The following is a 56,429-nucleotide window of genomic DNA, read 5'->3' as shown; positions in this document are numbered from 1 at the left end:
GGGTTTTCCGTCCGCGAGGTGATCGATCGCGCGCGCATCGTCACCGGCCGCGAGGTTCCGTTCAGCATCGGTCCCCGCCGCGCGGGCGATTGCACCCGTCTGGTCTCGGGGTCGCATCGTGCCGGCGAAGACCTCGGCTGGCGACCGGCCCGGTCGACCCTCGACACCATGATCGCGGACGCCTGGAGGTGGCATCAAACTGGGCATTACGACCGATAACACGCCGCCCGCACGGCTGCTGGACATTACCCGCCTGATCCGCCGGGCGGGCCGACGGCCGACCGGCGTGGACCGGGTCGAACTGGCCTATCTGACGCGTCTTCCCGACCACGGCGCCGATTTCTTTGCGCTGGCGCGAACGCCGCTGGGATATGTGCTGCTGGACGCCGCCGGCGCCGCCGCCATTGCGCAACGGATCCACGGCACAATTCCGTGGGGAGGCGCCGACCGGCTGTCACGGCTGGGTCGGGGCCGGGATGAAACGGTACGCCGCGCCGAAAGCGACCTGCGGCGCCACGCGCTGGCGCGCTGCCTGCCCAACCGGCTGGTGGCGATGCTGTCGCGGCATCTGCCGCCCGGCACCTCCTATTTCAACACCGGGCATTCCAACCTGACGGATCGCGTGATCCATGCGGTCCGCCACGGCGCACGGGGCAGCATCGCGGTCCTGATCCACGACACCATTCCTCTGGATTTCCCGCAATTTGCCCGCAACGAGGCCCCGGGCCGGATGCGGGCCATGCTGCGGCGGGTGGCGCGCCATGCCGACCTGGTGATCTGCAATTCGCAGGCAACGCGGGACGCGATCGAGGAACACCTGCCTGAATCACCGCGGACCCGCCGGATCGTCACGGCGCATCTGGGTGTGCCGGTGCCCGTTCCTGACCCGTGCCTGCTGCCGCACGACCTGCCGGAAGATCCGTTTTTCGTCGCGCTCGGAACGATCGAGCCGCGAAAGGGGCATGACCTGCTGCTGGATGTCTGGGATCGCCTGACCGCCGCCCCCCCGCCCGGCGGCGTGCCCGGCCTCATGATCTGCGGCACGCGCGGCTGGATGAACGACACGGTGTTCCGCAGGCTCGACCGGCTCGTGCCGGGCGGGCCGGTGCGGGAATTGCCGGACCTGCCCGATGGCGCGACAGCCGCGCTGTTGCAGAAATCGCGGGGGCTGTTGTTTCCCAGCCGGGCCGAAGGGTTCGGACTGCCCCCGGTCGAAGCGGCGGCGCTGGGGGTACCGGTGATATGCTCGGATCTGGGCGCCTGCAGGGAAATCCTGGGTGACATTCCAGTTTACCTGCCGCCAAGGTCATGCAATCAATGGGAAACGACGATCAGGCAAGCAACTGGCGCCGATGTTCCGCCCCGACCGGACCCGCCGTTCCGGCCACCCACATGGGCCGGGCATTTTGACGCCGTGTTAAGGTTTGCCTAATAGGCGGAACACGGTTGTCAGGCTGGCAAGGGGATGCGCGTGGGTTTGTGGCGGACATATCGGCTGCGACTGAAGCGAAAGGGGCTGCGGCTGCGCGCCTTTCGCAAGCGCCGCGAACTGACGGCCGTGACCAACCGCACCGCGCAGATCCACGGCGGCGATGTCCTGTTGTTCTGCACCCTGCGCAACGAACGGCACCGGCTTGGCTATTTCCTGAAATACTATCGCGGCATCGGCATCGATCATTTCCTGATCGTGGACAACGGCAGCACCGACGGCTCCGGCGACTACCTTTCGGAACAGCCGGACGTGTCGGTCTGGCGCAGCGATGCCAGCTATAAACGGGCGCGGTTCGGCATGGACTGGCTGAACTGGCTGCTGATCAGGTATGGACACCGGCACTGGTGCCTGACGGTGGACCCAGACGAGTTTCTCGTCTTTCCGTTCTGCGACACCCGCCCGCTGCGGGCGCTGACCGACTGGATGGATGCCAGTTCGGTCAGATCCTTCCCGGCGATGCTGCTGGACATGTATCCCCGCGGCCCGCTGGGCGCCCCGGCCCAATCCCGGGCCGAAGGCGACGACCCGTTCGAAACCAACTGCTGGTTCGACAGCGGAAATTACACGCTGAAGAAAAACCCGCTATTCGGCAATCTCTGGATCCAGGGCGGGCCGCGCAGCCGCGTGTTCTTTGCCGATGGCCCGGCCAGGGCGCCCGCGCTCAACAAGATACCGCTGGTGCGCTGGGACCGCCAGTTTGTCTATGCCAGTTCGACCCACATGCTGCTGCCGCGCGGGCTGAACCTCGTCTACGACGAATGGGGCGGCGAGAAGATCTCGGGTCTGTTGCTGCACGCCAAGTTCACCGACGCCTTCGCGCAGAAGGCGACCGAAGAGCTGGCCCGCGGCGAACATTATGCCGCGTCACGCGAATACACCGCCTATGCCCGCGACGCGCGGGACGGTGCCGAACTGTGGTGCAAGTGGTCGGAACGCTATCAGAACTGGCGCCAGCTCGAATCGCTGGGCCTGATGTCGCGGGGGAACTGGGCATGACGCTGGGCATCGTCATGCTGGTGCATGATTCCCTGCACCGGACCAAACAGGTCGCGCGGCACTGGACCGCCGCCGGTTGCCCGGTGGTCCTGCATGTGGACAGCAGCGTATCGCAACCTGTCTTTGCCGGTTTCCGCAGCGCGCTGTCGGGCAATCCGCTGATCCGGTTTTCCGACCGGCACCGCTGCGAATGGGGCACATGGGGCATCGTGCAGGCAACCCAGGCCGCCTCCGAACTGATGCTCGAGGCGTTTCCGCAGGTCCGTCATGTCTATCTCGCCTCGGGCACCTGCCTGCCGCTGCGCCCGGTCAGCGACCTGGTCACCTATCTCGATGCCCGGCCCCGCACGGATTTCATCGAAAGCGTGACCGCGGCGGAGGTGCCATGGACGGTGGGCGGGCTCGACCGGGAACGTTTCACCCTGCGGTTTCCGTTTTCGTGGAAACGCAACCGGCGCCTGTTCGACCGCTATGTGGCGCTGCAACGCAAGCTGGGGCTGAGCCGCCGGTTGCCGCCCCGGCTGGTCCCGCATCTCGGCAGCCAATGGTGGTGCCTGACCCGGCAAACCCTGTCGGCGATCCTGCAGGATCCCGAACGCCCGGCATATGACCGCTATTTCGCCAAGGCCTGGATACCGGACGAAAGCTATTTCCAGTCGATGGTGCGGCTCTATTCGTCGGATATCGAAAGCCGGTCGCTGACTCTGTCCAAGTTCGATTTCCAGGGCAAGCCGCATGTGTTCTACGATGACCACCTGCAATTGCTGCGGCAGTCCGACTGTTTCGTCGCCCGTAAGATCTGGCCCAGGGCCGAGGAACTGTATCGCGCGTTCCTGACCGACGATGACAGCCGCTGCACCATGGCCGAGCCGAACCCCGGCAGGATCGACAAGGTCTTTGCCGCCGCCGTGACTCGCCGCACCAAGGGGCGTCCGGGCCTGCGAATGCAAAGCCGGCTGCCCAGCCCGCACTGGGACGGCGCCCGCACCAACGGGCCCTACACGATGTTCCAGGGCTTTGACGCGCTGTTTGCCGAATTCGGATCTTGGCTGGCAAAGCAGACCGGCGCGCGGGTGCATGGCCGCCTGTTTGCGCCGGATCGCGTGCAGTTCGCCGGCGGCGAACCCGTCATCGACGGCGCGCTGAGCGACAACGCCGCCGCGCGCGACTATGATCCGGCGGGATTTCTCTCGAACCTGATCTGGAACACGCGCGGCAGCTACCAGTGTTTCCAGTTCGGGCCCGAGGACCGGCAGGCCATCCTGAAGGACATCGCCCGCGATGCCAATGCGCGCCTGGTGATCGTCTCGGGGGCGTGGGCGATACCGCTGTTCCTGTCCAACGCGAGCTTTGGCGATCTTCGCAGCCGCGCGGCCCGGCTGCAGCAGATCGAACGCGACCAGATCGACCTGCTGCGGGTGTGGAACACGAAGGCGGATGTGCAGATCCGGTCCCTGACCGATTTCATCGCCGCGCCGATGGAGTTCCTGCGGCCGCAGCTCGACCTGATCGCTCCGGGGGCGGGGCGGGCCCTGGCCGAGGTGCCGCGCATGGTCGACCTGACCGGTTTCGGGCAATTCGTCCAGAACCTGCGCAATCAGGGCATGCAGCCCTATCTGATCGGCGACTTTCCCCTGAACGGCGCGGCGCAGACACGCTCGGACCGGCCCCACCAGCCCTATGCGATCCACTAGGACGATCCCGTGACCGACCGTTTCGATCTGTTCGTGGTGCTGGCCGACATGCGCACCGGTTCGAATTTCCTCGAAGCCAACCTGAACGCGATCGACGGCCTCACATGCCATGGCGAAGCCTTCAATCCGCATTTCGTCGGCTATCCGAACCGCGACGATGTCCTCGGCATCGGACAGGACGCGCGCGACAAGGATCCGTCGAAACTGCTGGAGGCGATCCGGCGCCAGACGGGCGGGCTGGGCGGGTTCAGGTTCTTCAGCGACCATGATCCGCGGGTGCTGGACATGGTTCTGGATGATCCGCGCTGCGCCAAGATCATCCTGACCCGCAACCCGCTGGACAGCTATGTATCGCTGAAGATCGCGCGGGAGACCGGCCAGTGGAAACTGACCAACATCAAGCGCCGCAAGGACGCGCGGCCGGACTTCGATGCCGATGAATTTGCCGCCCATGTCGCGGCGCACCAGGCCTTTCAACTGAAGCTGCTGAACAGGCTTCAATGCAGCGGCCAGACGCCGTTCTACATCGGCTATGACGACCTGCGCGATCTCGATGTCATCAACGGGCTGGTGGCCTGGCTGGGGGTTCCCGCGCGGCTGGAGCGGCTGGACGACAGCCTGAAACCGCAGAACCCGGCCCCCGTCATCGACAAGATCGGCAACCCCGAAGCGCTTGCAGACGGGCTTGCGCAGGTGGATCGGTTCGACCTGACCCGCACCCCGAATTTCGAACCCCGGCGGGGTGCCGCGGTTCCCGGCTATGTGGTCAGTTCGACGCTTCCGCTGATCTACCTGCCGCTGCGGGGCGGGCCGGTCGCGCAGGTGACGCGCTGGATTGCAACCCTGGACGGCGCGGGCGCCGATCCCGAAACCGGCATGAACCGCAAGCGGCTCAGGCAATGGCAGCAGGACCAAGCGAACCACCGCAGCTTCACCGTGCTGCGTCACCCGCTGGCCCGGGCCCATGCGGTGTTCTGCGCCCGGATCGTCAATGACGGGCCGGGCAGTTACCGGCAGATCCGCAATACGCTGCGCCGCCGGTTCCGCCTGCCGGTTCCGGGCAGGATGCCGGCCCCCGGCTATGGCCGCGACGAACACCGGGCGGCATTCGCGGCGTTCCTGCGGTTCGTGAAGGCAAATCTCGCCGGGCAGACCCCGATCCGGATGGATGCCGAATGGGGCACGCAGGCCGGTGCGATCGAGGGGTTCGCGCAGGTCGTTCCGCCCGACCTGATCCTGCGCGAAACCGACCTGGCCGACGACCTGCCCGCGCTGGCGGCCCGGCTGGGTCATGCCGCGCCGCCGCCCTGCCCGGCAGCCGGCGCCGACGAGCCCCATGACCTGGCCGACATCTACGACGCCGAACTGGAACGGCTCGCCGCCGATATCTATCAGCGCGACTATCTCACCTTTGGCTTCGGGCCCTGGCGGCCCGGCTGACCCGGATCAGGCGGCCTGGACCGGATGCGCCTCGGTCAGCATGGTATAGAGCTTGGACGGATCCGGGTTGGCCCGCAGCTTGGTGCGCAGCGATGCGTCGCGCAGGGTCCGCGATACCAGCGCCAGCGCCTTGAGGTGATCGACCCCCGCATCCTGCGGCGCGAACAGGGCAAAGGCGATATCGACCGGCTGCCGGTCCACCGCGCCGAATTCCACCGGGCGATCCAGCAGCAGGAACACGCCCGCCACCCGTTCGAGATCGGCCAGCCGCGCATGGGGCAGCGCAACCCCGTTGCCAACCCCGGTCGGTCCGAGACTTTCCCGCTCCATCATCGCATCGATGGCCTGCGCGCCGTCGAGGCCATAAACCCCACGCGCAAGCTCTGCGATTTCCTGAAACAGGCGTTTCTTGCTCGAAACCGACGAGACGGCCTTGACCGCCTCGGGCTTGAGGATGTCCGAAAGCTCCATGCTGTTCTGCTCCGCGCCGGCGCGTTCTCTCTCGCGCGTTCCGGCTCTCTCCTGATCTTACGGGTCGATCCAGCCGATATTGCCGTCATCGCGGCGATATACGACGTTCAGCCCGTCCTTCCCCTCATTTCGGAACACCAGAACCGGGGCACCTGCCAGTTCCATCTGCATCACCGCCTCTCCCACCGACAGCGATGGGATCTTGGTTTCCATTTCGGCGACGATGATGGGCTGCAGGGATTCGGGTTCGGCATCCGTCTCATGTTCTTCCGAGGCGAGGATATAGGAGGATGCTCCGAGGAGTTCAACCGGCTCGGACCGATCCTGATGATGGTCCTTGAGCCTGCGCTTGTAGCGGCGCAGCTGCTTTTCCATCTTGTCGCAGCACAGGTCGAACGACGCGTAGATCTCGGTCGCATGGGCCCTGGCGGTGGCGGTCAGGCCGGTGGAAAGATGCACGGTCGCTTCACAGACATATTCATGCGCAGATTTGGAAAACACGACCTGGGCATCGGTGGGCCGCTGGGCATATTTGCTCACAACTTCGTTCAGTTCGGTCTGCACATGGGTTTGCAGGGCCGCGCCGACATCGATCTGTTTTCCGCTGATTTGGTAACGCATGAGAGCTCCTTCGTTGTTATTGCCCGCAAACCCTCCGCCACGGGGGCGGTCGTTTCATTCGGTCACGGGAAAAGGATGAGGCAACGCCGGATTGACAAAATTTGACACCTTTCGTGAAAGGCCATTGATCCACCCGTTCGAGCGTTTGCCATATGACTATATGAGGGGCTTCCCCCGCCCGAAGTCAACGCGGGGAGCGACAAATTTCGCAAATATTCTGATCGGCGATGACGTGGGCCGGGCCGCGGGGTTCAGGAAATGCGAAAGCTGTCGCCGAGATAGACGCGCCGAACGTTTTCGTTTTCAACGACTTCCGCCGGCGTGCCCGACATCAGCATCTGGCCGTCATGCAGAATATAGGCCCGGTCGACGATTTCCAGCGTCTCGCGCACGTTGTGGTCGGTGATCAGCACTCCGATTCCCCGTTTCCTGAGATCGGCGACGAGGTGGCGGATATCCGCGACCGAGATCGGATCGACACCGGCAAAGGGTTCGTCCAGGAGCAGGTATTTCGGTTCCGCCGCCAGGCAGCGGGCGATCTCGACCCGGCGTCTTTCGCCGCCGGACAGCGCCAGCGCCGGCGCCCGGCGCAGATGTTCGATCGAGAAATCCGACAGCAGTTCCTCGAGCCGCTCGCGCCGCTGATGCGGGTGTTTGACCGCGATATCGAGCACCGCCGAGATGTTGTCCTCGACGCTGAGGCCGCGAAAGATCGACATTTCCTGCGGCAGGTAACCGATGCCCAGCCGCGCCCGGCGATACATCGGCAGCGCGGTCACGTCGCGCCCGTCGATCGACACCCGGCCCGCCTCGGGAAACACCAGCCCGGCGACCGAATAGAAGGTCGTGGTCTTGCCCGATCCGTTCGGTCCCAGCAGCGCCACCACCTCGGAACGGTTCAGATCCATGCTCACGTCGCGGATCACCACCTTCTTGCGGTAGGATTTGCGCAGCCGTTCGATCCGCAGCCCCGAATCGCCGTCCGTCACGGTGAGTTTCGGACCGGCCATCAATCGCTGTCCGGGTGCAGGATGGTCTTGACCCGGCCCGCCATCTGCGCGGTTCCCGTGGTCAGGTTGACGGTCATCTTGTCCGATGTCAGCGCGTTCGGCCCCTGCGTCAGCAGCACGTCGCCGGTCATCACGATGACGCCGGTGTCGATGGTATAGTCCGCGCGCTGGGCTTCGGCCGCGTCCGCGCCGCTGACCAGAATCACGCCGCCGGTTGCCTCCAGCCGCTCGATCGCGCTGGCCTGCTGGTTGTAGATCACCAGCACCCGCGGCGCCGACAGCCGCATGTCGCCCTGACCGACCCGCACGTTGCCCACGAACTCGGCCGATCCGTCCGCCTGATTCGCATGGAGACTGTCCGCCGTCACCTCGACCGGCAGCGACGGGTCGGCCTTGATCGCGCCAAAGGCCACGTTGGTGCCCTGCGCATATGCCGACGATCCGCCGGCGATCAGCGGCAGGCACAGATACAGGACCAGATACGGGCACAGGGCAATAAGACGTTGCACGGGATCACTTATCCGCTTTTTGAGGATCGTATATCAGCTTCACACCGTTCTTGAAAACAATATGCACCGGGCCGTCATCGGTTTCCGACGTGATATCCATCCGGCCGGCGGTAAAGTCCCCCATCGGCCCCGATCCGGTCACCGTTCCCGGCGCGTTGCCGTCGATGCTGTCCAGCGCGGCGTTCAGCAGTTCGGTCCGCAGCGTCAGGCCGGTCGTCGTGGCAATCCAGACATCGCCGATGAAGGTCGCCACGTCTTCGGTCATGTCCAGCGCGCCCTCGTCCGAGCGCAGCGTGATCTGCCCGCCGCCCGCCAGCGTCAGCCGCGCATCCAGGTCGGTCGCCCGGGCCGGTTCGCCCGGCGCGCCCGGTGTCGCGGTGCCGGCGGTGAGCAGGATTTCCTCGCCCTTGGCGGTGGTGCCCGAGAAAAAAGGCGCGGTGACCTGCTGGGTCCGCAGCCTTTCGCTGACTTCCTGTTCGGAAAACGGGATCGTCGCCACCGGGTCGTCGCTGCTCGACAGCAGGAACAGCGTCGCCAGGATCGCCAGCGCCGTCAGCGGCAGCAGCACCTTGAAAATGGCAACGAGGCGGGACCGGCGGTCCATGCAAACACCTCAGCCCAACCCGGCCCGCAGGCAGTCATGGATATGAAGCAGGCCCTGCGCCTCGGCCGTGCCCGGTTCGACGGCGAACAGGCAGGTGATGCGGCGCTGGTTCATGATCGCTACCGCTTCTTCGGCCAGGGCGCCGGGGGCGATGGTGGTCGGGTTCGGCGTCATCACCTCGGCGGCGCGGTGGGTCAGCAACCCGTCCATCTTGCGGCGCAGATCGCCATCCGTGATGATCCCGGCGAGATTGCCGTTCGCGTCCCTGACCCCGGCCACGCCGAAGCCCTTGCGGGTGATCTCGATCAGGGTTTCGCCCATCGGCGTGTCCTCGTCCACCAGCGGCAGCGCATCGCCCGTATGCATCAGGTCGCGCACCTTCGACAGGCGGGCGCCCAGCTTGCCGCCGGGGTGGAATTCGCGGAAATTCTCGGGCGTGAACCGGCGATGGGTCATCAACGCGATCGCCAGCGCGTCGCCCAGCGCCAGCGTCATCGTGGTCGACGAACTGGGCACGATGCCGGTGCCGCAGGCTTCGTCCGCCCGTGGCAGCACCAGCGCCACGTCGGACCGTTTCAGCAGCGTCGAGCCGGGGCGGCTCGCCACCCCGATCAGGGGGATCGAGAATCGCCGCGTATAGGCCACCAGGTCGGCCAGTTCCGGCGTTTCGCCCGAGTTCGACAGCACCAGCGCCACGTCGCCCTGCGCCATCATGCCCAGGTCGCCATGGCTGGCCTCGGCCGGATGCACGAAATGCGCCGGCGTGCCGGTGCTGGCAAAGGTGGCCGCGATCTTGCGCCCGATATGGCCCGATTTGCCCATGCCCGACACGATCACCCGGCCGGTGGCATTCAGCAGCAGTTCGACCGCGCGGTCGAAATCGCCGTCCAGCCCCTGTTCCAGCTGCTCCAGCGCCCCGATCTCGGTGCGGATGACGCGGCGGGCGATATCCTGAAAGCTGCGAGTCATGAATGCGCAAAGATGTCGATTTCGGGCCAGCCGGCAAGGTCCAGCCGGGCGCGGGTCGGCAGGAAATCGAAACAGGACGCGGCCAGTTCGGCGCGGCCCTCGCGCGCCATCCGTTCGTCGAGCCTTTCGCGCAGTTGGTGCAGGTAAAGCACGTCCGAGGCGGCATATTCGAGCTGCGCCCCGGTCAGATTCGACGCACCCCAGTCGCTCATCTGCTGTTGCTTGGAAATATCGACCCCCAGCAATTCCTGGCACAGGTTCTTCAGCCCGTGCCGGTCGGTATAGGTGCGGACCAGGCGGCTGGCGATCTTGGTGCAATAGACCGGCGCGGCCAGCGCGCCGAACGCATGATACATCGCGGCGATGTCGAACCGCCCGAAATGGAACAGTTTCAGGACATCGGGGTTTTCCAGCATGGCGGACAGGTTGGGGGCCTCGGTCTGCCCCTTGTGCACCTGCACGATATGGGCATTGCCGTCACCGCCCGACATCTGCACCACGCACAGCCGGTCGCGATGCGGGTTCAGCCCCATGGTTTCGCAATCGATGGCCACGACCGGGCCCAGGTCCAGCCCGTCCGGCAGGTCGCGCTGATAGAGATGATTGGCCACGGGCTGATTTCCTTGCAATGGACTGCTCCGAGATAGGCGCTTTGACCCGCAAACTCAACTGCCCAGCCATGCCGCCGCGTCACCGGCACCCGCCGCTGGCGTCCGGCCATGTCCCGTGCCTATGCTGGACAGGCAGAACGGGGAGGTGGCGATGCGGTTCTATGACCGGCAGGATCTCGAATTTCAGCTGTGGGACGTGGCCGGGCTGGACCGGGTGCTCGACGGCTCCGAGCTCGACCGGGAGGCGGTGACGGGTATCCTGGATACCGCCGACCAGATCGCCACCGACCATTTCCTCCCCCCGGCCCGGTTTCTCGACGAAAACGAACCGCGTTTCGTCGACGGCCATGCGGTGCTGCCGGACGGGGCCAGAACCGCGGTGCGCGCGCATGTCGATGCCGGGTTCATCGCGGCGGGCCTGAAGCCCGACCACGGCGGCATGGGCCTGCCGGAAACGGTGCATCAGGCGGCCGCCTTCATCTTTTCGGCGGCCAATGTGGGGCTCGGCGGCTACGCGATGCTGACCGTGGGCGCGGCGCGGCTGATCGAGAGCTTCGGCAGCGACCGGCAGAAACGGGACTACCTCGAACCGATGGCGGCGGGCCGGTTCTTCGGCACCATGTGCCTGAGCGAACCGCAGGCCGGATCGTCGCTGTCGGACATCACCACGCGGGCCGAACCGCTGGGCGACGGGCGGTATCGCATCACCGGGCGCAAGATGTGGATCTCGGGCGGGGATCAGGACATCACCGAGAACATCGTGCATATGGTGCTGGCCAAAATCCCCGGCGGGCCACCGGGCGTAAAGGGCATTTCCCTGTTCATCGTGCCCCGGGCACGGCTGGACGGATCCGGCAATGACGTGACGCTGGCTGGGCTGAACCACAAGATGGGCTTTCGCGCGACCACGAACTGCGCGCTGAATTTCGGCGACAACGGCGATTGCGTGGGCGAGCTTCTGGGCGAGGAACACAAAGGGCTCGCCTACATGTTCCAGATGATGAACGAAGCCCGGATCGGTGTCGGCATGGGCGCCACCGCGCTGGGGCAGGCGGGATACCAGGCCTCGCTCGATTATGCGCGGGAACGCCCGCAGGGCCGGGCACCCGGCGGCAAGGATGCCACCGCGCCGCAGATCCCGATCATCGAACATGCCGACATCCGCCGGCTGCTGCTGGCGCAGAAGGCCGCGGTCGAACCGGCGCTGGCGCTGGCGCTCCATTGCGCGATGCTGGTGGATCAGCACCGCATGGGCGATGCCGGTGCGGCGGTGCAGCTGGACATGCTCACGCCGGTTGCGAAATCATGGCCGTCCGAGTTCTGCCTCGAAGCCAACAAGCACGCGATCCAGGTGCTGGGCGGGGCCGGCTATACCCGCGACTACCCGGTAGAACGCCTCTACCGCGACAACCGGCTCAATCCGATCCACGAAGGCACCCATGGCATCCAGGGGCTCGACCTGCTGGGACGCAAGGTGCTGATGGGCGGGGGGGCCGGTTTCCACGCGCTGGCCGCGGCCATTCGCGCCGATATCCCGGCGGCGGGCTCCGAGTTTTCCGAATCGCTGTCCAACCGCCTCGAACGGCTCGAACGGGTGACCCTCTCGCTGGCCGGGGCCATCGGCGCGGACACCGATCGCGGGCTGGCCAATGCCACGCTCTACCTCGACCTCTTCGGCCATGTGGTGATGGGCTGGATGTGGCTGCGGATCGTGGCGGCGGCCGACCGCGCCGCGGCCCGCGACGGCGACAGCGATTTCCTGCGCGGCAAACGGCAGGCGGCGCGGTATTTCTACGCCCGCGAACTCGCCCGCTGCGACGGCTGGGCCGACATCCTGCAGGCCAACGACCTCAGCGCCCATGACATGGCGCCCGGCTGGTTCTGAACCGGGTGCCGAGCGAAGTAGCCCGCAAGGGCTGATGAGCGGCGGGCCCGCCCGTCAGGCGAGCCGGCCGTGGCAGTGCTTGAATTTCTTGCCGCTGCCACAGGGGCAGGGATGGTTGCGGCCCGGATTGCCCCAGGTCGCAGGATCGTCCTCGACGAAACCGGGGGCATGCTCGGCGGTGGCCTCCGGCGCCGGTTCCTCGGCCGCCGGGGCCGGTGCCGCCGCCTGCTGCATCTGCATCTGCTGCGCCGCGAGCTGGGCCATCATCTGTTCGCGTTCCTCGTCGGTCAGCGGGCGCACCTGCGCCAGATGCCGGGTCACCGATTCGCGCAGCCCGTCGAGCAGGCCCTCGAACAGCTGGAAACTCTCGTTCTTGTATTCGTTCAGCGGATCGCGCTGGGCATAGCCGCGGAAGCCCACGACCGACCGCAGATGTTCCAGCGTCAGCAGATGTTCGCGCCACTTGGTGTCGATCGTCTGCAGCAGGACCTGCTTTTCGATGTCGCGCATGGTTTCCGGGCCGAAATCGACGGCCTTGCGCGCCATCATCTCGTCCGTGGCCTTGGTCAGCCGCTCGCGGATCTCCTCGTCATCGACGCCCTCTTCGGCGGCCCATTCCATCACCGGCACATCGACACCCAGTTTCTCGATCACCGCGGCATAGAGCCCTTCGGTGTTCCACTGGTCGGCATAGGTCTTGGGCGGCATGAATTCGTCGATCAGGTCGTCGATCACCTGGTGGCGCATGTCGCCGACGATCTCGGACAGGTCGTCGGCGGCCATGATCTCGCGGCGCTGGCTGAAGATCACCTTGCGCTGGTCGTTCATCACGTCGTCGAATTTCAGCACCTGCTTGCGCATGTCGAAATTGCGGCCCTCGACCTTGGCCTGCGCGCGTTCCAGCGACTTGTTCACCCAAGGGTGCACGATCGCCTCGCCTTCCTGCAGGCCCAGCGTCTTGAGCACCTTGTCCAGCCGTTCCGACCCGAAAATCCGCATCAGGTCGTCTTCGAGACTGAGGTAGAACACGGTGCGGCCGGGGTCGCCCTGCCGGCCCGACCGGCCGCGCAGCTGGTTGTCGATGCGCCGGCTTTCGTGCCGCTCGGACGCCATCACGAACAGCCCGCCCGCGTCGATCACCTTCTGCTTTTCCTCGGCGTGCTTTGCCTCTTCGGCGGTGCGCAGCTCGGCCGGGTCCGCATCGGGGTTGTCCGCCAGCGCGCCCAGCACCTTCATGTCCACGTTGCCGCCCAGCTGGATATCGGTCCCGCGGCCGGCCATGTTGGTGGCGATCGTCACCGCGTCCAGCCGCCCGGCCTCGGCCACGATCTGGGCTTCCTTCTCGTGGTGCCGCGCGTTCAGCACGTTATGCGCGACGCCCGCCTTGGTCAGCATCTGGCTGAGAAGTTCCGATTTCTCGATCGAGGTCGTGCCGACCAGCACCGGCTGGCCCTTTTCATTCGCCTTGCGGATCTCGTCGATCATCGCCTGGTATTTCTCGGCCGCGCTGCGATAGACCTGATCGTCCTCGTCCTGACGCGCGACGGGCCGGTTGGTGGGAACCTCGACAACCCCCAGCTTGTAGATCTCGGCGAATTCCTCGGCCTCGGTCATGGCGGTGCCGGTCATCCCCGCCAGCTTGTCGTAGAGCCGGAAATAGTTCTGGAACGTCACGCTGGCGAGCGTCACGTTCTCGGGCTGGATCTGGACGCCTTCCTTGGCTTCGATGGCCTGGTGCAGGCCTTCGGACAGGCGGCGGCCGGGCATCATCCGGCCGGTGAACTCGTCGATCAGCACCACGTTGCCGGACCGCACGATGTAATCCTTGTCCCGCGTGAACAGCTTGTGCGCCCGCAGGCCCTGGTTCACATGGTGCACGACCGTCGTGCTTTCGGGATCATAGAGCGACTGCCCCTCGGGCAGCAGCCCGCGCGCATGCAGCTGTTCCTCGAGAAACTCGTTGCCGTCCTCGGAAAAGGTGACGCTGCGGCTCTTTTCGTCGATCTCGTAATGCGCGTCGGTCAGCGACGGGATCAGCGTGTCGATCGCGGTATAGAGCTCGGAACGGTCCTGCGCCGGCCCCGAGATGATCAGCGGCGTCCGCGCCTCGTCGATCAGGATGCTGTCGACCTCGTCGACGATGGCGAAATTGTGCTGTTTCTGGAAAACCTCCGACAGCTTCGCCTTCATGTTGTCGCGCAGGTAATCGAAACCGAATTCGTTGTTGGTGCCGTAGGTGATGTCGCTTTCATAGGCGGCCAGCTTGGCGTCCTGCGGCATGTCGGGATAGATCACGCCGGTGGTCATGCCCAGCATGGCAAAGACCTTGCCCATCCATTCGGCGTCGCGCCGGGCCAGGTAGTCGTTGACCGTGACCACATGCACGCCCTTGCCGGTCAGCGCGTTCAGATAGGCCGGGAAAGTGGCGACCAGCGTCTTGCCCTCGCCGGTCTTCATCTCGGCGATGTTGCCCTGGTGCAGGAACACCCCGCCCATCAGCTGCACGTCGAACGCCCGCAGGCCCAACGCGCGTTTCGCCGCCTCGCGGCAATTGGCGAACGCCTCGGGCAGGATGTCGTCCAGGCTCTCGCCTTCCGCCGCGCGGTTGCGGAACTCTTCGGTGCGGGCCCTCAGCCCGTCATCGTCGAGCTTTTCGAACTCGGGTTCGAGGGCGTTGATCCTCTCGATCAGCGGGCGGGTCGCCTTGATCTTGCGGTCGTTCGGGGTGCCGAACACCTTTTTGGCGATAGTTCCGAATCCCAGCATTTCCACTCCGGCTGATCTGTCTGTTCACGCGCCTGACATGGTGGCTTTCACGGGCTTGCCCGCCCTGCACGCAACCCATAGATACGGGGGTGAAGAACAGCCGCTTACAGGCCTCAAAGCGATGTAAGGGGCCGTTGAAACAGTGTCAACGCCGCGCACCGCTGCGCGGCCCCTCACACAGGATGAATACATGCCCAAAGGCCTTTCCACGATTTCCGCCCTGGCCCTCGCCGCGGTCCTGACCCTGCCGCTGCCGGCCGCCGTCGTGGCGGAAACGGAACCGGATGCAGATACCGTGGTCGCCACGGTGAACGGCAAGGAAATCACGCTGGGTCACATGATCATCGCGCAGGCATCGCTGCCGCCGCAATACACGCAGATGCCCGCCGACGCGCTTTTCGATGCCATTCTCGACCAGCTCATCAAGCAGGAAGCCCTGAGCCAGGCCGAAACCGGCGACCTGCCGCGCTATGTCGCGCTGTCGCTGGAAAACGAACACCGGTCGCTGCTGGCCGGCGAGGAAATCAGGAAGGTCGCGGACGCCGCCGGCGATGAAGCGGATGTGAACGCCGCCTACCAGGACATGCTTGACGGTGGCTTCGACGGTGACGAATTCAACGCCTCCCACATTCTGGTCGAAACCGAGGACGAGGCCAGCGCGATCAAAACCCAGCTCGACGAGGGCGCCGATTTCGCGGAGCTCGCCAAGGAGAAATCCACCGGCCCGTCCGGCCCCAATGGCGGCGCGCTCGGCTGGTTCGGCAAGGGCGCGATGGTGCCCGAATTCGAGGCCGCGGTGGTGGCGCTCGAACCCGGACAGGTTTCCGACCCGGTGCAGACGCAGTTCGGCTGGCATGTGATCCTGCTGTCCAAGACCCGCAAGCAGTCGGCGCCGGAACTGGACGAGGTCCGCGACCAGATCGTCGATCAGCTGCGCGCGGACGCGATCGAGGCCCGGATCGAGGAAGCCACCCGCGACGCCAGCATCGAACGGCCGGTGATCGAGGGGCTGAACCCCGATGTCATCCGCAACCTGGACCTGGTAAGGAACTGACCCGTGGCCGCCGATCTGCCCGTTTCACCGCTCGCCCCGGACCGTTTCCCCGATCTGCCCGAGATTGCCGGGGTCCGGTTTGCCGCGGGCGCGGCTGGCGTGCGCTATGCCGGGCGCGATGATGTGATGCTGGCGGTGCTGGCGCCCGGAACCGCGGTGGCCGGCGTGTTCACGCGCTCGGCGACGCGCTCGGCGCCGGTGCTGGACTGCCAGTCCAAGATCGGCGGCGACAACAGCGGCGCGGCGGCGATTCTCGTGAACTCGGGAAACGCGAACGCCTTTACCGGGCGGCACGGTCTCGCGTCGGTGGCGGCGATCACCGGGGCGGTCAGCGATGTCACCGGCGTGCCGCAGGCGCGGGTCTTTACCGCCTCAACCGGGGTGATCGGCGAACCGTTGCCGCATGACCGGATCCTGGCCAGGCTGGCGGATCTGAACGATGCGCTCGCAGCGGATGCGGTCGAATCCGCGGCGCGCGCGATCATGACCACCGATACCTTCCCCAAGGGAGCGTCGCAGCAGGTCGAGATCGGCGGCAAAACGGTGACCATCGCCGGGTTCGCCAAGGGGTCAGGCATGATCGCGCCCGACATGGCGACGATGCTGGTCTATATCTTTACCGATGCGGCGGCCGAACAGACCTATCTGCAACGGCTGTTGGGCAACCTGACCAAGCGCAGCTTCAACTGCATCACCGTGGACAGTGACACCTCGACCTCCGACAGCCTGATGCTCTGCGCCACCGGCGCCTCGGGCGTCGACGTGACCGGTCATGCGGATTTCGAACAGGCGTTGCGGACGGTGATGCTGGACCTCGCGCACCAGGTCGTGCGCGATGGCGAAGGCGCCACCAAGTTCGTGACCATCGCCGTGACCGGCGCCGCCAATGACGGGGACGCAAAGACCCACGCGATGGCAATCGCCAATTCGCCGCTGGTCAAGACGGCCATCGCGGGCGAGGACCCGAACTGGGGCCGGGTGGTGATGGCGATCGGCAAGTCCGGGGCCGCCGCGGATCGCGATCTGCTGTCGATCCGGTTCGGTGACATCCTGGTTGCCGAACAGGGATGGGTCAGCCCGGACTACCGCGAAGAGGATGCCGCCGCCCACATGCGGGGTGACGAGGTGCAGATCACGGTCGACCTCGGTCTCGGCGACGGGTCCGCGACGGTCTGGACCTGCGACCTGACCCACGCCTATATCGACATCAACGCGGATTACCGGTCGTGAAAACCCTATTGGTGTCCGCGGTCGCGTTGATCGACATCGACGGCCGCGTTCTGCTGGCACAACGCCCCGAGGGCAAATCCATGGCCGGCCTGTGGGAGTTTCCCGGCGGCAAGGTCGAAGCGGGCGAAACGCCCGAGGCGGCCCTGATCCGGGAATTGCACGAGGAGCTGGGCATCGACACCTGGTCGTCCTGCCTCGCGCCGCTGACCTTTGCCAGCCATTCCTACGACGATTTCCACCTGCTGATGCCGCTGTTTGCCTGCCGGAAATGGCAAGGAACCCCGGTGGCGCGTGAAGGGCAGGTGCTGAAATGGGTGCAGCCGCGCATGATGCGCGATTATCCGATGCCGCCCGCCGACCTGCCGCTGATCCCGATATTGCGCGACTGGCTCTGACCAGCTGACACAATTCCGGTCAGGTTGAACGCATTCTGTCACAAGTTGACGTTAAGTAACTCGCCAAAAACGTGTATAATGCGGGTGTCGACTTCAGGAAATGGATACGGCCAGATGCCGCGTGTACCCAGGATAGGAGCCCGTCTTTTCCCTCGGGGGACCTGTATCTCTGCGCGGTCGGGCGGTCGTATCGCCGTCCGTGTCGGCCAGGTGGTTTCCGCCGGACAATCCCTCTCCCTTGCACATCCTGAATGACGCCAACCACACTCACCGTACCAGAAGGGGCGCAACCGTAAGGTCGCGCCCCTGATGGTTTCCGGCGGAAGCCCGCTGGCGGATCAATCCAGCGTCCGGGTCACTTCCTCGCGTTCGAAGATCTCGATCACGTCGCCTGCACGGATGTCGTCATAGTTCTCGAAGGCCATGCCGCATTCCTGGCCAGACTGGACCTCGGCGACCTCGTCCTTGAACCGCTTCAGCGTTTTCAGCGTGCCTTCGTGGATCACCACGTTGTCGCGCAGCAGGCGCACACCGGCGGACCGCCGGGCGACGCCTTCGGTGACGAGACAGCCGGCAACCTTGCCCACGCCCGACACCTTGAACACTTCCTTGATCTCGGCATAGCCGATGAAATGTTCCCGGATCTCGGCGGACAGCAGGCCGCTGGCCGCGGCTTTCACGTCATCGACCAGATCGTAGATCACGCTGTAATAGCGGATCTCGACGCTCTTCTGGTTGGCGCTGTTGCGCGCCGGTGCATTGGCCCGGACGTTGAAGCCCATGATCGGTGCCCCCGATGCCTCGGCCAGCCCCACATCGGTTTCGGTGATCGCACCGACGCCCGAATGCAGCACGCGGACGCGCACCTCGTCATTGCCGATCTTCTCCATCGCCTGGACGATGGCCTCGGCGCTGCCCTGCACATCCGCTTTCACGAGGATCGGCAGTTCGGCGACATTTTCGTCGGCCTTGGCCTTGGCCATCAGCTGTTCCAGCGTGGTCGCGGCCCCGGCGGCGGCGCGTTTGTCCTTGGCCACCTGTTCGCGATAGGCGGCGATCTCGCGCGCCTGCGCCTCGGTATCCACGACGTTCAGGACGTCGCCGGCCTCGGGCGTGCCGTTGAGACCCAGCACCTCGACCGGCACCGAAGGCCCGGCTTCCTTGACGCGCTTGCCCTGGTCGTTCTCCATCGCGCGGACCCGGCCCCATTGTTCGCCGACCACGAAGATGTCGCCCTGCCGCAGCGTGCCGTTCTGCACCAGCACCGTCGCGACCGGACCACGGCCGACGTCGAGCTGCGCCTCGATCACGGCACCCTGCGCCGCCCGGCCCGGGTTGGCCTTGAGTTCCAGGATCTCGGCCTGAAGCGCGATCGCCTCGAGCAGTTCGTCCAGCCCCTGGCCGGTGATGGCCGAAACCTCGACATCCTGCACGTCGCCCGACATCTTCTCGACGATCACCTCGTGCTGCAACAGGTCCGTGCGCACCTTGTCGGGGTTCGCCTCGGGGCGGTCGATCTTGTTGATCGCCACGATCATCGGCACCTCGGCGGCCTTGGCGTGGTTGATCGCTTCGATGGTCTGCGGCATCACCGCGTCATCCGCGGCAACGACCAGGATCACGATATCGGTCACCTGTGCGCCGCGCGACCGCATCGAGGTAAAGGCGGCGTGGCCCGGCGTATCGAGGAAGGTCAGCAACGCGCCGTCATCGGTCTTTACCTGGTAGGCGCCGATATGCTGGGTGATCCCGCCGGCTTCGCCGGAGACCACCTTGGCGTTGCGGATCGCATCGAGAAGTGAGGTCTTGCCGTGATCGACATGGCCCATCACGGTGATCACCGGCGGGCGCGGCATCAGGTCTTCTTCGCTGTCATCGACCGAATCGATCACGTCTTCGACGTCGGAATCCGACACGCGGGTCACCCGGTGGCCGAATTCCTCGATGATCAGTTCGGCGGTATCGGCGTCGATGCTCTGATTTTGCGTCGCCATGATGCCGCTCTGCATCAGCGCCTTGACCACGTCGGCGACGCGCTCGGCCATCCGGTTGGCCAGTTCGCCGACGGTGATCGCCTCGGGCAGCTGCACGTCGCGCACCACCTTCTCGCGCTCGACCGGGCCGCCCATCGCCTTCTGGCGCGCGCGTTCCTGCTGGCGCTTCATCGCCGCGATCGACCGCTGGCGGCCACCTTCGCCCGACAGAGCCTGGTTCAGCGTCAGCTTGCCGCTGCGGCGCCCGCCGCCACCGTCGCGGCCCCGGCCGCGTGCCGGGCGCTGCTCGCGCTCGCGTTCGGTCTTGCGCGGCGCGCCGCCCGCCGGTGCGGGTTTGCTCTGGCCACGGGCGGCATCCGCCGTGCCGGCCTGCTGTTCGGCCGCCGCGGCCGCGGCGGCCCGCTTGGCCGCCTCTGCCGCCTCGGTGCGCTTGCGCTCTTCCTCTTCGGCCTTGGCGCGGGCGCGTTCCTCGCGTTCACGCTCTTCCCGCTCCTTGGCCTCGGCCTCGGCGCGGCGGCGCTGGCGTTCCTCTTCGCGGGCGCGTTCCTCGGCGGCGCGCTGTTCGGCCTCTTCGGCCTCGCGGGCCTTGGCCGCCTGCACCGCCTTGAGACGGCGCTCCATCTCGGCATCGGAGATACCCGCCGGACGCCGCGAGGGATCGCCCGCGGCGGTCTGCTTGGACGACCCGCCCGGTTTGCCCGCGCCCGGCTTGGGGACCACGACGCGCTTGCGCTTGGTTTCCACCACGACGTTCTTGGTGCGCCCGTGGCTGAAGCTCTGCTTCACGCTCCCCGGACGGGATCCGCGAACACCCAGAGTTTTCTTGCCGTCATTATCGCTCATTCCAGCTACTTATCCTTCCGTGCGGCCCCTGCCGCCATCACCGTTTCGCGCACACCCTGCAAACGCAGGGCTTCCTCTACAACACGTTGGCCGAGTCCACCAGAGGCGAGCGCTGCATGTATCACCTTTTGGCGCCCAAACGCCATGCCGAGCTCATCCGCGGTCAGCCAGCCGATGTAGCGGCCGAAATGCGGCGTGCTCAGTTTCGACTTGCCGCGGCCCGATCCGTCCGCCGCCTGGATCAGGACCCGCGCCTGTTCCCGGTCGAGCCAGGCCTTGACCTTTTCATAACCCGCGACCGCCTCGCCGGACTTGCGGGCAAGGCTGATCAGGTCCACCACCCGGCGCACCAGCTGCCGCTCGACCTCGGCCACCAGGTCCGGCGGCACCGTCACCTGCGCCTTCAGTCCGCGGGCGAACAGCCGTTTCACCACCGCGCGGTCCAGCGCCGCGCGATCGGCGGCCACATAGACCCCGCGCCCCGGCAGCTTGCCCAGGATATCCGGCACGACCTGCCCGTCCGGTCCGGCGACAAAACGGATCAGACCGTGTTTCGGCTGCACCTCGCCCGTGGCAACGCATTTGCGTTCCGGCCCGTCCGGGCGAGGTCTATGGGCTCCACCGCGACCCATGCGCCAAACCTCCGGGGCCTGGGATCAGGCCCCGGCCTCCTCTGCGCGTTCTTCGCCGAGATCCTCGTCTTCCTCTTCCTCGTCGGCCTCGAGATCGGCAGGATCGACCCAGCCCAGCAGGACCCGCGCGGTCATGACCAGATGCTGCGCCTCTTCCAGCGACACGTCGAACGGCTCCAGAATACCGTCATCCTTTGTCCGTTCGCCGTCAACCGTGGTCCAGCCGCCGGCCAGTTCCCAGTCGGCGCAGGTGGCAAAGTCCTCCAGCGTCTTCACATCGTCCTTGGCCAGCGCCTCGACCATCTGCGGCGACAGGCCCTCGAAGTTGATCAGGCTGTCCTCGGCGCCCAGCGCGCGCGCATTTTCCAGCGCCGCCTTGGCCTGCGCCTCGAGGAAATCGCGCGCCCGCGCCTGCAATTCCTGCGCTGTGCCTTCGTCGACACCATCGATGGTCAGCAGTTCGTCGATCTCGACATAGGCCACCTCCTCGAGGTTGGTGAAGCCTTCCGAGACCAGCAGCTGGGCAAAGAATTCATCCAGGTCCAACGTATCCATGAACAGCTGCGTGCGTTCCTCGAATTCCTTCTGGCGGCGCGCGCTTTCCTCGGCCTCGGTCATGATGTCGATGTCGAGACCGGTCAGCTGCGATGCCAGCCGCACGTTCTGACCGCGCCGGCCGATCGCCAGCGACAGCTGTTCCTCGGGCACCACGACCTCGATGCGCTCGGCATCCTCGTCCAGCACCACCTTGGTCACTTCGGCCGGCTGCAGCGCGTTCACCAGGAAGGTCGGCTGATCCTCGTTCCACGGAATGATGTCGATGCGCTCGCCCTGCAATTCGTTGACGACCGCCTGCACGCGGCTGCCGCGCATCCCGACACAGGCGCCGACCGGGTCGATCGAGCCGTCATAGGAGATCACCGCGATCTTGGCGCGGGAACCGGGATCGCGGGCCACGGCCTTGATCTCGATGATGCCGTCATAGATCTCGGGCACCTCCATCTTGAACAGCTCGGCCATGAATTCCGGCGCGGTGCGCGACAGGAAGATCTGCGGGCCGCGCGGTTCGCGGCGCACGTCCTTGATGTAGCAGCGGATGCGGTCGTTCGGCCGATAGCTTTCGCGGCCGATCTTCTCGTTGCGGCGCAGGACCGCTTCGCCCGCGCCCACATCGACGATCACGTTGCCGTATTCCTCGCGCTTGACCAGCCCGTTGATGATGGTGCCGGCGCGATCCTTGAATTCCTCGAACTGGCGGTCGCGCTCGGCCTCGCGGACCTTCTGCAGGATCACCTGCTTGGCCGATTGCGCGGCGATCCGGCCCATTTCCACCGGCGGCACTTCCTCGACGAACTGGTCGCCCACCTTGGGGTCGTCCAGATACTGCCGGGCCTGTTCGACGGTGAACTCGGCCTGGTAGTTTTCCAGTTCCTCATCCTCGACCACGGTGCGCACGCGGGTAAAGGTCGCGCGGCCGGTCTTGCGGTCGATCGACACGCGGATATCCATTTCCGAGCCGTATTTCGACTTGGCCGCGCGGGCGAGGCTTTCTTCCATCGCCTCGACCACGAGACCGGGGTCGATCATCTTTTCGCGCGCCACCGCCTCGGCGGTCTGCAAAAGTTCCAGCTGGTTGGCAGAGGTGATTGCCATTACTCTGTCTCCTCTTCGGACGTTTCCGTCTCGATTTCGTCGAATTTGGTCTCGTTCAGCACGCCCGCGTCCTTGCGCTGGCGCAGCATCTCGCGGATCAGATCGTCGGTCAGGACCAGCTTGGCCTCGCCCAGCCAGTCGAATTTCAGCCCGACCGTGCCCTCGTCGATATTGATCAGGACCTCGTCGCCCTCGATCCCGGCCAGCGTGCCGCGGAACCGGCGGCGGCCGTCGATCAGCTCGGCCGTTTCCAGCTTGGCGACGTAGCCCTCGAAAGTGTCGAAATCCTTCAGCCGGGTCAGCGGACGGTCGATGCCGGGGCTGGACACTTCCAGCGTATAGGCATCGAGGATCGGATCCTCGACATCCAGAACCGCGCTGATCGCGGTCGAAATCGTGGCGCAGTCGTCCACCTCGATGCCGCCGGCGGGCCGATCCGCCATCACCTGCAGGGTCGGGTTCTTGCCCGACATCAGCCGCACGCGCACCAGTTCATAGCCCATGTCCTCGATCACCGGGGTGATGATCTCGGCCAGGCGGCGGTCCATGGCGGATTTTGCGATCAGGTCGTTGGTCATGCTATCCGGACACAAAAAAACGGGCACGCGGCCCGTCGAACTTTCCCGGTGGAGCTTCGGGCCAGAGCCCGACGCGCCGCTGTTGATGCGCATATACGCAGCTTTTCCCCGCTCTGCAAGCCCTCGTTGAGCCGGGATCAGATCAACCACCACCGTTCGGCGATCCGGCCGTCGTCGAGCGCCCCGCGCGTGCCGATGACCGGCGGCACGCCGACCGCGGTGCTGGCGGCCAGCGCCATGTTGCGCGCGGAGGGATGAAACCGGAACCCGCCGCGCCCGTGCAGTCCGTCGGGCAGAGGCAGCGCGGCCACGTCCACATGACCGTCGCGCAGCGCCTCGGCCCGGACCGCGGCATCGGGTATCACCAGCGCCTCGATCCGGTCGACCCAGCCGGCGCGGTCCTCGCGGTGATGCCCGGCGACCCGGTCGGCGCGCAGATACCGCCCGCCGCGATGCTCGACGATGCGGTAGCAGCCGGTTCCGGTGCCGTTGCGGTCGATGGCAAACCCGGCATCGGCCAGCATGATCGGAAGATCGGGATTGCCCCGGTCCAGTTCCAGCACCAGCGACCGCGGCCCCTCTGCCCCGGCCCGCACGAGGCCCAGCCGGTCCGCGTGGACCGCAAGCGATTCGGCAACCGCGTCGGCCACCAGCCGGGTGCCATCATGGAACCATGCGTCCCCGCGCAGCCCGATATGCCAGACGCGGGCATCGGCGCTGCCCCGCCAGCTGTCGGCCAGTTCGCCGCGCAACACCCCGTCGGGCGCGATTTCGGTCAGGGTCTCGAACCCGGCGCCGCGGGCAACCCGCCCGAGACTGCCGTCGCGCGGCAGCGCCAGCCGCAACACCCCGCCCCGGCGCGGCTCGTCGCCCATGGTCACGCCGGCCGCGGACATCAGCGCCGCGGCGGCCCCGGTCGTGAACAGCAGGCGTCGGTCGATGCGGGTCATGTCAGGCGGCCTCCTGCGCGACCCGGTCCATGATCCGGACCAGCTCGGCGCTGATCCCCGGTTCGGACAGGGCGTGCCCCGCGTTGCGCACCATCTTCAGTTCGGCCCCCGGCCAGCGCCGCGCCAGTTCATAAGCCATGGCGGGCGGGCAGATCATGTCATAGCGCCCCTGCACGATGACGCCGGGAATATGCGCGATGCGGTCCATGTTCCCCAGGATATGCTGATCGGGCCGCAGGAACCCGCCATTGATGAAATAGTGGTTTTCGAGCCGCGCAAAGGCACGGGCATAGTCGCCCGGGCTTTCGCCCGAACTGCCTGAGGAATGGATCGAGGCCAGCGCGTTTTCCCAGGCCGCCCAGGCCCGGCCAAACCGGATTTCCTGTGCCAGGTCGCCGGAAAACAGCCGCCTGTGATAGGCCGCGATGAGATCGTCGCGTTCGTCCTCGGGGATCAGGGCGGTAAAGCGCGCCCAGGTCTCCGGCCAGAACCGCCCCGCGCCGCCGCCATAGAACCAGTCCAGTTCCGCCGGCGTCATCAGGAACACGCCGCGCAGCACCAGCCGCGCGACCCGGTCGGGATGGGCCTGCGCATAGAGCAGCGCCAGCGCCGCGCCCCAGCTGCCGCCGAACACGGTCCAATTGTCGATCCCGAACAGATCGCGCAGTTTCTCGATGTCGGCGACGAGGTGCCAGGTGGTGTTGTCGGTGACGCTCGCATGGGGCCGGGACCGTCCGCAGCCGCGCTGGTCGAACAGGATCACCCTGTAGATCGCGGGATCGAAATAGCGCCGCATCGCCGGGCTGCAACCGCCGCCGGGACCGCCATGCAGCACCACCACCGGCCGCCCGTCCGGGTTGCCGCATTGCTCGACATAGATGCGATGACCCTGGCCGACCTCGACCATCCGCGTGTCGAACGGGTCGGTCGGCGGGTAAAGATACTGCACTGCGCGCTTTTGGTCGGGATACTTGTCCATTACAGCCCTATATAAGCCCAAACGGCAGATGAGCATATGGAGACAGGAATGCAAGCGCCGCAATCGACCGTGGACCCCGCCGAAGTCGCAAAGTTCGAGGCGATGGCCGCCGAATGGTGGGATCCGGCGGGCAAGTTCAGGCCGCTGCACATGCTCAACCCCTGCCGGCTGGATTACATCACCGCGCAGATCGCCGCCGAATTCGACCGCGACCTGGCCTCGGAGCTGCCCCTGGCCGGGTTGCGGCTGCTGGATATCGGCTGCGGCGGCGGGCTGCTAGCGGAACCGATGGCCCGGCTGGGGGCCGACGTGGTGGGCGCCGATGCCGCCGCCGGCAACATCCCGGTGGCGCGGATCCATGCCGAACAATCCGGCCTGACCGTCGATTATCGCCACTCCACCGCCGAGGAACTGGCGGCGGCGGGCGAGACATTCGACGTGGTGCTGAACATGGAGGTGGTCGAGCATGTCGCCGACCCGCTGGCCTATCTAACCGCCTGCCGCGACCTTCTGAAACCCGGCGGGCTGCACATCTGTTCGACCATCAACCGCAATCCCAAATCCTTTGCGATGGCCATCGTCGGCGCCGAACTGGTGATGCGCTGGCTGCCGCGCGGCACCCATGAATGGTCGAAATTCATCACCCCGGACGAACTCTTCGAGCTTCTGGCCCGGGCCGGGCTGACCCCGGTCGACCGCAAGGGGTTCGTCTTCAACCCGCTGAGCTGGGACTGGCGCCTGTCGTCGCGCGATCTGAGCGTGAACTACGTCACCGCCAGCACCCGTCCGCAGGGCTGAGCGTCAGTCCCCGTTTTCCAGTTCCCGCCGCAGCGAGCGCAGCACCGGCAGCGCCGTGCGCAGGTCGTCGGCGCCGACCGTTTCCACCATCGACCGGATCATCGGCATGATCGCCGATATCGCGTGATCGCGTGCCTGCCGGCCCGCCGGGCTGATCGCCACCATCTTGCGCCGCGCATCGTCCCAGTCGGGGCGGATATGCACATATCCGGCCCATTCCAGCTTGGCCAGGGTGTTGGTGATGGCGCCGCGCGTGACGTGGAAGGTATCGGCCAGCTGCGCCGGGCTGCGTTCGCCGCCGACATGGAGCAGGTGATTGAGGACCGAGAAATGGGAAATCTCCATCCCCTTGGGCAACGCCTTGCCCAGCCGGCTCTTCAACAGCTGGTCGGCAGCGATGATTTCGCTGAACAGGCTGACGGCGAGGGAATTGGAGTCCTCGGACATGGTGGTCCTCTGCTATGGTCCGCTGAACGGCCGGATATGGGACAGCGACGGCACCCGGGCGCGCGCTTCGTCCACTGACCTATCATCCAGGTCGAAAATGTGAATGCCCGGCGCGGTTCCGGCATCGACCAGAACCTCGCCCCACGGCGATATCGCCATCGAATGCCCATAGGTGCGACGCGGCCGGCCATTGTGCGAATCATGGGTGCCGGTCTGGGCCGGGGCCAGCACATAGCATCCCGTTTCGATCGCGCGGGCGCGCAACAGCGACTGCCAATGCGCCGCCCCGGTCACCGGCGAAAACGCCGCCGGGATGGTCAGGATCCGCGCGCCCGCCCGCGCCAGCGCCTGGTAGAGATGCGGGAACCGGATGTCGTAACAGACGCTCATGCCCACCGCGCCAAAGGGCGTTTCGGCCACCACCGCCCGGTCGCCGGGCCGATAGCCGGCGGATTCGCGGTAGGTTTCCGTCTCGGTGACCTGGACGTCGAACATATGGATCTTGTCATAGCGGGCAACCACGCCGCCATCGGGGCCGATCAGGAACGACCTGTTGGCAAAACGCCCGTCCGCCGCATCCGTGGTTTTCAGGCCCAGCGAGCCGATCAGCAGCCAGATGTCCAGCGCGGCCGCCTGCACGCGCAGCGCCGCCAGCGTGGGATCATCGGCCTCATGGCACAGCACCGCCTCCTGGTGGCTGCGGCTCGACGACAGGCAATTGGTGACCTCGGGTGTCAGCACGAACCCCGCACCCTGCGCCGCCGCCTCGGCGATATGGGCTTGGGTGACGGGCAGGTTGGCGCCGGGATCGTCGCCCGAATTCAGCTGGACAAGCGCGGCCTTCATCGCGGCGCCAGCAGCGCGTCGAGCTTGCCCGCGCGATCGAGCGCATAAAGCTCATCGCATCCGCCCACATGCGTATCGCCGATGAAGATCTGCGGCACCGTGCGTCCACCGCTGGCCCGCGACACCATCTCGGACCTGCGCGCCGGGTCGGCCGCCACGTTGATCTCCGAGAAATTCACGCCCTTCTGGCGCAGCAGCCGCTTGGCCGCATGGCAAAAGCCGCATAGCGGCGACGAATAGATTTCGACCGGTTGCATCCGCAATCCCCTTCGACGATCCCGTTTGCATGGATTTAGTCATCTCTGGTCACACGCGCCAGTGTGACCACATCGACACGCGCCGCCCCCGCGTCGAGACAGGCCGTCGTACAGGCCGACAGCGTGGCGCCCGATGTCATCACGTCATCGACCAGCAGGACCGCGCGCCCCGCCATGCGATGCCGCCGGCCGGGATGCGGCGCGATGGCGCCGGCCAGTTCGGCAAACCGGTCCGCGACGTTCTTGCCGTCCTGTTTGGCGGTGCGGCGAACCCGTTGCAGCAGGTCGGGGCAACAGGCCAGCCCGGCCTCGCCCGCCAGCGCCTGCGACAACAGCGCCGACTGGTTGTAGCGCCGCCGCAGCAGCCGCGACCAGTGCAGCGGAACCGGCGCCACCAACATGCCGGGCCGCAGCAGCGGCCTGGCCGCGCGCATCATCCATTTTGCCGCCGGTTTCGCCATCTCGGCCCGGTCGCCGTGCTTGAGCGCGAGAACCAGCGCGCGGGCGCGATCCCGGTACAGCAGGGCCGACCGGCCCCGGCCCCAAGGCCGCGGTCGCTCCATGCAGTCGTCGCATTCCAGCCGGTGCCCGTCATCGGAACCGGGCAACGGGGTGCCGCAGGCATCGCAGACCGTCCCGCCGATAAAGGGCGTATCCCGCCAGCACCGGCCACACAGGCCGAAATCGCTTTCGACCATGTCGCCGCAGCCCAGGCACCGAGGCGGATAGAGCAGCGCCACCACGGTTTGTATCCGGCCCCGCATTGCCCTAGTTAGCACCCATGACCCAGGGCCCCCTTCTGTTCGACCGCGATGCGCTGACCCGGCACCGTATCCGCGCCGCCGCGATCGGCGGCGATCCGTTCCTGCATCGCGCCGCGCTGGACGAGGTGCAGGATCGCCTGTCGATGGTTAAGAGATCCTTTACCGCGCCGGCCATCGTCACCGGCCTGCCGGAATTCTGGCGCGGGGCCTTTCCCGGCGCGGCGATCGTGGGTGACGATGACACGCTCGCGCTGGAACCGGGCAGCCATGATCTGGTGATCCACGCAATGGCGCTGCACTGGGCCAACGATCCGGTGGGCCAGATCATCCAGTGCCGCCGCGCGCTGGTGCCGGACGGGCTGTTCCTGTGCGTTTCGCCGGGCGGGCGCACGCTGGCCGAACTGCGCCACGCGCTGACGCTGGCGGAAAGCGACATCACCGGCGGCCTGTCTCCCCGCGTGGCGCCGATGGCGGAACTGCGCGAGGCCGGCGCACTGCTGCAACGGGCCGGGCTGGCCCTGCCGGTGGCCGACGCGGTTTCGCTGACCGCCGAATACCGGGACCTGCCGCACCTGATGCACGATCTGCGGGCGATGGGAGAAACCGGAGCGATGGCGGGCCGGCCGCGCCACCCGACGCGGCGGGCGCTGTTTGCCCGCGCCGAATCGGTTTACCGGGCCGGGTTCGCCACCGAGGCCAACCGCCTGCCGGCCACGTTCGAACTGATCTGCCTGACCGGCTGGGCGCCCGACGCGAGCCAGCCGCAGCCGTTGCGGCCCGGATCGGCGCAGGCGCGACTGGCCGACGCCCTGAACAGCACCGAAACCCGGTTGCCGGATTGATTCCGGCCTGTCAGCCGCTATTTGCAAGCTACGCGCAGCCACAGGAACCACGATGACCGCCACGCCGACCCACGCCGCCCACGCTCCCGAAGATCACCCGACGCTGCCGCCCGCGCGAATCGGCGTGCTGCTCGCCAATCTCGGGACCCCCGACAACCACGACTACTGGTCGATGCGGCGCTATCTGAACGAGTTCCTGTCCGACAAGCGGGTGATCGACTACCCCGCGTGGAAATGGCAGCCGGTCCTGCAGGGTATCGTGCTGACGCGCCGCCCGTTTGCCTCGGGCGCGGCCTACAGGTCGATCTGGAACACTGAGGCGGACGAAAGCCCGCTGATGACGATCACCAGGGCGCAGACCGACAAGATCGCAACGGCGCTGAACAACCGGCATGGCGATGCGGTCCGGGTTGATTACTGCATGCGCTACGGCAACCCGTCGGTGAAATCGAAGCTGCGCGAGATGATCGATGCGGGCTGCCAGAAGATCCTCTTCTTTCCGCTCTACCCGCAATATGCGGGCGCCACCACGGCAACCGCCAACGACCAGTTCTTTCGCGCGCTGATGGATGAAAAATGGCAGCCCGCGACGCGGACGGTCCCGCCCTATTTCGACGACCCTCTCTATGTCGAGGCCCTGGCCGGGTCGGTCACGCGCGCCTGTGCGGGGCTGGATCACGACCCCGACGTGCTGGTGTGTTCCTATCACGGATTGCCCGCGCGTTACCTGACCGAGGGTGACCCCTATCACTGCCAATGCCAGAAAACCACGCGTCTGCTGCGCGAGAAACTGGGCTGGGACAGCAATCGGATCATCACCACGTTCCAATCCCGGTTCGGCCCCGAGGACTGGCTGCAACCCTACACGGTCGAGGAAGTCGCGCGGCTGGCGAAGGCGGGCAAGAAGCGAATCGCCATCTGCGCGCCGGCCTTTTCCGCCGATTGCATCGAAACGCTGGAAGAGATCAACGAGGAGATCCGCGACAGTTTTGTCGAGGCCGGCGGCGAGAGCTTTACCTATATCCCCTGCCTCAACGACGACGACGCCCATATCGCGGCACTGCTGCGGCAGATCGACCGCAACCTTGCCGGCTGGATCGACTGAACCGACCATGCGCCCGGCCCCGGCGGCCCGGAGATGAAACCGGACATGAATCGGGACATGAAAAAAGGCGGTGAGAAATCACCGCCTTTTCGTAACTGATTGCCCGGTCAGGCTCAGTTGGCGGCAACAGCCGCTGCAACCAGCGCCAGCAGAACCAGCGGCAGCAGGATGCCGTCGGACGAGCCTTGGGTTTCTTCAACGATCACCGGGGCTTCGACGACGGGCTCGGCCAGGCTGCCGGCAAAGGCGGTCGATGCGGCTGCGGTGAAGGCGGCTGCGAGAACGAGTTTCTTCATGTTTTGTCTCCAGATAATGCGCGGCCCGGTTTTGCCGGGTCCGCACAGTCAAGTACTACCTCGTGAGTGTCTTCTATGAAGCAAGGCCCCGGTCTTGCAATCTTTGGAATCGCGGGGGCCGCTTTCAACACCGAAATGTCGTCAAATTAGCAACACTTGCGTGCCGTTCTTCGCGAGCGAAAACAGTTCGGCGATGTTCCTGTTGTAGAGGCCGATGCACCCGTTCGAGGACCGCCGGCCGATCTTGCGCGTGTCGTGGGTGCCGTGGATCCGATAATATTTCCAGCCCAGATACAGCGCGTGTGTGCCCAGCGGATTTTCCGGTCCCGGCGGGATGAAATCGGGCCATTCCGGGTTCCGCCGTTTCATCGACGGCGTCGGGGCCCAACTCGGGCCTTCGACCTTTTGCACGACGCTGGTGCGTCCGCGGCGGGTCATGTCCTCGGTCAGCGGGACCGAACAGGGATAGAGACGATAGATGCTCTGATCCTCGGACCAGTAATGCAGCGCCCGGGACGAGGTATCGACCAGAATCGCACCGTTATTCAGGGTGCTGAAATAGGTGTGCCAGTCGGCCGACCGGAAACTCGAGATGTTTCGCTGCACCGGCGGCTTGGATTCGATATCCTGCGCCAGCGCGGGCGCACCGACCAGAGCGGCGGTGCCGATCAGAAAGCTTCGGCGATTGGGGTGAAACGGTGTCTTTTTCATCATGGCGCAATCCGATCAGCAAGATGTTCCGGAATGAGGCAATCATATGGCGGGAAAGTCGCAGTCGCAAATCAAACCGCTGATTCTTGCCGAACCTGAGCCTGTTGCGATTTGCGCCGCCTGTAAACCCGAGGTAAACGCTGTTGGTGAACCAGAATTCGCGAGGGGATCCCGTGCGCCTTTTTCTTTCCCTGTTGATCGTCGCCTTCGGGCTTGCCGCCTGCGACCCGTATCCGCAGACCGCACCGGGGCCGGACGGTCTCGCGCCGCCGAAAGTGACGCGGATCCGCAAGGGTCAGGAATCGAAAGTCCAGTTCCGGATGCTCGATTCGCTCAACTCGCTGCGTTCGGCCTCGGGCGCCGGGCCGGTTCAGCTAGAATCCAAGCTCACCGCCGCCGCCGCGACCCATTCGCGCGACATGGCCAACCAGGGCCGGCCCTGGCATTTCGGGTCTGACGGATCGTCCCCGATCGACCGCGTCGCCCGCACCGGCTATCCCGGCACGATGCTGGGCGAGGTGATCTCGGAGACCTACGAAACCGAGCTGGAAACCCTGGCCGCGTGGATGGACCAGAAGGACACGCGCCAGATCCTCATGGACCCGCAGGCCATCAACATGGGTTTCTCGTGGTATCAACAAAGAAACGGCAAGATCTGGTGGACCTTGCTGATGGGGAACTAGAACCCGTCGCAGCCGGCAGGCAGGGGGGCCACCCCTGCTGCCAAACCACCAAAATTGTCGTGAGTGACCCCTACGCCCAGATGCTGATCGGCGTGCCGTCGCGCACCATGGCGTAGATCTGTTCGATTTCCTTGTTCTTCACCGCGATACAACCGGCTGTCCAGTCGCGTCCCTTGGCCTTGTAGGTGTTGGGCTCACCGTGGATGAAGATGTTGCCGCCGGGTTTCATTCCCAGCGCCTGGGCCTCGGCCATGTCCTGTGCATCGGGATAGGAGATCCCCACCGACAGGTGAAAGTCGCTGCGGGGATTGCGCCGGTCGATGTAATAGGTGCCCTCGGGCGTGCGGCCGTCGCCTTCGACCTTCTTGTCGCCAACCGGATTGAAACCCAGATCCACCTTGTAATGCTCGAGAATTTCCTTGTGGTGCAGCAGGTAGAGTCGGCGTTCGCCCTTGTTGACCACCATACCGGTGACTTCCGGCCCGTTATATTTCAGGAACTTGCTGCTGCTGCAGGCTCCAAGCCCCAGCATCGCCGCAGCCCCCAAACCGAAGTTACGTCGTTTCATCTGTCTGATTCTCTGCCAGTTTGCCTCGGTTCATCTCTACAGTTCTTCGTTAAGAAAATCAAAACCCCGGTCTTGACTTCACCGCGAAGCGTCACCCGAAAGCCGCGTTTCGATCGCTTCGAGCCGCGCCAGAACCTCGTCGCGATAGGCGTCGGTCCGTTCGCCTTCATCCGCATGATGCGCGTCCTGCATCGAGTTCACGATCAGGCCGACCACCAGGTTCACGACCGCGAAGGTGGTCACCAGAATGAACGGCACGAAGAACGCCCAGGCATAGGGATAGATCTCCATCACCGGGCGCACGATGCCCATCGACCAGCTTTCCAGCGTCATGATCTGGAACAGGGAATAGGCGGACAGGCCCAGGTCGCCGAACCAGTCGGGGAAGGCCTGGCCGAACAGCTTGGTCGCGATCACCGCGCCGATATAGAAGATGATCGTCATCAGCAGGAACACGCTGGCCATGCCGGGCAGGGCGGTGATGAACCCTTCGACGACGCGGCGCAGGCTGGGCGCGACCGACACCACCCGCAGCACCCGCAGAATCCGCAGCGCCCGCAGGACCGACAGCCCCTGCGCCGCCGGGATCAGCGCGATGCCGACGATCAGGAAATCGAACACGTTCCACCCGTTGCGGAAGAACCGCGGTCCGTGCGCGACCAGCTTGGCGGCGATCTCGGCCACGAAGACCGCAAGGCAGAGCTTGTCCAGCAGCTCGATCGTATGACCGGCGCGGTCCATGATCGATGGCGCGGTTTCCATCCCCAGCAGCACCGCGTTGAACAGGATCACGCCCGTGATCACCTGGCCCACCAGCGGGCGGTCCAGCCATTGCGCCAATTTTTCCCGCATCATGTCCTCTCGGCCCGTTCAGTCCGCAGCTGCCATATGGGCCAGCGAAAGCGATGCCGCAAGTTCGCAATGCGCCGACCAGCGGAACTGGTCCACCACCTGCACCCGGTCGATCCGGTATCCGGCCGCCACCAGCCGTGCCGCGTCGCGGGCGAAGGTGACGGGGTTGCACGACACATAGGCGATACGCGGCACCTGCGCCGAGGCCAGCTCGGCCACCTGTGCCTCGGCCCCGGCGCGTGGCGGGTCGATCACCACCGCGTCGATCCCCGCAAATTCACCCGCGGTCAGCGGATTGCGGAACAGGTCGCGGGGGCGGGTCGTGACGGCCTTCAGGCCGGGTGCCTTGCGCCATCCCAGCTCCAGCGCCCCGAGCATGGCCGCGGATCCTTCGACGGCGTGAACCTGCGCGGTTTCCGCCAGTGGCAGGGTGAAGGTGCCGCAGCCCGCGAACAGGTCGACGACCCGCGCCGCATCGCCCAGCGCGTCACGCACCGCCGCCAGCAGCGCCGCCTCGCCATGGGCCGTGGCCTGCAGGAACGCGCCCGGCGGCGGCACCACCTCGGCGTTGCCCATGCGCTGGACGGGCGGGCGGCGGGTCACCACCACCTCGTCGTCCCAGGCCAGCCGCGCGAGATCATGGGTTTCCGCCAGCGCGGCGAGCTGCACCCGCAACGGCCCGTCCAGGGGTTTGCCGCCGGTCACCGCCACGTCCAGCCCCGCTACGGCATCGGTCAGCGCCACATCCAGCACGCCCTTGCGGCTGGCCCCTGCCAGCGCCAGCGCCTCGGCCGCCGGCAATCCGGCCATCAGCCGGGGCGACAGCAACCGGCAATCCGGGATCGCCGTGATCGTGCCCGAGGCACGCCCGTGAAACCCGGCCAGCGCACCTTTCCTGGTGCGCCGCACCGCCAGGGTCGCACGGCGGCGCGACGCGGGCGGTGACGTGGCGATCGGTCCGAACGGCGCGTCGAGCCCCTGCGCCGCCAATGCCGAGCGCACGACATCGAGTTTCCAGCCGGCGACGAAGTCATCGCTCGCGTGCTGCAACTGGCAACCGCCGCAGGCATCGTAATGGGGGCAGGGCGCCCTGACCCGGTCCGGCGAGGGCCGCTCGATCCGCACGTCGCGCAGCGCCTTGCCGTCAGGGTCGCCGCTGACCCGTTCACCCGGCAGCGTGCGCGGCACGAATACCGGTCCGGCCGCGATCCCGTCGCCCTGGTGACCCAGCCGGTCGATATCGACCGTCACGCTCACTCGGCCGCCTCGACCTCTTCGGTGTTCAGGAACCCGCCCGACTGGTGCGCCCAGAACTGCGCGTAGAGCCCGCCCCGCGCCAGCAACGCGGCGTGGTTGCCCTCTTCGACGATCCGGCCGCGATCCATCACCAGGATCCGGTCCATCCGCGCGATGGTGGACAGCCGATGCGCGATGGCGATCACCGTCTTGCCCTCCATCATGCCATAGAGCGTGTTCTGGATCGCCGCCTCGACCTCGCTGTCGAGCGCCGACGTGGCTTCGTCCAGCAGCAGGATCGGCGCATCCTTGAGCACCACGCGGGCCAGCGTCACCCGCTGGCGCTGGCCACCGGACAGTTTCACGCCGCGTTCGCCCACATGGGCGTCATAGCCGCGCCGCCCCTGCGGGTCCTCCAGGTCCAGGATGAACTCATGCGCCTCGGCGCGGCGCGCGGCGGCGATCATCTGGTCCTCGGTGGCATCGGGACGGCCATAGAGAAGATTGTCGCGCACCGACCGGTGCAGCAAGGCGCTGTCCTGCTGTACCATGCCGATCTGCCGGCGCAGGCTGTCCTGCGTCACCTTCGAGATATCCTGGCCGTCGATCTCGATCACACCCTGTTCGGCGTCGTAGAACCGCAGCAGCAGCTTGACCAGGGTCGATTTGCCCGCCCCCGACCGGCCGATCAGCCCGACCTTTTCGCCGGGTTCGATGGACAGCGACACATGGTCCAGCCCGCCGCCATCGCGGCCGTAGTGATGCGACAGCCCGCGAATGTCGATGCGCCCGTCCCGCAGCGCCAGCGCCGATGCGCCGGGCCGGTCGACGAGGTCGATCGGCTGGGCGATGGTCTCCATCCCTTCCGCGACAACGCCGAGTTGCCGGAAAAACGTGGTCAGCGCCCACATGATCCAGCCGGTCATCGCGTTCAGCCGAAGCGTCAGCGCCGAGGCCGCGGCAACCACGCCGACCGAGGCCTGCCCCTGCATCCACAGCAGCACCGCCCAGCCGACGACACCGACGATCAGCAGGCCGTTCAGGGTGACCAGAACCACGTCCATGACCGTGTAGATCCGCATCTCGACCTGAAAGGTCCTGCGGGTGTTTTCGATCGCTTCGAGGGCATAGTCGAGTTCGTGGTCGTTATGGGCAAACATCTTGACCGAATGGATATTGGTATAGCTGTCCACGACCCGGCCGGTGACAGTGGACCGCGCATCCGACGCCGCCTTGGACGCCGGGCCGACCCGTTGCAGGGTCCAGCGCACCAGCACGGCGTAGAGCGCCAGCCAGATGAGCAACGGCAGCAACAGCCGCGCATCCGCCGCCATCAGCAGCACCGCGGCCCCGACCATATAGGCCAGCGCAAAGGCGATGGCGTCAAAGACCTGGAACACCACCTCGCCCGCGGCGGGGGGCGTCTGCATGATCCGGTTGGCGATCCGGCCGGCAAAATCGTTCTCGAACCACCCGACCGACTGACGCAGCACATGCTTGTGCGCGCGCCAGCGGATCAGGGTGCCGAAATTGGGCATCACCGCGTTGTTCAGCACCAGCACGTCCAGCACATGCAGCGCCGGGCGGACCAGCAGCACGAATGCCGCGACCAGCAACAGTTCGGACCCATGTTCGGCCCAGACCCTGGCCGGCTCGCCGGTCATCAGGTCGACCACCCGGCCCATGTAGTAGATCAGCCAGATTTCGACCGCCGCGACCACGATGGACAGCAGGCCAGCCAGCAGGAACACCTTGCGGAACGGTTGTGCGTAATCCCACAGGAACGGCCAGAGCCGGGTCGGCGGCCGATCCTTGACGGTGTAGTCAACGTAAGGGTCGACGAGATTTTCGAAGTAACGGAACATGTCGGAGCCTCATGACAGGCAAGAGCAGAATGCAGATGCGGGCGCGTGACGAAGCCGATACGCCACCCGAACGGGCGGAATATCAGCTGGGGCTGTTCCAGATCCCGTGATACATGCTGCATTCCTCCGACTTAGATTCGGGGACGTGCATAGCGAAATCCGCCGCCATTGTCACCCCTTCGCCAGCAAGGCCGCGCGGGACAGGGTGAAACCCGATGCGACCCAGTCGCCTTCAAGCTCTGCCAGGCGGTCGCCCAGCGCGCGGCCCCTCAGCCCGGGCATCAGGTCGGCCGCCCTGACGGGAAACACCGACGCCGCGCCCTTTTCGGCCTCGGCCCGCGCATCGTCATCAGGCGCCAGCCCGAGACACGCGGCACGCAGAGCCAGCGCCCCGAGCGCCGGCGCCACCCCCAGCCGATAGCCCAGTTCGGCGGCGGGCATCGCGCCCTGCGCACCGGTTCGAAACACGTCCAGCGCCGCCATCTGCGCCCGGCTCAGCCGCAACGTGCCTGCCTCACCGACCAGCGCCGCCAGCCGCAGGATCGGATCGGGCGTCAGGCCCAGCGCATCCTCCAGATGGACCAGCGGCGCCAGCGCGGTGTCGTCCGCCCCCGGCAGCACCCGCCCCAGCACGCCGGTGGCGCGCATTCCCGCCACGGACGGGGCCGGATCGGGTGCTGCCAGCAGCTTGAGCAGTTCGGCACCCACCCGTTCGCGCGACAGGCTGTCCAGCCCGTCGAGATGGGTCGAGATCGCCGCCAGCGCCTGCGGGTCGAACCCCGCCCCGGCGTCGCCGTAATGGGCATGAAACCGAAAATAGCGCAGCGATCGCAGATAATCCTCGACGATGCGGCGCCCGGCATCGCCGATGAACCGGACCCGCCGCGCCTGCAGGTCGGACAGGCCGCCCAGCGGGTCCAGCAGCACCCCGTCAGGCCGTGCATAAAGCGCGTTCATCGTGAAATCGCGCCGCGCCGCGTCTTCTTCGACCCGGTCGGAAAAGGCGACAACCGCGCGGCGTCCGTCGGTGGTTATGTCGCGGCGAAAGGTCGTGACCTCATGGGCCAGGCCACCCGCCACCAGCGTCACGGTGCCATGGTCGATACCGGTGGGGATCGCCTTGAGCCCCGCCGCCCGGGCCAGGTCGATCACCCGGTCGGGGCGGGCATCGGTGGCGATGTCGATATCCGAAACCGGCACGCCGATCAGCGCGTTGCGCACGCAGCCCCCCACGAACAGCGCCTGTGCGCCACCCCCGGTCAGCGCCGCGCAGACCGCCTGGGTTCGGGCGTCGGTCAGCCAGTCGCCCGAAACCCGGGTCACTGTGCCATCCTGGACGACAGCGCGCGCAGCATCCGTGCGGTTGCGCCCCAGATGTAATAGGGGCCGTAGGGCACCGCATAGTAATACCGCCGCGCACCGCGCCAGATGCGCGATTCCACCAGATAGTTGTCCGGCGCCATCAGGTGGCTGAGAGGGGCCGAGAAGATCTCGTCCACCTCGCCCGGCTCGGCCACCGCGCGAAAAGGCGTATCGATCAGCGCCAGAACCGGCGTAACGTTGAAGCCGGTTACCGTTTCATGCGCCGGCATGGTGCCGATGATCTGCGGCAGATCGCGCGGCAGACCGATTTCCTCCTCGGCCTCGCGCAGCGCGGTGGCGATGGCATCGACATCGCCGGGATCCTGTTTTCCGCCGGGAAACGCGATCTGGCCCGGATGGTGTTTCAGCGCCGAGGACCGTTTCGTCAGGATCAGCCGGGGCGGGCCGTCCGCCACCGACACCAGAACCAGCACGCCCGCCTGCCGCAAACGCCGGTTTGCGGGCAGAACGGCGTCGGGGTTCAGATCGAAATCCGACGAGGCATCGCCCGGCGCCGCCAGCGCCGCGTGCAGCCGGTCGACGATGTCACTCATCGACGGGCTTTGCCGCATCGAACCCGACCGTCGCCGGATCGAGAACGTAATGCGCGCTGCAGAACTGGCAGTCCGCCGTCACCGTTCCCTCGTCGGTGGTCATCTTTTCGATATCGCGGGCCGAATAGATCGACAGGCTCTGGCGCACGCGGTCCTCGGAACAGGTGCAGCCGAACCGGACCGGCTGGGTGTCGTAGACGCGGGGCGATTCCTCGTGAAACAGGCGCAGCAGCAGGTCGGTGGGCGGCAGGGACGGGCCGATCAGCTCGAGTTCGTCGACGGTATCGAGCAGGATGTTGACCCGGTTCCAGGGCTCGTCTCCATCATCGGCCTTTGCCTGGCCGGTGGCCGGCGGCAGGTGTTGCAGCATGATCCCGCCCGCGCGCCAGTGTTCGGGCTCGCCCGGCACGGTCGAGCGGCCAAAACTGAGCTTGAACCGCGTCGGCAGCTGTTCGGACTGCATGAAATACGCCTCGGCGCTGTCGCTCAGCGATCCGGACACCAGCGGCGCGATGCCCTGGTAGGGCTGGCTGCCCTTGCCCTGGTCGATCAGCACGGCGAAATACCCTTCGCCGACCTGATCGATCGGCGCGCCATCGGTCAGGCGGTCGGCATCGAAACTGGCATAGGCGCGGATGCGCGCCGGTTCGCCCTCGGTCTGCGGCGCATAGTAATCGGTCGCGATCATGCGCACCGCCCCCTTGGACTGCACCTGCAGCGACAGCTTCCAGCGCAGCTTGACGGTCTGGCCGATCAGCGCGGTCAGCAACGCCATTTCCGCCACCAGTGCCTCGACCTGCGGCGGGTAGGCATGCTGCCGGAGGATGCCGTCGAGCACGCCGTCGAGCCGCACCACGCGGCCGCGCATGTCGGTTGCATCAAGCTGGAAGGGCAGGACGGTATCGTCCCACGCGATTTTCGTTCCGAGTGTCATGGGGTTTCCTTGCACGCCACGGATTGGCATATCGCAGCAATATAGGTGCGGCAAGCGGGGATCAAAAGGGCAACCATGATCAGAAGGTTCGGAACGGTCCCCGAGGCCGGGCGGCGATATGTGCGGCGGCCCGGCGTCTATGCGTTGTTGCCACAGGGCGGCGATCTGCTGATCACCTGCCAGCACGATCCGGGACCGGAGCTGCAACTGCCCGGCGGCGGCATCGATCCCGGCGAATCGCCGGTCACCGCGCTGCATCGCGAGGTGCTCGAGGAAACCGGCTGGCTGATCGCGGCGCCGCGCCGTGTCGGCGCGTTCCGCCGCTTCACCTATATGCCCGAATACGATCTCTGGGCGGAAAAGATCTGCCTGATCTACACCGCGCGCCCCGTGCGCCCGCTCGGGCCGCCGCACGAGGCCGGGCATACCGCGCTGTGGATTTCGGCAGGGGACGCCGCGAAAATGCTGGGCAATGCGGGCGACAGGCATTTTGCCGAACGGCATGCGCGCAGATCCCGCCGGGCCGTTGCGGGGTGACGGCTCAGCCGGGTGCGCCAAAGTCGAACAACGTCGCCGACACATCGTCATCCATGCCGGTCACGGGGCACATGATCCGGGTCAGCGACCGGAACAGGGCGTCCAGAAACGCCTTGCCGTCGCGCTGTGAAATGCATCTGCGCACGAGGTTCTTCAGCCCGTCATCGCCCAGCATGCCGCCGCGCCCCAGCGGGCATTCGGTGAACCCGTCGGAATAGAGCAGCAACCGGTCGCCCGGTTGCATCGTGAGCTCGGTGTGATCGAACCGCGCATCGGGCAGCAACCCGACCGGCAGGCCGCCCTCGCCGACCAGTTCCATGCCGCCGTCGCGCCGGATCAGCAGGGGGTGCGGATGCCCTGCCTGCGTCAGCTTCACCCGTCCGGTGGCCAGATCGGCCATTGCATAGGCCATGGTAAAATACTCCTCGACCCCCTCATGCGCCAGCAGGCGGCCGTTGAGGGTCGCGGCGACCTCGCCCGGTTCGCGCAGCGAATAGGCGCCGTTTTTCCGCGACATGGCCAGGTTTTCATCGAAATGCACCGCGTTCAGGTGGCCGCCGAGCCGGGCGGTCATCAGGGCCGAGGTGATGCCATGCCCGGAAACGTCGATACTGTAGAATCCGACCTGGTCGTCGCGGGGTGAAAACATGCCCACCAGGTCGCCACCGATGTGACCGCTGGGTTTCAGCAGCAGGGAAACCTGCGATGCGCCAAAGCATCGGTTGCGTTCGGGCACCAGCGATTGCTGGATCTTGCGCGCCTGCACCAGGTCTTCGTCGATCCGGTCATAGGCGGCCTGCAATTTCTCCAGGGTCTCGGAGATGACGCTGTTCTTGGCCGAAAGTTCGTGCTGCATCCCCAGGATGCGTTCGCCGGCCTTGATACGCGCGCGCAATTCGTCGGCATCCACCGGTTTCGACAGGAAATCGTCGGCGCCGGCATCCAGCCCCTGCGCTACGGCGGCCTTGTCGGTTTTCGACGTCAACAGGATGAAATAGCCATAGCCATCGCCCGACTGGTCGCGGAAGGCGCGGCAGAAATCCAGCCCCGTCATGCCGGGCATCATCCAGTCGCTCAGCACCATTTCGGGCCGGTCGCGATTGCAGATTTCCAGCGCCGCCTCGCCGCTTTCGGCCTCGGTCACCGCGAACCCCCAACGTCGCAGCATCCTGACCAGGATTTGGCGTTGCAGACGGCTGTCATCGACAACCAGGATACGGCGCACCGGTTCGGAACCGGCGGTTTCGTCCGACAAATCGAATAACTTTGGCAATGGCTTCTCACGCAAAAATCGGGGCATGCCCCATTGCGAGAGATTGCGGCAGAATTCCTAACGCAGGGTAAAACCGAAAATTGTCACGATTACGCCGCCGCCGTTCATATCCTGATAACCGGTTCCGGGTGAAACTGAGGGGACAGGCCACCACGGGTATACCATGATTGATTGGGCGCGCGTCAGCGACCTGCGCGATGAGGTCGGCGCCGATGATTTCGGCGAGATCATCGAGATCTTTCTCGACGAGGTCGGGGAAACGATCGCCGAACTGCGCGGCGGGGCCGATCCGGCGTCGCTCGAGGCGCCGCTGCATTTCCTGAAAGGCAGCGCGCTCAATCTCGGCTTTGCCGAGTTTTCCCGGATGTGCCAGCAGGGCGAAGCGGCCGCCGCGGCCGGGCAGGGCAATACCATCGATCTGAACGCGATCATTGACGGCTATGACCGATCCGTCGCCGCCTTCACGGCCGGGGTCGTCGAACGTTTTTCCGGATGAGGTCCGGGATCAGATCACGAACTGGGCCAGGATCTCGTCATTGGTGATGTCTGAATAGGTGAAACCCAGGTCATCGAGCCGCGCGAACAGCGCGTCGAAGTTCTCTGGCCTGGATGTTTCGATGCCGATCAGCACCGAGCCGAAATTGCGGGCCGATTTCTTGAGATACTCGAACCGGGCGATATCGTCGTCGGGGCCGAGCACGGCCAGGAACTCGCGCAGCGCGCCGGGGCGCTGCGGCAGCCGCAGGATGAAATACTTCTTTCGCCCCGACCAGCGTTGCGCGCGTTCCTTTACCTCGGGCAGGCGTTCGAAATCGAAATTGCCCCCCGAGGTGACACAGACCACGGTCTGTCCCCGGATCGCGTCGCGCAGATCGCCCAGCGCCTCGACCGAAAGGGCGCCGGCGGGTTCCAGGACGATCCCCTCGACATTGAGCATCTCCATCATCGTGGCGCAGATGCGGTCTTCGCCCAGCACCACGACATCCTCCGCCGGAACGTGCCGCAACAACTCAAACGGCCGGTCGCCGATCCGGCCCACCGCCGCGCCATCGACGAAATTGTCGACGATGTCGAGCGCCACCGGCGCCCCGGTTTCGAGCGCCGCCCGCAGGCAGGCCCCGCCCGCCGGTTCGACGAAATGGCAGCGCGCCCGATCCCCGAACCAGGTCGCCACCCCCGAGGACATGCCGCCGCCGCCCACCGGCAACACCACATGGCCGGGCGCCCGGCCCAGCTGCATCTCGATTTCCACGGCGACCGATGCCTGGCCCTCGATCACGTCGGGGTCGTCGAAGGGCGACAGGAAATGACCGCCCTCGACCGCGCACCATTGCTGCGCGGCGGCCAGCGTATCGTCGAAATAGTCGCCGACCAAGTGTATCTCGATCCGGTCGCCGCCAAACATCCGGGTTTTCAGAATCTTCTGTTCGGGCGTCGTGACTGGCATGAAGATCACCCCGCGCACGCCCATATGCCGGCACATGAAGGCAACGCCCTGCGCATGGTTGCCGGCGCTGGCGCAAACGAACAGACCATGATCCGGCTGCTTGCGCATGGCGTTGAACGCGCCGCGCAGCTTGTAGGACCGCACCGGGCTCAGATCTTCGCGCTTGAGCCAGATATCGGCGCCGAACCGGTCGGACAGGTGGCGGTTGTGTTGCAGCGGGGTGGCTGGAAACACCGTGCGCATGGCGGCTTCGGCCATGCGGGCGCGGGCAGGAAAATCGCTCATGCCCCTGTCTGGCGCAGCTTTGTGACTGGCGCAAGCGCGCCGCCTTGCCCCGCCCCCGAAAACCCGGTAACCCGCTGCCGTTCCAAACGTGAGGAAACCCGATGAGTGCGCCCAAGAAAGTTGTCCTGGCCTATTCCGGCGGCCTCGACACCTCGATCATCCTGAAATGGCTGCAAACCGAATATGGCTGCGAAGTGGTGACCTTCACCGCCGATCTGGGCCAGGGCGAAGAACTGGAGCCCGCGCGGAACAAGGCCGAGATGCTCGGCATCAGGCCCGAGAACATTCACATCGAGGACATCCGCGAGGAATTCGTGCGCGATTTCGTGTTCCCGATGTTCCGCGCCAATGCGCAATATGAAGGGCTCTACCTGCTGGGCACGTCGATCGCGCGCCCGCTGATTTCCAAGCGGTTGATCGAGATCGCCGAGGAAACCGGCGCCGATGCGGTCGCGCATGGCGCCACCGGCAAGGGCAACGACCAGGTGCGGTTCGAACTTGCGGCCTATGCGCTGAACCCCGACATCAAAGTGATCGCGCCCTGGCGGGAATGGGACCTGACCAGCCGCAACCGGCTGCTGGAATTTGCCGAGGCGCATCAGATCCCGATTGCCAAGGACAAGCGCGGCGAAGCGCCGTTCTCGGTCGATGCGAACCTGTTGCACACCTCGTCCGAGGGCAAGGTGCTCGAAGATCCGGCCGAAATGGCGCCGGACTATGTCTATCAGCGCACCGTGAACCCCGAGGACGCGCCGGATACCCCGGAATATATCGAGATCGCCTTTGAAAAGGGCGACGCGGTGGCGATCAACGGCCAGGCCATGTCGCCGGCCACGCTGCTGACCGCGCTGAACGACTATGGGCGCAGGCACGGGATCGGCCGGCTCGACCTGGTCGAGGGGCGGTTCGTGGGCATGAAATCGCGCGGCATCTATGAAACGCCGGGCGGGACGATCCTGCTCGAGGCGCATCGCGGCATCGAATCGATCACGATGGACCGCGGCGCGATGCACCTGAAGGACCAGCTGATGCCGCAATATGCGGAACTGATCTACAACGGTTTCTGGTATTCGCCGGAACGCGAGATGCTGCAGGCCGCCATCGACAAGAGCCAGGAACATGTGACGGGCACGGTCCGGGTCAGGCTGTTCAAGGGTCTCGCATCCACGGTTGGCCGCTGGTCGGACCAGTCGCTCTATTCCGAAGAGCATGTGACCTTCGAGGACGACGCCGGCGCCTATGACCAGAAGGACGCCGCCGGGTTCATCAAGCTGAACGCGCTGCGGCTGCGGCTGCTGGCGATGCGGGACCGGCGGGCAAAGTGAGCGACGAGACCGATCCCGACCTGTTCCTGGACGCCCAGAACGCGGTCTGGGACCAGGTGACATCGGAACTGGCCGCGGGGCGCAAGCAAAGCCACTGGATGTGGTTCGTGTTCCCGCAGCTCGCCTCGCTCGGGCAATCGCCCATGTCCCAGCTCTATGGGCTGCACGATCTGGCCGAGGCCCGCGCCTATCTGGCGCATCCCGAATTGCGGGCGCGGCTGGTCGAGGTGGGCGAATTGCTGCTGTCCCATCGCGATGCGTGCGCCGAAACGATCCTGGGCAGGATCGACGCGATGAAGCTGCGGTCTTCGATGACGCTGTTTGCCGCGGTGCCGGATGCGCCGCCGGTCTTTGCCGACATTCTGGGCGCCTTTTTCGACGGCCGGCGCTGCGAACATACGCTGCAAGAGATTGGCGGCGCCTGAGGCGCCGCCATATCGTTCGTTACCGCCGGCGTCAGCATCGGGGCGACGCCGGAACCGGTCGCTTTCAGGCCCGCGAGAACCGGCGCGGCATCGCCTTGTCGATCGACTGCGCGGATCTGCGGAAAACCGAACGCAACAGTTCCTGGATATACTCGGCCCGCTGCCTGCGCGCCTCGTCGATGTATGCCTGGACTTCCCGCTGGTTGGGAAATCTCTGTGTCTGGATAGCCATTGTTCTGCCTTTGCAATAACGCCCTGGATGGCGTGTCGCGCACCATCTAGGCCGTTCCGCATGGCATCACATCAGCCAATTCTCGAATTCCGCCATGACTCTTTTGCAGGGCTCACGGCGATTCGCGTCACTTGATTTCGCAGGACGCCAGCACCGCCATGTTCAGGATATCGTTGGCGGTCGAAACCGCCGAACAGATCTGGATCGGCCGGTCCACCCCCGTCAGGATCGGGCCGATCACCGTGGCGCCGCCCATTTCCTGCATCAGCTTGACCGAGATGCTGGCGGAGTGCCGGGCGGGCACCACGAGGATATTGGCCGGGCCGGTCAACCGCGAAAACGGATAGGCCGCCTGCGCCTGGACGTTCAGCGCCACATCCACCGTCATCTCGCCTTCGAACTCGAAATCGACACCGCGCCGCGACAGCACCTCGGGCGCGCGGTGCATCTTTTCGGCCCGTTCGGAAACCGGGTATCCGAAGGTCGAGAAACTGACAAAGGCCACCCGCGGTTCGAGCCCCATGTGCCGCGCGACTCCCGCCGCGCGTTCGGCGATATTCGCGAGATCCTCGGCGTCGGGCCATTCATGCACCAGCGTGTCCGCGATCAGCACGATCCGCCCCCGGTGCAGGACGGCGGTAACCCCGGCCGCGCCATGCGCGGCATCGGCATCAAAGACATGGCCGATCCGTTCGAGCACATGCGCGGATTTCCGGGTCGCGCCGGTGACCATGCCGTCGCCATGCCCATGGGCCAGCATCAGAGCCGAAAAAACATGCCGGTCACGGGCGGCCAGGCGGTGAACATCTTGCGTGTCAAAGCCCTTGCGCTGCAACCGCCGATACAAGAATTCCTTATATGTATCAAGGTGTTGGGTATTCGCCGCATTAACTATTTCTAGTTCCCGCACCGCTTCGGCCAAACCGCTGGCTTCCAGCTTGGCGCGCACGTCGTCCTGGCGGCCCACCACCAGCGCCTTGCCCATGCCGTTGCGCTGATACATCACCGCGGCACGCAGCACGCGCGGGTCGTCGCCCTCGGCAAAGATCATCCGCGCCTGTGCCTTGCGGGCCCGCGTGTTCATCCCGCGCAGGATGCTGGCGGTCGGGTCCATCCGCGATTTCAGCGACACCTCGTAGGCATCCATGTCGATGATCGGGCGCCGCGCGGCGCCGGTATCCATCCCCGCCCGTGCCACCGCCGGGGGAACCACATGGATCAGCCGGGGGTCGAACGGGGTGGGAATGATGTAGTCGCGCCCGAAGGTCAGATTGCGGCCATAGGCCAGCGCGACCTCGTCCGGCACGTCCAGCCGCGCCAGTTCGGCCAGCGCGCGGGCGCAGGCGATCTTCATGTCGTCATTGATCGCGCGGGCATGGATGTCCAGCGCGCCCCGGAAGAGATAGGGAAAGCCCAGCACGTTGTTGACCTGGTTCGGATAGTCGCTGCGCCCGGTTGCAACGATGGCATCGGGCCGCACCTCATGCGCCTCTTCCGGAGTGATCTCGGGATCGGGGTTGGCCATGGCAAAGATCACCGGGTTGTCGGCCATCGACTTGACCATGTCCTGCGTGACCGCCCCTTTCGCGGACACGCCCAGGAACACGTCGGCACCGACCATGGCCTCCTCCAGCGTGCGCAGGTCGGTCTTGACCGCATGAGCCGATTTCCACTGGTTCATGCCCTCGGTCCGGCCCTGCCAGATCACGCCCTTGGTGTCGCAGGTGATGCAATTGTCATGCCGCGCACCCATCGCCTTGAGCAGCTCGATACAGGCGATCCCCGCCGCACCCGCGCCGTTCAGCACGATCTTCACGTCCTCGATCTTCTTGCCCGACAGGTGCAGCGCGTTGATCAACCCGGCGGTGCAGATCACGGCGGTGCCGTGCTGGTCGTCGTGAAAGACCGGGATATCCATCTCTTCCTTGAGCCGCTGCTCGATGATGAAACATTCCGGCGCTTTGATGTCTTCGAGGTTGATGCCGCCAAAGGTCGGCCCCATCAGCCGCACCGCACGGCAGAATTCATCCGGATCCTCGGTATCCAGCTCGATATCAATGCTGTTCACGTCGGCGAACCGCTTGAACAGCACCGCCTTGCCTTCCATCACCGGCTTGGACCCCAGCGCGCCCAGGTTGCCGAGCCCCAGCACCGCCGTGCCGTTGGAAATCACCGCCACCAGATTGCCCTTGTTGGTATAGTCATAGGCGGTTTCGGGATTCTCGGCGATCGCCTCGCAGGGAATGGCCACGCCCGGCGAATAGGCCAGCGACAGGTCGCGCTGGGTCGTCATCGGCACGGTGGCCTGTATCTCGAACTTGCCCGGGCTGGGTTCGAGATGGAACGTCAGCGCCTCCTCAGCTGTAAACTTGACCTTGGCCATGGCGGCGCTCCTCTTCTTGCCGTCCGTGCGTCTTAGCGCAGGCCCGCCAGCGCCTCAATCACACAATGCGATTTCGCCTTTCGCCGCGCCGGGCGGATCAGTAATGTCGCCGCCAATCAACGAGCAGGGGATCATAGGAAAGTGGCCGGTGTCACGCCGATGATGGCGCAATATCTGGACATCAAGGCGGCCCATGCCGACGCCCTGCTGTTCTATCGCATGGGCGATTTCTACGAGATGTTCTTTGACGACGCGGTTGCCGCCGCCGGCGCGCTGGATATCGCGCTGACCAAACGCGGCAAACATGACGGCGCCGACATCCCGATGTGCGGCGTCCCGGTGCATTCCGCCGAAGGCTATCTGCTGACGCTGATCCGCAAGGGGTTCCGGGTCGCGGTCTGCGAACAGATGGAGAGCCCCGCCGAAGCCAGGAAACGCGGATCGAAATCGGTGGTCAAACGCGACGTCGTGCGCGTGGTCACGCCCGGCACCCTGACCGAGGACGCGCTGCTCGAGGCGCGGCGCCACAATTTCCTGGCCGCCCACGCCCGGGTGCGCGACAGCGCCGCGCTGGCCTGGGTCGACATCTCGACCGGTGCCTTTCACGTCATGGCGATGGCGCCCGCCCGGCTGTCGCCGGAACTGGCGCGGCTCGCCCCCTCCGAACTGGTCGTCGCCGATGGCGAAGACCGGGTGGTGGACACGATCGCCGATGACCTGGGCATCGCGCTCACGCCGCTCGGTCGGGCCAGTTTCGACAGCGCCGCCGCCACCAGACGGCTCTGCGCGCTCTACCGGGTCGACACGCTGGACGGGTTCGGCAGCTACGGGCGGGCCGAACTCTCGGCAATGGGCGCGCTGATCGACTATCTCGAGATCACGCAGAAGGGAAAACTGCCGCTCCTGCAGCCGCCGCAGACCGAATCCCAGGACACGGTGATGCAGATCGACGCCGCCACGCGGCGCAATCTCGAACTGACCCACGCCCTGTCCGGCGGGCGGGCCGGGTCGCTGCTGTCGGTGATCGACCGCACCGTGACCCCCGCCGGCGCTCGGCTGCTGGAACAGCGGCTCTGCAGCCCGTCGCTGGCGCTCGACGTGATCCATGCACGGCTGGCCGCGGTGGATTTTACCCGCGACGACACGCGGACCGCCGAAGACCTGCGCACCGCCCTGCGCAAGACACCGGACCTCGACCGCGCCCTGTCGCGGCTGTCGCTGGATCGCGGCGGCCCGCGCGACCTCGCGGCGATCCGTGGCGGGCTCGCGCAGGCCGCCGCGATCGCCGCCACCTGCCACCCCGATGACCTGCCGGACCTGCTGACCCGCGCGCTGGCCAATCTCACCGGTTTCGACGCGCTGTCCGGCCTGCTCGATGCCGCGCTGGTCGCGGAGCCGCCGCTGCTGGCGCGTGACGGCGGGTTCATCGCGCCGGGCCATGACAGCGATCTCGACGACGCCCGGACCCTGCGCGACGAAGGCCGGTCCGTGATCGCCAGACTGCAGCGCGACTATGCCGAACGCACCGGCATCAGCTCGCTCAAGATCAAGCACAACAACGTGCTGGGCTATTTCATCGAAACCACCGCCACCCATGCGGGCCGGATGATGTCCGAACCCCTGTCGGAGACCTTCATTCACCGCCAGACCACCGCCAACCAGCTGCGGTTCACCACCGTTGAACTCAGCGAGATGGAAACCCGCATCCTGAATGCGGGCAACCGGGCGCTCGAGATCGAAAAGCGCCTGTTCGAAACCCTGCGCGCCGCGGTGCTGGACCACGCCGCCGCGATCAGCACCGCGGCCCGCGCCCTCGCCGAGATCGACCTGACGACGGCCCTTGCCGATCTTGCGAGGGCCGAGAACTGGTGCCGCCCCACCGTTGACGGCTCGCGCGTTTTCGATATCTCCGGCGGCCGGCACCCGGTGGTGGAACAGGCGCTGCGCATGCAGGGCGAGACGCCTTTCGTCGCCAATGATTGCGACCTCAACGCGGATAGCCGCGCCGCGATCTGGCTGCTGACCGGACCGAACATGTCGGGCAAATCGACCTTTCTCCGGCAGAACGCGCTGATCGGGCTGCTGGCGCAGATCGGCAGCCATGTGCCTGCCGACCGCGCCCATGTGGGCCTGGTCAGCCAGCTGTTCAGCCGCGTCGGCGCCGCCGACGACCTCGCCCGCGGGCGGTCGACCTTCATGGTCGAAATGGTCGAAACCGCGGCCATCCTGAACCAGGCCGATGACCGGGCGCTGGTGATCCTGGACGAAATCGGACGCGGCACCGCCACCTATGACGGCCTGTCGATCGCGTGGGCCACGCTGGAACACCTGCATTCCGCCAATCGCTGCCGCGCCCTGTTCGCCACCCATTATCACGAACTGACCGCCCTGGCCGGCAAGCTCGACGGGGTCGAAAACGCTACCGTCTCGGTCAAGGAATGGGACGGCGAGGTGATCTTTCTGCACGAGGTCCGCAAGGGCGCGGCGGACCGGTCCTACGGCGTGCAGGTGGCGCAGCTGGCTGGACTGCCGGCAACGGTCGTGGCGCGCGCGCGCGTCGTTCTCGAGGCGCTCGAGAAAGGTGAACGCGACGGCGATGCGGCAACGCCGAAAGCGCTGATCGACGACCTGCCGCTGTTCTCGGCCGCGCCGCCCGCGCCAGCTACACCGCCACCAGCCCCGGTTTCCGTCCCGGTGCTGGAAATGCTCGAAGACATCCACCCAGACGCGCTCACACCGCGCGACGCGCTCGACCTGATCTACAGGCTGAAAGAGGCGGCCAGCACCTGACCGCCCCTTCCTCTTGCCAGAAATATCCCCGCCGGAGGCACGCGCCGCAAGGCGCGTTCCGCTTCACGACGCAGGCGTCGAGGACACACCGACCTGCGCCGGGCGCAACAGCCGGTCATGCAGCATGAAACCCTCGGCCGACACCTGGATGATGTCCCCCGCGCGCGTGCCCGGCACCGGCGCCTCGAACATGGCCTCGTGCATCTGCGGATCGAACCGGTCGCCGATTTCGGGCGACACCACCTGGACACCGTGCTTGCCGAAAACACTCAGCAATTCGCGCATGGTCAGCTCGATCCCCTCGATCAGACCGGCCGAACCTTCCCTTTGTTCGTCGCTCACCGCGTCCAGTGCGCGTTTCATGTTGTCATAGACCGGCAGCATGTCGCGGGCCAGCCGCGACCCGCCGTACATTTCCGCATCGCGCCGCGCCTTGTCGCCGCGCTTGCGCGCATTTTCGGCATCGGCCAGCGCGCGCAGGAACCGGTCCTTGAACTGGTCCCGTTCGGCGCGCAGCGCATCGATCTCGGCCTGGTCGTCGGTGATCTCCTCGATCTGTTCCGCCAGCTCTTCCGCCTCGACCTCGGCGATGTCTTCCAGAAATTCGTCTTTCTTCGGCTCTGCCATGTCTCACCTCTAACCCCGGTCGGAAATCAGCCGCCCCACGAGCTGCGCCGTATATTCCACGATCGGGACAATCCGCCCATAGTTCAGGCGCGTTGGGCCGATCACGCCCACCGCGCCGATTATCTTGCGATCCGCGTTCATATAGGGAGAAACCACCAAAGAGGAACCCGAAAGTGAGAAAAGTTTGTTCTCTGAGCCGATAAAAATCCGGACACCCTCGCCCTGCTCGGCAAGCTCGAGGAAATCGGCGATGTCGCGCTTGCGTTCCAGGTCGTTGAACAGGCTCCGGATCCGGTCGAGCCCCTCGCCCGCCTCGTCCAGCAGGTTCGCGCGCCCGCGAACGATCAGGCGAGCGTCATCGCCGGTGTCACCGGTTTCCCAGGCCGCCATGCCCATGTCCACCATGTCCCGGGCCAGCGCGTCGATTTCCTGACGGCGCGCGGTGATGTCGGCCGCGATCTGGCCGCGCAGTTCCCCCAGCGTGCGTCCCTCGATCAGGGCATTGAGAAAATTCGCCGCCTCGCGCATCGAACTGGGCGTATGGCCCGACGGCGGGGTAAACAGGCGGTTTTCCACATGCCCGTCGGCAAAGACCAGCACCACCAGCGCCCGGTCATGGCCCAGGCTGACGAACTCGATATGGCGGATGGGGGCCTCGTGCTTGGGCGTCAGCACCAGCGAGGCGCCCTGCGTCACCCCCGACAACGCCGCACCCACCCGGTCGAGCATCCGCGCCACGTCGGCGGAATTGCTGTCCAGCGTCGCGTCGATCTTTTCCCGGTCCGAATCGTTGAGATCCCCCACCTCGAGCAGGCCGTCGACGAACATGCGCAGCCCCAGCTCGGTGGGAACCCGGCCGGCGCTGACATGGGGGCTGCCCAGCAGGCCGAGATATTCGAGATCCTGCATCACGTTGCGCACGGTGGCGGCGCTGACCTTTTCGCTGAGGGTGCGGGTCAGCGTCCGGCTGCCGACCGGGTCGCCGCTGTCGAGATAGGACTGAACCACCAGCCGGAACACTTCCCGCGAGCGGTCGTTGAGGTCGTCAAGCAATCTCGTGGAGTCGTTCATCTTCGGTCTCCGGCTGGAAATCCAGTTAAGAACCCCTCTGCACGAAGGTCAATCGGGCTTGCACACATGCCCCGCGCGGGGCTATCTCCGCGCGCAGACCAGCAAAGGACATCACATGCGACCCTCAGGACGTGAACTGAACCAAATGCGCGCGGTTTCGATCGAACCGGGCTTCAGCAAACATGCCGAGGGATCCTGTCTCATCAAGGTGGGGGATACGCATGTCCTGTGCAACGCCACCATCGAGGATCGGGTGCCGCCCTTTATCAAGGGGTCGGGCCTGGGCTGGGTCACCGCCGAATACGGGATGCTGCCACGGGCCACCAACACCCGGATGCGGCGCGAAGCCTCCGCGGGCAAGCAGGGTGGCAGAACCGTTGAAATTCAACGGCTTATCGGTCGCGCGCTGCGGGCCGGTGTCGATCGGGTCGCACTGGGAGAACGCCAGATCACCATCGACTGCGACGTGTTGCAGGCCGATGGCGGCACCCGCTGCGCGGCGATCACCGGGGGCTGGGTCGCATTGCGGCTGGCCGTGAACAGGCTGATGAAGGCGGGGATGGTCACGTCTGACCCCCTGGTCGATCCGGTGGCCGCCGTTTCCTGCGGCATCTATGCCGGCCAGCCGGTGCTGGATCTCGACTACCCCGAAGACAGCGAAGCCGGTGTCGACGGAAATTTCATCATGACCGGGTCGGGCAAGCTGATCGAGGTGCAGATGTCCGCCGAGGGGTCGGTGTTTTCGCGCGACCAGATGAACACCCTGATCGACCTCGCCGAAAAGGGCGTGGGTGAACTGGTCGGCGCGCAGCGGGCCGCGACCGCATGACCATCCGCAGGTTCACCGGTGACAAACTGCTTGTCGCCACCCACAACGCCGGCAAGCTCGAAGAATTCACCGAGCTGCTGACACCGTTTGGCGTGACGGTTGTCGGGGCCGGTGACATGAACCTGCCCGAACCCGAAGAAACCGAAACCACCTTTGTCGGCAACGCCCGTATCAAGGCACATGCGGCCGCCACCGCAACCGGCCTGCCCGCGCTGGCGGATGATTCCGGCATCGAGATCGACGCTCTGGGCGGCGCGCCGGGCGTCTATACCGCCGATTGGGCGGAAACGCCGGCGGGCCGTGATTTCGTGATGGCGATGGAACGCGCCCATCGTGAACTGGAAGAAACACGCGCACCGCTTCCGCGACTTGCGCGGTTCTGCTGCACGCTGGTTCTTGCGTGGCCCGACGGCCATGACGAGGTGTTTCCCGGCACCGTCGAGGGCCAGTTCGTCTGGCCGATGCGCGGCGCGCTGGGCCATGGCTATGACCCGGCGTTTCAGCCCGACGGGTATGATCTCACCTTTGGCGAGATGGACCGGAACGAAAAGAACCGGATCAGCCATCGCGCGGTGGCGCTGAACAAGCTCGTTGCCGGCTGTTTTGGCTGAGGACTGGCAACAGGGGGGATTCGGTCTTTACGTCCACTGGCCGTTTTGCGAGGCCAAATGCCCGTATTGCGACTTCAACAGCCATGTCTCGCGGCGGATCGACCAGACACGCTGGCGCGATGCCTATCTGCGGGAACTTGATCGTGTCGCCCATGATTTGCCGGGCCGGGCGCTGAACAGCATCTTTTTCGGCGGCGGGACGCCCAGCCTGATGGACCCGGACACCGTCGCCGCGATTGTCGTCCGGGCCCGCGAACACTGGGCATTTTCCAATGACATGGAAATCACGCTGGAGGCCAATCCTGGTTCGGTCGAGGCCGGGCGTTTCGCCGGTTACCGGGATGCCGGGGTAAACCGCGTGTCAATGGGGGTTCAGGCGCTCGACGATGACGATCTGCGGCGGCTGGGTCGGATCCATACCGTCGCCGAGGCACGGGCCGCCTTCGATATTGCCCGGACCTGCTTTGACCGGGTGAGTTTCGACCTGATCTATGCCCGCCAGGATCAGACGCTGGCTGATTGGCGCAACGAACTGCGCCAGGCGCTGGACATGGCCATCGATCACCTTTCGCTCTACCAGCTGACCATCGAACCCGGCACGGCGTTCGGGGATCGCCATGCACGCGGCGGCCTGCGCGGCCTTCCGGATGACGACCGCGCGGCCGATATGTTCGAGGCAACGCAGGAAATCTGCGACGCCCATGGTTTGCCCGCCTACGAGGTGTCCAACCATGCGCGGCCCGAGGCGCAATCCCGGCACAACCTGATCTATTGGCGCTATGGCGATTACGCCGGGATCGGGCCCGGCGCCCATGGCCGTGTCACCCTGAACGGGGCGCGCCATGCCACGACCTGCCACAGGCTGCCCGATGCCTGGCTCTCTGCATCTGAGGCGGGAAATGGCGACGACAGCCGGGACCGGCTGAGCAAAACCGAACAGGCCGAGGAATACCTGTTGATGGGCCTTCGGATTACCGAAGGGATTTCACTGTCGCGCTATCAGGCACTGGCCGGTGTGCCGCTGGATCGGACCCGCTGCAACCGGCTGGAAGAGCTCGGGCTGGTCAATGTGACAGAGGATAGGTTATCTGTTACAAAACAAGGTGTTATGGTTCTGAACGCCATCCTGGAAGACCTGTTGCCCGACCCGGGCCGGCCCTAGATCGCGTTCAGCAACCGGCACAGGGTGTCGAGGTCGTCCAGCGACCTGTAGCGGATCGACAGCTCGCCGGTTTCCTGTCCCGGCTTGTGTTTCAGTTCGACCTTCATACCCAGGTTTGCACTCAGATCGCCTTCGAGCGCGGCGGTATCCGCGTCCTTCTCCGACGCGGGTTTCGGAGTTGGCCGCGGCCCCGGCAGCTTGCGCTTGACCAGCGCCTCGGTTGCGCGAACCGACAGCCCCCCCTTGACCACCGCCCGCGCCAGTTCGGACGGGTTTTCGGCCGTGACCAGCGCCCGCGCATGACCGGCGGACAGTTTTCCGTCACGCAGAAGATCCTGCACATCGGCCGGCAGCGACAGCAGCCGCAGCAGGTTGGCAATGTGGCTGCGGCTCTTGCCGAGGGCGGCGGCCATCTGTTCCTGGGTATGCCCGAATTCATCCATCAGCCGGCGATAGCCCGCCGCCTCTTCGATCGCGTTGAGATCGGCACGCTGGATGTTCTCGATGATCGCGATCTCGAGCACTTCGACATCGGACAGATCGCGGATCAGCACCGGCAGTTCGTGGACCTGCGCCTGTTGCGCGGCCCGCCAACGGCGTTCGCCCGCGACAATCTCGTATCCGCTGTCACCCGACCGCCGGACGATCAGCGGCTGCAACACGCCCTTTTCGCGGATCGAGGCGGTCAGGTCGTCCAGATCCCCCGCATCGAATGTCCGCCGTGGCTGATCGGGATTCGCGCTCAGCCGTTCGATCGGCACCATGTCGACCCTGCGGCCCTTATCCGGCGCCGCCTCGGCTTCGGCGGCGGTGGTCACATCCGCCATCAGCGCCGACAACCCACGTCCCAACCCGCGCGACCTGTTCTTCTTGTCCTGCATCGGCTCGTCCTCCTGCCCCGTCTAGGCCGCTTTCAACCCGTGATTGTCCAACAGCTCCCGCGCCAGCGCGCGATACGCCTCGGCACCCTTGGATAGCGGCTCATAGCTCAGTACCGGCATCCCGAACGACGGTGCCTCGCTGACCCGAACGTTTCTGGGCACCTTGGTTTCGAACACCAGCGCGCCGAGATTTTCCCGCGCATCCTGTTCGACCTGCAACGAAAGATTGTTGCGCCCGTCGAACATCGTGAGCACGATTCCTTCTATGCGAAGGTTCGGATTGGCGCTCTGCCGCACTTCCCGGACGGTCAACATCAGTTGCGACAGCCCTTCGAGGGCAAAAAACTCGCTCTGCAACGGCACCAGCAGCGAATCCGCCGCGATCAGGGCATTGACGGTCAGCAGGTTCAACGACGGCGGGCAGTCCACCAGAACATAGTCCATCGACGACAGCGGCTCTCCGCCCGCTGACAATGCCCGGCGCAACAGGACGCTTCGATTTTCGTTTGAAATCAACTCCATATCGGCCGAGCTCAGGTCGACCGTCGACGGGATGATGAACAGCCCGTCGATCTTGGATTGCTGGATCAGCTCTCCTACAGGCGTCGCATAGACCAACAGATCATAGGAGGTTCCCGACCGGTCTTCGGCGTTGATCCCGAGCCCGGTCGATGCGTTCCCCTGCGGGTCGAGGTCGATGACAAGCACCTTCTTTCCGCTTTCAACCAGAGCCGCGGCCAGGTTGATTGCCGTTGTCGTTTTGCCGACGCCGCCTTTCTGGTTGGCGATGGCGATGGTTTTCGGGCTGGAAGATCCGCTCGGTTCAGACAAGGCTCACATCTTTCACTTTGAGAATGACGGCTCCGGGTTCGGTCACACTCTTACGCGTTTCCAGATCGAAATGCCATTTCCGCCGAGCCTGGTCGACCTCTTTTTCCCAACTGGCACCCTTGGGAAACAGCGCGATACCGTTCGTGCCCATATGTCGCTGAACAAATCCCAGCAATGTATCGAGATCGGCAAGCGCCCGCGCCGACAAGACATCCGCATTCAAG

At 65.8% G+C, this 56,429-nt stretch carries 56 protein-coding genes and 1 pseudogene (2 of these 57 running past the window's edge); 21 read left to right on the top strand and 36 right to left on the bottom strand.

From position 1 onward, the window contains the following. The 5 genes from galE to C6Y53_RS09465 all read left to right on the top strand — a co-directional run. Positions 1-219 carry the end of a UDP-glucose 4-epimerase GalE gene (galE, locus tag C6Y53_RS09485; RefSeq protein WP_106472215.1) on the top strand. The gene continues 765 nt to the left of window position 1, outside the view, so the window shows 219 of its 984 coding nt (coding positions 766-984); the start codon falls outside the window, past its left edge; the stop codon is at positions 217-219. A 67-nt stretch (positions 220-286) separates the two neighbouring features. Beyond that, positions 287-1,432 carry a glycosyltransferase family 4 protein gene (locus tag C6Y53_RS09480; protein WP_244614984.1) on the top strand — a complete coding sequence of 382 codons (1,146 nt, stop codon included), beginning with the start codon at positions 287-289 and terminating at the stop codon, positions 1,430-1,432. Positions 1,433-1,471: 39 nt separating this feature from the next. Next, positions 1,472-2,488 (top strand): glycosyltransferase family 2 protein, encoded by a 1,017-nt coding sequence (locus C6Y53_RS09475; RefSeq protein ID WP_106474030.1) that lies wholly within the window; start codon positions 1,472-1,474, stop codon positions 2,486-2,488. After that, the gene (locus C6Y53_RS09470) at positions 2,485-4,182 is read left to right on the top strand and encodes a DUF5927 domain-containing protein (protein WP_106472213.1); all 1,698 of its coding nucleotides are present in this window, start codon (positions 2,485-2,487) and stop codon (positions 4,180-4,182) included. Before C6Y53_RS09475 ends, C6Y53_RS09470 begins: the two co-directional genes overlap by 4 nt. A 9-nt stretch (positions 4,183-4,191) precedes the next feature. Next, on the top strand, positions 4,192-5,622 hold the full coding sequence (locus C6Y53_RS09465) for a sulfotransferase family 2 domain-containing protein (protein WP_106472212.1): 1,431 nt from the start codon (positions 4,192-4,194) through the stop codon (positions 5,620-5,622). A gap of 6 nt (positions 5,623-5,628) precedes the next feature. Here the strand turns inward: C6Y53_RS09465 and C6Y53_RS09460 are convergent, their stop codons facing one another. The 7 genes from C6Y53_RS09460 to C6Y53_RS09430 all read right to left on the bottom strand — a co-directional run bounded on the left by C6Y53_RS09460 (position 5,629) and on the right by C6Y53_RS09430 (position 10,417). Next, on the bottom strand, positions 5,629-6,093 hold the full coding sequence (locus C6Y53_RS09460; protein ID WP_106472211.1) for a PTS sugar transporter subunit IIA: 465 nt from the start codon (positions 6,091-6,093) through the stop codon (positions 5,629-5,631). A gap of 57 nt (positions 6,094-6,150) precedes the next feature. Then, positions 6,151-6,714 (bottom strand): ribosome hibernation-promoting factor, HPF/YfiA family, encoded by a 564-nt coding sequence (gene hpf, locus C6Y53_RS09455; RefSeq protein ID WP_106472210.1) that lies wholly within the window; start codon positions 6,712-6,714, stop codon positions 6,151-6,153. Positions 6,715-6,965: 251 nt separating this feature from the next. Continuing rightward, positions 6,966-7,724 (bottom strand): LPS export ABC transporter ATP-binding protein, encoded by a 759-nt coding sequence (gene lptB, locus C6Y53_RS09450; protein WP_106472209.1) that lies wholly within the window; start codon positions 7,722-7,724, stop codon positions 6,966-6,968. Continuing rightward, complete coding sequence (locus C6Y53_RS09445) at positions 7,724-8,233, bottom strand: LptA/OstA family protein (protein ID WP_106472208.1); 510 nt, start codon at positions 8,231-8,233, stop codon at positions 7,724-7,726. Before C6Y53_RS09445 ends, lptB begins: the two co-directional genes overlap by 1 nt. A gap of 4 nt (positions 8,234-8,237) precedes the next feature. After that, positions 8,238-8,837, bottom strand: a complete 600-nt coding sequence (locus tag C6Y53_RS09440; RefSeq protein ID WP_106472207.1) for a hypothetical protein — start codon at positions 8,835-8,837, stop codon at positions 8,238-8,240. 9 nt (positions 8,838-8,846) lie between these two features. Further along, positions 8,847-9,806 (bottom strand): KpsF/GutQ family sugar-phosphate isomerase, encoded by a 960-nt coding sequence (locus tag C6Y53_RS09435; protein ID WP_106472206.1) that lies wholly within the window; start codon positions 9,804-9,806, stop codon positions 8,847-8,849. Next, positions 9,803-10,417: a ribonuclease D gene (locus C6Y53_RS09430; RefSeq protein WP_106472205.1), complete on the bottom strand. Its 615-nt coding sequence runs from the start codon at positions 10,415-10,417 to the stop codon at positions 9,803-9,805. The genes C6Y53_RS09435 and C6Y53_RS09430 overlap by 4 nt, the downstream gene beginning before the upstream one ends. Before the next feature lie 151 nt (positions 10,418-10,568). Between C6Y53_RS09430 and C6Y53_RS09425 the strand changes: the two genes are divergently transcribed. After that, a complete protein-coding gene (locus tag C6Y53_RS09425; protein WP_106474029.1) occupies positions 10,569-12,302 on the top strand; it encodes an acyl-CoA dehydrogenase family protein in 1,734 nt (577 codons plus the stop codon). A 54-nt stretch (positions 12,303-12,356) separates the two neighbouring features. Here the strand turns inward: C6Y53_RS09425 and secA are convergent, their stop codons facing one another. Then, positions 12,357-15,068 (bottom strand): preprotein translocase subunit SecA, encoded by a 2,712-nt coding sequence (gene secA / locus C6Y53_RS09420; protein ID WP_106472204.1) that lies wholly within the window; start codon positions 15,066-15,068, stop codon positions 12,357-12,359. A 190-nt stretch (positions 15,069-15,258) separates the two neighbouring features. Here secA and C6Y53_RS09415 point away from each other — a divergent pair, with 190 nt between their 5' ends. From C6Y53_RS09415 to C6Y53_RS09405, 3 genes are read left to right on the top strand one after another with little or no spacing between them, the layout of a single operon-like run. Then, positions 15,259-16,122, top strand: coding sequence for a peptidylprolyl isomerase (locus C6Y53_RS09415; protein ID WP_106472203.1), 864 nt, complete (start codon positions 15,259-15,261; stop codon positions 16,120-16,122). 3 nt (positions 16,123-16,125) lie between these two features. Then, complete coding sequence (gene argJ / locus C6Y53_RS09410; RefSeq protein WP_106472202.1) at positions 16,126-17,352, top strand: bifunctional glutamate N-acetyltransferase/amino-acid acetyltransferase ArgJ; 1,227 nt, start codon at positions 16,126-16,128, stop codon at positions 17,350-17,352. Further along, on the top strand, positions 17,349-17,747 hold the full coding sequence (locus C6Y53_RS09405) for a (deoxy)nucleoside triphosphate pyrophosphohydrolase (RefSeq protein ID WP_106472201.1): 399 nt from the start codon (positions 17,349-17,351) through the stop codon (positions 17,745-17,747). The genes argJ and C6Y53_RS09405 overlap by 4 nt, the downstream gene beginning before the upstream one ends. Positions 17,748-18,085: 338 nt before the next feature. Here C6Y53_RS09405 and infB read toward each other — a convergent pair whose 3' ends face one another. The 6 genes and pseudogenes from infB to pip all read right to left on the bottom strand — a co-directional run bounded on the left by infB (position 18,086) and on the right by pip (position 25,376). Continuing rightward, the gene (gene infB / locus C6Y53_RS09400) at positions 18,086-20,584 is read right to left on the bottom strand and encodes a translation initiation factor IF-2 (RefSeq protein ID WP_106472200.1); all 2,499 of its coding nucleotides are present in this window, start codon (positions 20,582-20,584) and stop codon (positions 18,086-18,088) included. 9 nt (positions 20,585-20,593) lie between these two features. Further along, positions 20,594-21,216 (bottom strand): annotated as a pseudogene (locus C6Y53_RS09395) (RNA-binding protein). Between the two features lie 24 nt (positions 21,217-21,240). Beyond that, positions 21,241-22,869, bottom strand: a complete 1,629-nt coding sequence (nusA, locus tag C6Y53_RS09390; RefSeq protein ID WP_106472198.1) for a transcription termination factor NusA — start codon at positions 22,867-22,869, stop codon at positions 21,241-21,243. After that, on the bottom strand, positions 22,869-23,447 hold the full coding sequence (rimP, locus tag C6Y53_RS09385; protein ID WP_106472197.1) for a ribosome maturation factor RimP: 579 nt from the start codon (positions 23,445-23,447) through the stop codon (positions 22,869-22,871). Before rimP ends, nusA begins: the two co-directional genes overlap by 1 nt. A 137-nt stretch (positions 23,448-23,584) precedes the next feature. Then, entirely contained in the window at positions 23,585-24,397 is an 813-nt protein-coding gene (locus C6Y53_RS09380) for an ABC transporter substrate-binding protein (RefSeq protein ID WP_106472196.1), read from the bottom strand. A gap of 1 nt (position 24,398) precedes the next feature. Next, the gene (pip, locus tag C6Y53_RS09375) at positions 24,399-25,376 is read right to left on the bottom strand and encodes a prolyl aminopeptidase (protein WP_106472195.1); all 978 of its coding nucleotides are present in this window, start codon (positions 25,374-25,376) and stop codon (positions 24,399-24,401) included. A gap of 48 nt (positions 25,377-25,424) precedes the next feature. Here pip and ubiG point away from each other — a divergent pair, with 48 nt between their 5' ends. Further along, the gene (gene ubiG, locus C6Y53_RS09370) at positions 25,425-26,174 is read left to right on the top strand and encodes a bifunctional 2-polyprenyl-6-hydroxyphenol methylase/3-demethylubiquinol 3-O-methyltransferase UbiG (protein WP_106472194.1); all 750 of its coding nucleotides are present in this window, start codon (positions 25,425-25,427) and stop codon (positions 26,172-26,174) included. Positions 26,175-26,177: 3 nt separating this feature from the next. Here ubiG and C6Y53_RS09365 read toward each other — a convergent pair whose 3' ends face one another. The 4 genes from C6Y53_RS09365 to C6Y53_RS09350 are packed head-to-tail and all read right to left on the bottom strand — an operon-like array spanning position 26,178 to position 28,488. After that, positions 26,178-26,621, bottom strand: coding sequence for a MarR family winged helix-turn-helix transcriptional regulator (locus C6Y53_RS09365; protein ID WP_106472193.1), 444 nt, complete (start codon positions 26,619-26,621; stop codon positions 26,178-26,180). Between the two features lie 12 nt (positions 26,622-26,633). Beyond that, positions 26,634-27,467 carry a carbon-nitrogen hydrolase family protein gene (locus tag C6Y53_RS09360; RefSeq protein WP_106472192.1) on the bottom strand — a complete coding sequence of 278 codons (834 nt, stop codon included), beginning with the start codon at positions 27,465-27,467 and terminating at the stop codon, positions 26,634-26,636. Beyond that, positions 27,464-27,724, bottom strand: a complete 261-nt coding sequence (grxC, locus tag C6Y53_RS09355) for a glutaredoxin 3 (protein ID WP_106472191.1) — start codon at positions 27,722-27,724, stop codon at positions 27,464-27,466. Before grxC ends, C6Y53_RS09360 begins: the two co-directional genes overlap by 4 nt. Positions 27,725-27,759: 35 nt before the next feature. Continuing rightward, entirely contained in the window at positions 27,760-28,488 is a 729-nt protein-coding gene (locus tag C6Y53_RS09350; protein ID WP_106472190.1) for a ComF family protein, read from the bottom strand. A 17-nt stretch (positions 28,489-28,505) separates the two neighbouring features. On the opposite strand from C6Y53_RS09350, the gene C6Y53_RS09345 reads away from it, so the two are divergent. Further along, complete coding sequence (locus tag C6Y53_RS09345) at positions 28,506-29,330, top strand: methyltransferase domain-containing protein (RefSeq protein WP_106472189.1); 825 nt, start codon at positions 28,506-28,508, stop codon at positions 29,328-29,330. A 52-nt stretch (positions 29,331-29,382) separates the two neighbouring features. After that, on the top strand, positions 29,383-30,435 hold the full coding sequence (hemH, locus tag C6Y53_RS09340) for a ferrochelatase (RefSeq protein WP_106472188.1): 1,053 nt from the start codon (positions 29,383-29,385) through the stop codon (positions 30,433-30,435). 113 nt (positions 30,436-30,548) lie between these two features. Here hemH and C6Y53_RS09335 read toward each other — a convergent pair whose 3' ends face one another. Together C6Y53_RS09335 and C6Y53_RS09330 are read right to left on the bottom strand one after the other, a co-directional pair. Beyond that, positions 30,549-30,731, bottom strand: a complete 183-nt coding sequence (locus tag C6Y53_RS09335; RefSeq protein WP_106472187.1) for a hypothetical protein — start codon at positions 30,729-30,731, stop codon at positions 30,549-30,551. A gap of 141 nt (positions 30,732-30,872) precedes the next feature. Then, complete coding sequence (locus tag C6Y53_RS09330) at positions 30,873-31,445, bottom strand: L,D-transpeptidase (RefSeq protein WP_106472186.1); 573 nt, start codon at positions 31,443-31,445, stop codon at positions 30,873-30,875. A gap of 170 nt (positions 31,446-31,615) precedes the next feature. Here C6Y53_RS09330 and dalA point away from each other — a divergent pair, with 170 nt between their 5' ends. Further along, positions 31,616-32,125 (top strand): divisome-associated lipoprotein DalA, encoded by a 510-nt coding sequence (gene dalA / locus C6Y53_RS09325; protein WP_244614983.1) that lies wholly within the window; start codon positions 31,616-31,618, stop codon positions 32,123-32,125. A 70-nt stretch (positions 32,126-32,195) separates the two neighbouring features. Here dalA and C6Y53_RS09320 read toward each other — a convergent pair whose 3' ends face one another. From C6Y53_RS09320 to hslO, 7 genes are all read right to left on the bottom strand, one after another. After that, positions 32,196-32,693 carry a L,D-transpeptidase family protein gene (locus C6Y53_RS09320; protein WP_106472184.1) on the bottom strand — a complete coding sequence of 166 codons (498 nt, stop codon included), beginning with the start codon at positions 32,691-32,693 and terminating at the stop codon, positions 32,196-32,198. 78 nt (positions 32,694-32,771) lie between these two features. Beyond that, positions 32,772-33,545 carry an ion transporter gene (locus C6Y53_RS09315; protein WP_106474028.1) on the bottom strand — a complete coding sequence of 258 codons (774 nt, stop codon included), beginning with the start codon at positions 33,543-33,545 and terminating at the stop codon, positions 32,772-32,774. An 18-nt stretch (positions 33,546-33,563) separates the two neighbouring features. Then, a complete protein-coding gene (locus tag C6Y53_RS09310) occupies positions 33,564-34,802 on the bottom strand; it encodes a class I SAM-dependent RNA methyltransferase (RefSeq protein WP_106472183.1) in 1,239 nt (412 codons plus the stop codon). Beyond that, a complete protein-coding gene (locus C6Y53_RS09305) occupies positions 34,799-36,646 on the bottom strand; it encodes an ABC transporter ATP-binding protein (protein WP_106472182.1) in 1,848 nt (615 codons plus the stop codon). Before C6Y53_RS09305 ends, C6Y53_RS09310 begins: the two co-directional genes overlap by 4 nt. Positions 36,647-36,817: 171 nt before the next feature. Beyond that, positions 36,818-37,969, bottom strand: coding sequence for a CCA tRNA nucleotidyltransferase (locus tag C6Y53_RS09300; protein WP_106472181.1), 1,152 nt, complete (start codon positions 37,967-37,969; stop codon positions 36,818-36,820). Beyond that, positions 37,966-38,562, bottom strand: a complete 597-nt coding sequence (locus tag C6Y53_RS09295) for a CoA pyrophosphatase (protein WP_106472180.1) — start codon at positions 38,560-38,562, stop codon at positions 37,966-37,968. Before C6Y53_RS09295 ends, C6Y53_RS09300 begins: the two co-directional genes overlap by 4 nt. Beyond that, complete coding sequence (gene hslO / locus C6Y53_RS09290; protein ID WP_106472179.1) at positions 38,555-39,496, bottom strand: Hsp33 family molecular chaperone HslO; 942 nt, start codon at positions 39,494-39,496, stop codon at positions 38,555-38,557. Before hslO ends, C6Y53_RS09295 begins: the two co-directional genes overlap by 8 nt. A gap of 75 nt (positions 39,497-39,571) precedes the next feature. On the opposite strand from hslO, the gene C6Y53_RS09285 reads away from it, so the two are divergent. Then, a complete protein-coding gene (locus C6Y53_RS09285) occupies positions 39,572-40,033 on the top strand; it encodes an NUDIX hydrolase (protein WP_106472178.1) in 462 nt (153 codons plus the stop codon). A 4-nt stretch (positions 40,034-40,037) separates the two neighbouring features. Here C6Y53_RS09285 and C6Y53_RS09280 read toward each other — a convergent pair whose 3' ends face one another. After that, entirely contained in the window at positions 40,038-41,306 is a 1,269-nt protein-coding gene (locus tag C6Y53_RS09280) for a PP2C family protein-serine/threonine phosphatase (protein ID WP_244614982.1), read from the bottom strand. A 163-nt stretch (positions 41,307-41,469) separates the two neighbouring features. Between C6Y53_RS09280 and C6Y53_RS09275 the strand changes: the two genes are divergently transcribed. Further along, positions 41,470-41,802: an Hpt domain-containing protein gene (locus tag C6Y53_RS09275; RefSeq protein WP_106472176.1), complete on the top strand. Its 333-nt coding sequence runs from the start codon at positions 41,470-41,472 to the stop codon at positions 41,800-41,802. Positions 41,803-41,811: 9 nt separating this feature from the next. Here the strand turns inward: C6Y53_RS09275 and ilvA are convergent, their stop codons facing one another. Beyond that, the gene (ilvA, locus tag C6Y53_RS09270; protein WP_106472175.1) at positions 41,812-43,038 is read right to left on the bottom strand and encodes a threonine ammonia-lyase IlvA; all 1,227 of its coding nucleotides are present in this window, start codon (positions 43,036-43,038) and stop codon (positions 41,812-41,814) included. Between the two features lie 101 nt (positions 43,039-43,139). Here ilvA and C6Y53_RS09265 point away from each other — a divergent pair, with 101 nt between their 5' ends. Together C6Y53_RS09265 and C6Y53_RS09260 are read left to right on the top strand one after the other, a co-directional pair. Beyond that, positions 43,140-44,363, top strand: a complete 1,224-nt coding sequence (locus tag C6Y53_RS09265) for an argininosuccinate synthase (protein WP_106472174.1) — start codon at positions 43,140-43,142, stop codon at positions 44,361-44,363. Beyond that, the gene (locus C6Y53_RS09260) at positions 44,360-44,788 is read left to right on the top strand and encodes a DUF1810 domain-containing protein (protein WP_106472173.1); all 429 of its coding nucleotides are present in this window, start codon (positions 44,360-44,362) and stop codon (positions 44,786-44,788) included. The genes C6Y53_RS09265 and C6Y53_RS09260 overlap by 4 nt, the downstream gene beginning before the upstream one ends. A gap of 64 nt (positions 44,789-44,852) precedes the next feature. Here the strand turns inward: C6Y53_RS09260 and C6Y53_RS20995 are convergent, their stop codons facing one another. Both C6Y53_RS20995 and C6Y53_RS09255 read right to left on the bottom strand, forming a co-directional pair. Beyond that, positions 44,853-45,020 (bottom strand): RSP_7527 family protein, encoded by a 168-nt coding sequence (locus tag C6Y53_RS20995; protein WP_211299501.1) that lies wholly within the window; start codon positions 45,018-45,020, stop codon positions 44,853-44,855. Positions 45,021-45,147: 127 nt separating this feature from the next. Then, positions 45,148-47,403 carry an NADP-dependent malic enzyme gene (locus tag C6Y53_RS09255; protein ID WP_106472172.1) on the bottom strand — a complete coding sequence of 752 codons (2,256 nt, stop codon included), beginning with the start codon at positions 47,401-47,403 and terminating at the stop codon, positions 45,148-45,150. A gap of 159 nt (positions 47,404-47,562) precedes the next feature. Here C6Y53_RS09255 and mutS point away from each other — a divergent pair, with 159 nt between their 5' ends. After that, complete coding sequence (gene mutS, locus C6Y53_RS09250; RefSeq protein ID WP_211299521.1) at positions 47,563-50,193, top strand: DNA mismatch repair protein MutS; 2,631 nt, start codon at positions 47,563-47,565, stop codon at positions 50,191-50,193. A 63-nt stretch (positions 50,194-50,256) separates the two neighbouring features. Here mutS and C6Y53_RS09245 read toward each other — a convergent pair whose 3' ends face one another. Then, the gene (locus C6Y53_RS09245) at positions 50,257-50,820 is read right to left on the bottom strand and encodes a nucleotide exchange factor GrpE (RefSeq protein ID WP_106472170.1); all 564 of its coding nucleotides are present in this window, start codon (positions 50,818-50,820) and stop codon (positions 50,257-50,259) included. 9 nt (positions 50,821-50,829) lie between these two features. Beyond that, on the bottom strand, positions 50,830-51,891 hold the full coding sequence (gene hrcA / locus C6Y53_RS09240; RefSeq protein WP_106472169.1) for a heat-inducible transcriptional repressor HrcA: 1,062 nt from the start codon (positions 51,889-51,891) through the stop codon (positions 50,830-50,832). 115 nt (positions 51,892-52,006) lie between these two features. On the opposite strand from hrcA, the gene rph reads away from it, so the two are divergent. The 3 genes from rph to hemW are packed head-to-tail and all read left to right on the top strand — an operon-like array spanning position 52,007 to position 54,493. Continuing rightward, the gene (rph, locus tag C6Y53_RS09235; protein WP_106472168.1) at positions 52,007-52,720 is read left to right on the top strand and encodes a ribonuclease PH; all 714 of its coding nucleotides are present in this window, start codon (positions 52,007-52,009) and stop codon (positions 52,718-52,720) included. Next, positions 52,717-53,331 carry an RdgB/HAM1 family non-canonical purine NTP pyrophosphatase gene (gene rdgB, locus C6Y53_RS09230; RefSeq protein ID WP_106472167.1) on the top strand — a complete coding sequence of 205 codons (615 nt, stop codon included), beginning with the start codon at positions 52,717-52,719 and terminating at the stop codon, positions 53,329-53,331. Before rph ends, rdgB begins: the two co-directional genes overlap by 4 nt. Then, positions 53,324-54,493, top strand: a complete 1,170-nt coding sequence (hemW, locus tag C6Y53_RS09225) for a radical SAM family heme chaperone HemW (RefSeq protein ID WP_106472166.1) — start codon at positions 53,324-53,326, stop codon at positions 54,491-54,493. Before rdgB ends, hemW begins: the two co-directional genes overlap by 8 nt. Here hemW and C6Y53_RS09220 read toward each other — a convergent pair. The 3 genes in view from C6Y53_RS09220 to rsmG are tightly spaced (at most 21 nt apart) and all read right to left on the bottom strand, a layout consistent with a single transcriptional unit that may run on beyond the window. Beyond that, positions 54,490-55,374 (bottom strand): ParB/RepB/Spo0J family partition protein, encoded by an 885-nt coding sequence (locus C6Y53_RS09220; protein ID WP_106472165.1) that lies wholly within the window; start codon positions 55,372-55,374, stop codon positions 54,490-54,492. The two genes, hemW and C6Y53_RS09220, sit on opposite strands and share 4 nt — an antisense overlap. 21 nt (positions 55,375-55,395) lie before the next feature. Then, entirely contained in the window at positions 55,396-56,205 is an 810-nt protein-coding gene (locus tag C6Y53_RS09215) for a ParA family protein (RefSeq protein ID WP_106472164.1), read from the bottom strand. Further along, positions 56,198-56,429: the final stretch of a 16S rRNA (guanine(527)-N(7))-methyltransferase RsmG gene (gene rsmG, locus C6Y53_RS09210; RefSeq protein ID WP_244614981.1), read on the bottom strand. The gene runs 386 nt beyond the window's last position; only the last 232 of its 618 coding nucleotides appear in the window; the start codon falls outside the window, past its right edge; it ends in the stop codon at positions 56,198-56,200. The genes C6Y53_RS09215 and rsmG overlap by 8 nt, the downstream gene beginning before the upstream one ends.

Origin of the sequence: Pukyongiella litopenaei (assembly GCF_003008555.2) — a bacterium.
GTDB classification, from domain to species: domain Bacteria; phylum Pseudomonadota; class Alphaproteobacteria; order Rhodobacterales; family Rhodobacteraceae; genus Pukyongiella; species Pukyongiella litopenaei.
This window is presented reverse-complemented; position numbering and strand designations above follow the sequence as displayed.

Coding starts and splice junctions, on each gene's coding strand:
- C6Y53_RS09470 (WP_106472213.1), top strand. CDS start 2,485: ATGACGCTGGGCATCGTCATGCTGGTGCATGATTCCCTGCACCGGACC.
- C6Y53_RS09460 (WP_106472211.1), bottom strand. CDS start 6,093: ATGGAGCTTTCGGACATCCTCAAGCCCGAGGCGGTCAAGGCCGTCTCG.
- hpf (WP_106472210.1), bottom strand. CDS start 6,714: ATGCGTTACCAAATCAGCGGAAAACAGATCGATGTCGGCGCGGCCCTG.
- lptB (WP_106472209.1), bottom strand. CDS start 7,724: ATGGCCGGTCCGAAACTCACCGTGACGGACGGCGATTCGGGGCTGCGG.
- C6Y53_RS09440 (WP_106472207.1), bottom strand. CDS start 8,837: ATGGACCGCCGGTCCCGCCTCGTTGCCATTTTCAAGGTGCTGCTGCCG.
- C6Y53_RS09435 (WP_106472206.1), bottom strand. CDS start 9,806: ATGACTCGCAGCTTTCAGGATATCGCCCGCCGCGTCATCCGCACCGAG.
- C6Y53_RS09425 (WP_106474029.1), top strand. CDS start 10,569: ATGCGGTTCTATGACCGGCAGGATCTCGAATTTCAGCTGTGGGACGTG.
- secA (WP_106472204.1), bottom strand. CDS start 15,068: ATGCTGGGATTCGGAACTATCGCCAAAAAGGTGTTCGGCACCCCGAAC.
- C6Y53_RS09415 (WP_106472203.1), top strand. CDS start 15,259: ATGCCCAAAGGCCTTTCCACGATTTCCGCCCTGGCCCTCGCCGCGGTC.
- infB (WP_106472200.1), bottom strand. CDS start 20,584: ATGAGCGATAATGACGGCAAGAAAACTCTGGGTGTTCGCGGATCCCGT.
- nusA (WP_106472198.1), bottom strand. CDS start 22,869: ATGGCAATCACCTCTGCCAACCAGCTGGAACTTTTGCAGACCGCCGAG.
- rimP (WP_106472197.1), bottom strand. CDS start 23,447: ATGACCAACGACCTGATCGCAAAATCCGCCATGGACCGCCGCCTGGCC.
- C6Y53_RS09380 (WP_106472196.1), bottom strand. CDS start 24,397: ATGACCCGCATCGACCGACGCCTGCTGTTCACGACCGGGGCCGCCGCG.
- pip (WP_106472195.1), bottom strand. CDS start 25,376: ATGGACAAGTATCCCGACCAAAAGCGCGCAGTGCAGTATCTTTACCCG.
- ubiG (WP_106472194.1), top strand. CDS start 25,425: ATGCAAGCGCCGCAATCGACCGTGGACCCCGCCGAAGTCGCAAAGTTC.
- C6Y53_RS09365 (WP_106472193.1), bottom strand. CDS start 26,621: ATGTCCGAGGACTCCAATTCCCTCGCCGTCAGCCTGTTCAGCGAAATC.
- C6Y53_RS09360 (WP_106472192.1), bottom strand. CDS start 27,467: ATGAAGGCCGCGCTTGTCCAGCTGAATTCGGGCGACGATCCCGGCGCC.
- grxC (WP_106472191.1), bottom strand. CDS start 27,724: ATGCAACCGGTCGAAATCTATTCGTCGCCGCTATGCGGCTTTTGCCAT.
- C6Y53_RS09350 (WP_106472190.1), bottom strand. CDS start 28,488: ATGCGGGGCCGGATACAAACCGTGGTGGCGCTGCTCTATCCGCCTCGG.
- C6Y53_RS09345 (WP_106472189.1), top strand. CDS start 28,506: ATGACCCAGGGCCCCCTTCTGTTCGACCGCGATGCGCTGACCCGGCAC.
- hemH (WP_106472188.1), top strand. CDS start 29,383: ATGACCGCCACGCCGACCCACGCCGCCCACGCTCCCGAAGATCACCCG.
- C6Y53_RS09335 (WP_106472187.1), bottom strand. CDS start 30,731: ATGAAGAAACTCGTTCTCGCAGCCGCCTTCACCGCAGCCGCATCGACC.
- C6Y53_RS09330 (WP_106472186.1), bottom strand. CDS start 31,445: ATGATGAAAAAGACACCGTTTCACCCCAATCGCCGAAGCTTTCTGATC.
- C6Y53_RS09320 (WP_106472184.1), bottom strand. CDS start 32,693: ATGAAACGACGTAACTTCGGTTTGGGGGCTGCGGCGATGCTGGGGCTT.
- C6Y53_RS09315 (WP_106474028.1), bottom strand. CDS start 33,545: ATGCGGGAAAAATTGGCGCAATGGCTGGACCGCCCGCTGGTGGGCCAG.
- C6Y53_RS09305 (WP_106472182.1), bottom strand. CDS start 36,646: ATGTTCCGTTACTTCGAAAATCTCGTCGACCCTTACGTTGACTACACC.
- C6Y53_RS09295 (WP_106472180.1), bottom strand. CDS start 38,562: ATGAGTGACATCGTCGACCGGCTGCACGCGGCGCTGGCGGCGCCGGGC.
- hslO (WP_106472179.1), bottom strand. CDS start 39,496: ATGACACTCGGAACGAAAATCGCGTGGGACGATACCGTCCTGCCCTTC.
- C6Y53_RS09285 (WP_106472178.1), top strand. CDS start 39,572: ATGATCAGAAGGTTCGGAACGGTCCCCGAGGCCGGGCGGCGATATGTG.
- C6Y53_RS09275 (WP_106472176.1), top strand. CDS start 41,470: ATGATTGATTGGGCGCGCGTCAGCGACCTGCGCGATGAGGTCGGCGCC.
- ilvA (WP_106472175.1), bottom strand. CDS start 43,038: ATGAGCGATTTTCCTGCCCGCGCCCGCATGGCCGAAGCCGCCATGCGC.
- C6Y53_RS09265 (WP_106472174.1), top strand. CDS start 43,140: ATGAGTGCGCCCAAGAAAGTTGTCCTGGCCTATTCCGGCGGCCTCGAC.
- C6Y53_RS20995 (WP_211299501.1), bottom strand. CDS start 45,020: ATGGCTATCCAGACACAGAGATTTCCCAACCAGCGGGAAGTCCAGGCA.
- C6Y53_RS09255 (WP_106472172.1), bottom strand. CDS start 47,403: ATGGCCAAGGTCAAGTTTACAGCTGAGGAGGCGCTGACGTTCCATCTC.
- mutS (WP_211299521.1), top strand. CDS start 47,563: ATGATGGCGCAATATCTGGACATCAAGGCGGCCCATGCCGACGCCCTG.
- C6Y53_RS09245 (WP_106472170.1), bottom strand. CDS start 50,820: ATGGCAGAGCCGAAGAAAGACGAATTTCTGGAAGACATCGCCGAGGTC.
- hrcA (WP_106472169.1), bottom strand. CDS start 51,891: ATGAACGACTCCACGAGATTGCTTGACGACCTCAACGACCGCTCGCGG.
- rph (WP_106472168.1), top strand. CDS start 52,007: ATGCGACCCTCAGGACGTGAACTGAACCAAATGCGCGCGGTTTCGATC.
- rdgB (WP_106472167.1), top strand. CDS start 52,717: ATGACCATCCGCAGGTTCACCGGTGACAAACTGCTTGTCGCCACCCAC.
- C6Y53_RS09220 (WP_106472165.1), bottom strand. CDS start 55,374: ATGCAGGACAAGAAGAACAGGTCGCGCGGGTTGGGACGTGGGTTGTCG.